The organism is Thermostichus sp. MS-CIW-26 (genome assembly GCF_054059115.1).
In genome coordinates this window covers 57672-113638 of the sequence record NZ_JBSSBV010000002.1, presented here as the reverse complement: position 1 = coordinate 113638, position 55967 = coordinate 57672, and the positions used below count along the sequence as shown (strand labels likewise).

General features: G+C 58.1%; 52 protein-coding genes and 2 tRNA genes (1 of these 54 only partly in view). 23 read left to right on the top strand and 31 right to left on the bottom strand.

Features of this window, described 5'->3' with window-relative positions; translation table 11 throughout:
• The gene (locus ACVWZU_RS01435; protein WP_457442972.1) at positions 1–801 is read left to right on the top strand and encodes a glycerophosphoryl diester phosphodiesterase membrane domain-containing protein; all 801 of its coding nucleotides are present in this window, start codon (positions 1–3) and stop codon (positions 799–801) included.
• Positions 802–859: 58 nt separating this feature from the next.
• Here the strand turns inward: ACVWZU_RS01435 and mnmA are convergent, their stop codons facing one another.
• A complete protein-coding gene (gene mnmA, locus ACVWZU_RS01430; RefSeq protein ID WP_457442970.1) occupies positions 860–1966 on the bottom strand; it encodes a tRNA 2-thiouridine(34) synthase MnmA in 1107 nt (368 codons plus the stop codon).
• Between the two features lie 102 nt (positions 1967–2068).
• Positions 2069–2818 (bottom strand): HEAT repeat domain-containing protein, encoded by a 750-nt coding sequence (locus tag ACVWZU_RS01425; protein WP_049749566.1) that lies wholly within the window; start codon positions 2816–2818, stop codon positions 2069–2071.
• A 502-nt stretch (positions 2819–3320) separates the two neighbouring features.
• Between ACVWZU_RS01425 and ACVWZU_RS01420 the strand changes: the two genes are divergently transcribed.
• Positions 3321–4205 carry a hypothetical protein gene (locus ACVWZU_RS01420; protein ID WP_414421811.1) on the top strand — a complete coding sequence of 295 codons (885 nt, stop codon included), beginning with the start codon at positions 3321–3323 and terminating at the stop codon, positions 4203–4205.
• A 221-nt stretch (positions 4206–4426) separates the two neighbouring features.
• Here the strand turns inward: ACVWZU_RS01420 and ACVWZU_RS01415 are convergent, their stop codons facing one another.
• Positions 4427–5014, bottom strand: a complete 588-nt coding sequence (locus ACVWZU_RS01415; protein WP_414329849.1) for a hypothetical protein — start codon at positions 5012–5014, stop codon at positions 4427–4429.
• 307 nt (positions 5015–5321) lie between these two features.
• On the opposite strand from ACVWZU_RS01415, the gene ACVWZU_RS01410 reads away from it, so the two are divergent.
• Positions 5322–6263, top strand: coding sequence for a hypothetical protein (locus ACVWZU_RS01410; protein ID WP_457442968.1), 942 nt, complete (start codon positions 5322–5324; stop codon positions 6261–6263).
• A 47-nt stretch (positions 6264–6310) separates the two neighbouring features.
• Here the strand turns inward: ACVWZU_RS01410 and ACVWZU_RS01405 are convergent, their stop codons facing one another.
• The 3 genes from ACVWZU_RS01405 to selD form a co-directional block, all read right to left on the bottom strand.
• Positions 6311–7447 (bottom strand): ABC transporter permease, encoded by a 1137-nt coding sequence (locus ACVWZU_RS01405; protein WP_414413612.1) that lies wholly within the window; start codon positions 7445–7447, stop codon positions 6311–6313.
• A gap of 156 nt (positions 7448–7603) precedes the next feature.
• Positions 7604–8101, bottom strand: a complete 498-nt coding sequence (locus ACVWZU_RS01400; protein ID WP_457442966.1) for a hypothetical protein — start codon at positions 8099–8101, stop codon at positions 7604–7606.
• Positions 8102–8244: 143 nt separating this feature from the next.
• Positions 8245–9312 (bottom strand): selenide, water dikinase SelD, encoded by a 1068-nt coding sequence (gene selD / locus ACVWZU_RS01395; protein WP_414406871.1) that lies wholly within the window; start codon positions 9310–9312, stop codon positions 8245–8247.
• A 117-nt stretch (positions 9313–9429) separates the two neighbouring features.
• Between selD and ACVWZU_RS01390 the strand changes: the two genes are divergently transcribed.
• Positions 9430–12927, top strand: coding sequence for a DNA polymerase III subunit alpha (locus ACVWZU_RS01390; protein WP_457440610.1), 3498 nt, complete (start codon positions 9430–9432; stop codon positions 12925–12927).
• Between the two features lie 37 nt (positions 12928–12964).
• Here ACVWZU_RS01390 and ACVWZU_RS01385 read toward each other — a convergent pair whose 3' ends face one another.
• The 9 genes from ACVWZU_RS01385 to ACVWZU_RS01345 all read right to left on the bottom strand — a co-directional run bounded on the left by ACVWZU_RS01385 (position 12965) and on the right by ACVWZU_RS01345 (position 19212).
• Positions 12965–13225, bottom strand: a complete 261-nt coding sequence (locus ACVWZU_RS01385) for a glutaredoxin family protein (protein WP_457442964.1) — start codon at positions 13223–13225, stop codon at positions 12965–12967.
• A 9-nt stretch (positions 13226–13234) separates the two neighbouring features.
• Entirely contained in the window at positions 13235–14062 is an 828-nt protein-coding gene (locus ACVWZU_RS01380; protein ID WP_011432809.1) for a carbon-nitrogen hydrolase family protein, read from the bottom strand.
• Positions 14063–14102: 40 nt separating this feature from the next.
• Positions 14103–14324, bottom strand: coding sequence for a DUF2839 domain-containing protein (locus tag ACVWZU_RS01375; RefSeq protein ID WP_414329235.1), 222 nt, complete (start codon positions 14322–14324; stop codon positions 14103–14105).
• Between the two features lie 150 nt (positions 14325–14474).
• Positions 14475–15230: an anti-sigma factor domain-containing protein gene (locus tag ACVWZU_RS01370; RefSeq protein ID WP_414421818.1), complete on the bottom strand. Its 756-nt coding sequence runs from the start codon at positions 15228–15230 to the stop codon at positions 14475–14477.
• Positions 15227–15550: a sigma-70 family RNA polymerase sigma factor gene (locus tag ACVWZU_RS01365; protein ID WP_457442962.1), complete on the bottom strand. Its 324-nt coding sequence runs from the start codon at positions 15548–15550 to the stop codon at positions 15227–15229. Before ACVWZU_RS01365 ends, ACVWZU_RS01370 begins: the two co-directional genes overlap by 4 nt.
• Before the next feature lie 223 nt (positions 15551–15773).
• On the bottom strand, positions 15774–16487 hold the full coding sequence (locus ACVWZU_RS01360) for a DUF4394 domain-containing protein (protein WP_457442960.1): 714 nt from the start codon (positions 16485–16487) through the stop codon (positions 15774–15776).
• Positions 16488–17110: 623 nt separating this feature from the next.
• A complete protein-coding gene (locus ACVWZU_RS01355) occupies positions 17111–17893 on the bottom strand; it encodes an ABC transporter permease (protein ID WP_457442958.1) in 783 nt (260 codons plus the stop codon).
• 17 nt (positions 17894–17910) lie between these two features.
• A complete protein-coding gene (locus ACVWZU_RS01350) occupies positions 17911–18654 on the bottom strand; it encodes a class I SAM-dependent methyltransferase (protein ID WP_011432803.1) in 744 nt (247 codons plus the stop codon).
• Between the two features lie 30 nt (positions 18655–18684).
• On the bottom strand, positions 18685–19212 hold the full coding sequence (locus ACVWZU_RS01345) for an FHA domain-containing protein (protein WP_457442956.1): 528 nt from the start codon (positions 19210–19212) through the stop codon (positions 18685–18687).
• 391 nt (positions 19213–19603) lie between these two features.
• Here ACVWZU_RS01345 and ACVWZU_RS01340 point away from each other — a divergent pair, with 391 nt between their 5' ends.
• From ACVWZU_RS01340 to ACVWZU_RS01320, 5 genes are all read left to right on the top strand, one after another.
• On the top strand, positions 19604–20248 hold the full coding sequence (locus ACVWZU_RS01340; protein ID WP_414341745.1) for a DUF3038 domain-containing protein: 645 nt from the start codon (positions 19604–19606) through the stop codon (positions 20246–20248).
• 73 nt (positions 20249–20321) lie between these two features.
• Positions 20322–21269, top strand: a complete 948-nt coding sequence (locus tag ACVWZU_RS01335; RefSeq protein WP_457442954.1) for a DUF4335 domain-containing protein — start codon at positions 20322–20324, stop codon at positions 21267–21269.
• A 398-nt stretch (positions 21270–21667) separates the two neighbouring features.
• Positions 21668–22723: a CobW family GTP-binding protein gene (locus ACVWZU_RS01330; protein WP_457442953.1), complete on the top strand. Its 1056-nt coding sequence runs from the start codon at positions 21668–21670 to the stop codon at positions 22721–22723.
• Between the two features lie 91 nt (positions 22724–22814).
• The gene (locus ACVWZU_RS01325) at positions 22815–23141 is read left to right on the top strand and encodes a hypothetical protein (RefSeq protein WP_414329244.1); all 327 of its coding nucleotides are present in this window, start codon (positions 22815–22817) and stop codon (positions 23139–23141) included.
• Between the two features lie 2 nt (positions 23142–23143).
• Positions 23144–23365: a hypothetical protein gene (locus ACVWZU_RS01320; protein WP_011432797.1), complete on the top strand. Its 222-nt coding sequence runs from the start codon at positions 23144–23146 to the stop codon at positions 23363–23365.
• Between the two features lie 45 nt (positions 23366–23410).
• On the opposite strand, the gene guaA is transcribed toward ACVWZU_RS01320, so the two are convergent.
• Complete coding sequence (guaA, locus tag ACVWZU_RS01315) at positions 23411–24961, bottom strand: glutamine-hydrolyzing GMP synthase (protein ID WP_457442951.1); 1551 nt, start codon at positions 24959–24961, stop codon at positions 23411–23413.
• 420 nt (positions 24962–25381) lie between these two features.
• On the opposite strand from guaA, the gene ACVWZU_RS01310 reads away from it, so the two are divergent.
• The 3 genes from ACVWZU_RS01310 (at position 25382) to ACVWZU_RS01300 (ending at position 27649) form a co-directional block, all read left to right on the top strand.
• Positions 25382–26386, top strand: coding sequence for a hypothetical protein (locus ACVWZU_RS01310; protein ID WP_457442949.1), 1005 nt, complete (start codon positions 25382–25384; stop codon positions 26384–26386).
• On the top strand, positions 26383–27165 hold the full coding sequence (gene rsmG / locus ACVWZU_RS01305; protein ID WP_457442947.1) for a 16S rRNA (guanine(527)-N(7))-methyltransferase RsmG: 783 nt from the start codon (positions 26383–26385) through the stop codon (positions 27163–27165). The genes ACVWZU_RS01310 and rsmG overlap by 4 nt, the downstream gene beginning before the upstream one ends.
• A gap of 196 nt (positions 27166–27361) precedes the next feature.
• Positions 27362–27649, top strand: a complete 288-nt coding sequence (locus tag ACVWZU_RS01300) for an RNA recognition motif domain-containing protein (protein ID WP_414329140.1) — start codon at positions 27362–27364, stop codon at positions 27647–27649.
• Between the two features lie 68 nt (positions 27650–27717).
• Here ACVWZU_RS01300 and ACVWZU_RS01295 read toward each other — a convergent pair whose 3' ends face one another.
• Positions 27718–28551 carry a metal ABC transporter permease gene (locus ACVWZU_RS01295; protein ID WP_011432792.1) on the bottom strand — a complete coding sequence of 278 codons (834 nt, stop codon included), beginning with the start codon at positions 28549–28551 and terminating at the stop codon, positions 27718–27720.
• Positions 28552–28575: 24 nt separating this feature from the next.
• Positions 28576–29337, bottom strand: coding sequence for a metal ABC transporter ATP-binding protein (locus tag ACVWZU_RS01290; protein ID WP_457442945.1), 762 nt, complete (start codon positions 29335–29337; stop codon positions 28576–28578).
• Positions 29338–29396: 59 nt separating this feature from the next.
• Between ACVWZU_RS01290 and ACVWZU_RS01285 the strand changes: the two genes are divergently transcribed.
• The 4 genes from ACVWZU_RS01285 (at position 29397) to ACVWZU_RS01270 (ending at position 34417) form a co-directional block, all read left to right on the top strand.
• On the top strand, positions 29397–30362 hold the full coding sequence (locus tag ACVWZU_RS01285; protein WP_457442943.1) for a metal ABC transporter solute-binding protein, Zn/Mn family: 966 nt from the start codon (positions 29397–29399) through the stop codon (positions 30360–30362).
• Between the two features lie 72 nt (positions 30363–30434).
• On the top strand, positions 30435–32240 hold the full coding sequence (aspS, locus tag ACVWZU_RS01280) for an aspartate--tRNA ligase (RefSeq protein ID WP_011432789.1): 1806 nt from the start codon (positions 30435–30437) through the stop codon (positions 32238–32240).
• A 219-nt stretch (positions 32241–32459) separates the two neighbouring features.
• Positions 32460–33236 (top strand): enoyl-ACP reductase FabI, encoded by a 777-nt coding sequence (fabI, locus tag ACVWZU_RS01275; RefSeq protein ID WP_011432788.1) that lies wholly within the window; start codon positions 32460–32462, stop codon positions 33234–33236.
• 32 nt (positions 33237–33268) lie between these two features.
• Positions 33269–34417, top strand: a complete 1149-nt coding sequence (locus ACVWZU_RS01270) for an AI-2E family transporter (RefSeq protein ID WP_414341734.1) — start codon at positions 33269–33271, stop codon at positions 34415–34417.
• Between the two features lie 153 nt (positions 34418–34570).
• Here ACVWZU_RS01270 and ACVWZU_RS01265 read toward each other — a convergent pair whose 3' ends face one another.
• From ACVWZU_RS01265 to ACVWZU_RS01255, 3 genes are all read right to left on the bottom strand, one after another.
• Positions 34571–35467, bottom strand: a complete 897-nt coding sequence (locus tag ACVWZU_RS01265) for a sulfatase-like hydrolase/transferase (RefSeq protein ID WP_011432786.1) — start codon at positions 35465–35467, stop codon at positions 34571–34573.
• Positions 35455–35895, bottom strand: coding sequence for a hypothetical protein (locus tag ACVWZU_RS01260; RefSeq protein WP_238376922.1), 441 nt, complete (start codon positions 35893–35895; stop codon positions 35455–35457). The genes ACVWZU_RS01265 and ACVWZU_RS01260 overlap by 13 nt, the downstream gene beginning before the upstream one ends.
• A 299-nt stretch (positions 35896–36194) precedes the next feature.
• Positions 36195–36266: transfer RNA gene (locus ACVWZU_RS01255), tRNA-Val, on the bottom strand.
• A 156-nt stretch (positions 36267–36422) separates the two neighbouring features.
• Here ACVWZU_RS01255 and ACVWZU_RS01250 point away from each other — a divergent pair.
• Entirely contained in the window at positions 36423–37175 is a 753-nt protein-coding gene (locus tag ACVWZU_RS01250) for a segregation/condensation protein A (RefSeq protein WP_414349871.1), read from the top strand.
• 151 nt (positions 37176–37326) lie between these two features.
• Here the strand turns inward: ACVWZU_RS01250 and ACVWZU_RS01245 are convergent, their stop codons facing one another.
• Both ACVWZU_RS01245 and ACVWZU_RS01240 read right to left on the bottom strand, forming a co-directional pair.
• Positions 37327–37782 carry a DUF6679 family protein gene (locus ACVWZU_RS01245; protein ID WP_011432782.1) on the bottom strand — a complete coding sequence of 152 codons (456 nt, stop codon included), beginning with the start codon at positions 37780–37782 and terminating at the stop codon, positions 37327–37329.
• Between the two features lie 117 nt (positions 37783–37899).
• The gene (locus ACVWZU_RS01240; protein ID WP_414389660.1) at positions 37900–39327 is read right to left on the bottom strand and encodes a folate/biopterin family MFS transporter; all 1428 of its coding nucleotides are present in this window, start codon (positions 39325–39327) and stop codon (positions 37900–37902) included.
• A 441-nt stretch (positions 39328–39768) separates the two neighbouring features.
• Between ACVWZU_RS01240 and ACVWZU_RS01235 the strand changes: the two genes are divergently transcribed.
• A complete protein-coding gene (locus tag ACVWZU_RS01235; RefSeq protein ID WP_457442941.1) occupies positions 39769–40680 on the top strand; it encodes an alpha/beta fold hydrolase in 912 nt (303 codons plus the stop codon).
• Here ACVWZU_RS01235 and ACVWZU_RS01230 read toward each other — a convergent pair.
• The gene (locus tag ACVWZU_RS01230) at positions 40677–41132 is read right to left on the bottom strand and encodes an HHL1-like protein (RefSeq protein WP_457442939.1); all 456 of its coding nucleotides are present in this window, start codon (positions 41130–41132) and stop codon (positions 40677–40679) included. The genes ACVWZU_RS01235 and ACVWZU_RS01230 overlap by 4 nt on opposite strands.
• 143 nt (positions 41133–41275) lie before the next feature.
• Here ACVWZU_RS01230 and ACVWZU_RS01225 point away from each other — a divergent pair.
• A tRNA-Pro gene (locus tag ACVWZU_RS01225) sits at positions 41276–41349 on the top strand.
• A 182-nt stretch (positions 41350–41531) separates the two neighbouring features.
• On the opposite strand, the gene ACVWZU_RS01220 is transcribed toward ACVWZU_RS01225, so the two are convergent.
• The 5 genes from ACVWZU_RS01220 to ACVWZU_RS01200 all read right to left on the bottom strand — a co-directional run bounded on the left by ACVWZU_RS01220 (position 41532) and on the right by ACVWZU_RS01200 (position 49589).
• Complete coding sequence (locus tag ACVWZU_RS01220) at positions 41532–44123, bottom strand: DUF3536 domain-containing protein (RefSeq protein WP_457442937.1); 2592 nt, start codon at positions 44121–44123, stop codon at positions 41532–41534.
• 295 nt (positions 44124–44418) lie between these two features.
• Complete coding sequence (gene mraY / locus ACVWZU_RS01215; RefSeq protein ID WP_457443029.1) at positions 44419–45441, bottom strand: phospho-N-acetylmuramoyl-pentapeptide-transferase; 1023 nt, start codon at positions 45439–45441, stop codon at positions 44419–44421.
• Between the two features lie 148 nt (positions 45442–45589).
• Positions 45590–47965, bottom strand: coding sequence for a phosphoketolase family protein (locus ACVWZU_RS01210; RefSeq protein WP_457442935.1), 2376 nt, complete (start codon positions 47963–47965; stop codon positions 45590–45592).
• Positions 47966–48076: 111 nt separating this feature from the next.
• Positions 48077–49192, bottom strand: a complete 1116-nt coding sequence (locus ACVWZU_RS01205) for a pentapeptide repeat-containing protein (protein ID WP_457442933.1) — start codon at positions 49190–49192, stop codon at positions 48077–48079.
• A 22-nt stretch (positions 49193–49214) separates the two neighbouring features.
• The gene (locus ACVWZU_RS01200; protein WP_414357757.1) at positions 49215–49589 is read right to left on the bottom strand and encodes a DUF1257 domain-containing protein; all 375 of its coding nucleotides are present in this window, start codon (positions 49587–49589) and stop codon (positions 49215–49217) included.
• A 1306-nt stretch (positions 49590–50895) separates the two neighbouring features.
• On the opposite strand from ACVWZU_RS01200, the gene ACVWZU_RS01195 reads away from it, so the two are divergent.
• Positions 50896–51855, top strand: coding sequence for a sigma-70 family RNA polymerase sigma factor (locus ACVWZU_RS01195; RefSeq protein WP_011432772.1), 960 nt, complete (start codon positions 50896–50898; stop codon positions 51853–51855).
• 9 nt (positions 51856–51864) lie between these two features.
• Here the strand turns inward: ACVWZU_RS01195 and gcvT are convergent, their stop codons facing one another.
• Positions 51865–52989: a glycine cleavage system aminomethyltransferase GcvT gene (gene gcvT, locus ACVWZU_RS01190; protein WP_414413391.1), complete on the bottom strand. Its 1125-nt coding sequence runs from the start codon at positions 52987–52989 to the stop codon at positions 51865–51867.
• An 82-nt stretch (positions 52990–53071) separates the two neighbouring features.
• Here gcvT and ACVWZU_RS01185 point away from each other — a divergent pair, with 82 nt between their 5' ends.
• Both ACVWZU_RS01185 and ACVWZU_RS01180 read left to right on the top strand, forming a co-directional pair.
• Positions 53072–53161 (top strand): VOC family protein, encoded by a 90-nt coding sequence (locus tag ACVWZU_RS01185; RefSeq protein ID WP_457442931.1) that lies wholly within the window; start codon positions 53072–53074, stop codon positions 53159–53161.
• An 84-nt stretch (positions 53162–53245) separates the two neighbouring features.
• On the top strand, positions 53246–53953 hold the full coding sequence (locus tag ACVWZU_RS01180) for an RNA-guided endonuclease InsQ/TnpB family protein (protein ID WP_011432770.1): 708 nt from the start codon (positions 53246–53248) through the stop codon (positions 53951–53953).
• 169 nt (positions 53954–54122) lie between these two features.
• On the opposite strand, the gene ACVWZU_RS01175 is transcribed toward ACVWZU_RS01180, so the two are convergent.
• Positions 54123–55262 carry an energy transducer TonB gene (locus ACVWZU_RS01175; RefSeq protein WP_011432769.1) on the bottom strand — a complete coding sequence of 380 codons (1140 nt, stop codon included), beginning with the start codon at positions 55260–55262 and terminating at the stop codon, positions 54123–54125.
• Positions 55263–55561: 299 nt separating this feature from the next.
• Between ACVWZU_RS01175 and ACVWZU_RS01170 the strand changes: the two genes are divergently transcribed.
• Positions 55562–55967 carry the 5' portion of a VOC family protein gene (locus ACVWZU_RS01170; RefSeq protein WP_414382198.1) on the top strand. The gene runs 71 nt beyond the window's last position, so only the first 406 of its 477 coding nucleotides appear in the window; its start codon is at positions 55562–55564; its stop codon lies beyond the right edge, outside the window.

Below are 55967 nucleotides of genomic sequence, written 5' to 3'. Positions count from 1 at the left end.
ATGAAGGGGGTGGACTGGGCTGCCCACGAGGATCCCTCTGCCATGCAAAGCGCCACCCTTAGCCCGATTCTGCTCTTGCGGCGGTCGTTTGAGTTGGTAGGTCCCATCTACTGGCCGCTGCTGATCCTGACCTCATTTTCTTCTAGCCATATCGCGTTCTTCGTTGTAGGTCTGACCTCACCTTCCCTCGGGATGATCCTCTCCTTGCTCCTCCTGGCCTATGTCCTAGTCGGCGCGCCCATCTTGACAGGAGCAGCCTTTTGGCTGGTGGATCAGCACTTGAAGCAGCGAACTCCCTTGCTGGGCAATAGCTTGGATCAGGCTTTCTCTAAGGCAGTGCCTCTGATATTCGGCAGCCTCCTGGTGAATCTGATTTCCTCACTAGGGATGCAGCTGTTTGTGTTTCCCGGCATCTATTGCCGGGTAAGGCTAGCTTTCACCCTCTGCGCAATTGCCCTGGAGGACAAGGGTGCCACAGAAGGGTTGGGCTACAGTTGGAACCTGGTCAGGGGCCGTTGGTGGGGGGTGTTTTGGGCATTCCTGGTCGTGGTTTTGATCTTCGGCATCTCAATCCTGCTTTTGCCTTTTGTTGTGGCGATCTTGGGAGCTACCCTAGCTGCAGTTGTAACTGGGGGTAATACCGACATCATAGGACTTGCGCTTCTGGTTTGGGCGCCTGTGGTAGCTCTCTTAGCAGTTGTGGTCGGGTTTGCCGCTTTCACGGCAGTCACGCCTATCTTCAATGTCTACACGGTGCTCCTGTTCCGATCCCTGCAGCAGCTGCAAGCGCAAGCAGCGTAGTTTGGCTTGCCCTCACCCCCAACCCTTCCCCCCTGGAGAGAGGGAAGTTGCAGTTGACCTAGGGAGAAGGGCGCTCCAGGATCCCTCCCCCCAGCAGGAGATCCCCGTGGTACCAGACGGCGGCTTGGCCAGGAGTGACCCCAAACTGCGGCTCGGCAAACTGCAGCTTTACCCGCTCTGGCGATTCCGGGATCACCATGGCGGGCACTGGGGGGGTACGGTAGCGCACCTGAACCTCAACAGCCAAGGATGCCGTCGGCGCCGGGATAGAGACCCAGTTGACTTGGCTTACCCACGCTTCAGCCTGGGTAGCCTCCTCCCGTTCCCCCACGACAACGCGGTTCATGGCCGCATCGATGCGCACCACGTAAAGCGGACGGGAAGAGGCAATCCCCAACCCCTTGCGCTGGCCCACCGTGTAGTGGTGGATGCCCTCATGGGATCCCAGCACGCGCCCCTGGGTATCGACAATTTCCCCCGGCCTTTGACCCAGGTGCTGATCCAAAAAGTTGCGCATCGAGCCGTAGGTCTCGATCAAGCACAGATCCTGGCTTTCGGGCTTATTTGCCGTAACCAAGCCGTAGCGCGCGGCAATCTGGCGGGTTTGGGCCTTGGTGTAGTTGCCCAAGGGGAAGAGGCTGTGGGCCAGGTGCTCTTGGCTGAGGTCGTAGAGAAAATAAGACTGATCCTTCTGCCGATCCACCGCCCGCAGCAGTTGATATCGCCCCAGCTCGCTGTTGAAACGTACCCGCGCGTAGTGGCCGGTGGCAATCTGAGAGATGCCCAGGGTCTCGCGGGCATAGGTTAGCAAGGGACCAAACTTCACCAGCTTGTTGCATTGCGAGCAGGGCAGCGGTGTGATCCCGTCCGCATAGCCGGCCACCAGGTAATCGACAATGTTGGCTTGGAACAGCTCGCGGCTATCCACAATATGGTGGGGGATCCCCAATTGCTCACAGATGGCGGCGGCGTCCACCAGGCCGTCGGTGCAGCACTGGCCTTTCCCCCGCATCAGCCAGAGAGTCACCCCCTCCACGGCGTAGCCCTGTTCCTGCAAAAGGGCCGCCACCGTAGAGCTATCCACACCCCCAGAAAGAGCCGCCACAATGCGGGGCCGCGACGGGGATGCAACAGGTGAAACCGATGAGTGGGGGCTGATAACCATTGAGACAAGGGATCCTAGGAAAAGAAAGGCTCAGCCGGAAACAGAGGAGGCCTCTCTCTGGGGATTGGGGAACCCGGAACAAGCTGAGCCAGGATCTTTACTTTAGCCTTCCTCAGAATTGGCTGGCCCGGATCCCTTCTCAGGGGTGGTTTCTGAGATGCCCCTTTGCCGCAAGCGCCGCAGCGAATCCAGAGCCGCCGCCGCAACGCTATCGTGGGGATCCCTGGCCAGGTAGTTGAGAGCAGAAACGCTCTTGGGGGAAGGCAAATTGCCCAGCGCTTGGGCCAGCCGCTGCCGCACCAGCCAGTCTTCCGATTGGGCAAACCGCAGGATGTGATCCAGGGCCCGCGGATCCCCCAGTTCTCCCAAAGCTGCGATGGCCGCCTGTTGTAGCAGCTCTTCTGGCCCCTCCAACGCCCGCAGCAGCACGTCGTAAGCCCGCGGATCCTTCAAGTTCCCCAAGGCCACCGCGGCACTGAAGCGCACCAGCCATTCTACATCCTCGTAGAAAGCACGCACTAAAGCTTCAAAAGCCCGCGGATCTTCCAAGTAGCCCAGGGCACCTGCCGCGTCGGCGCGAATGCCATAATCCGGGTCTTGGGTGAGGATTTCCAGCAATTTGGGCAGACAGGCGTCCGTTTGCTTGATCCCCAGGGCAAAGACGGCAAAAGAGCGCACCTGCAGGTTCTCATCGTCGATGACCTGCAAAATCAGCGGCACCGCCTGCTCTGCCGGCACATCCCGCAACTGGGCCAAGGCCACCATCCGGTCTGCAGAACGCGGGCTGCGCAAGCGTTGAGCGATCTCCTGTAAACGGGCGGGGTTGGCGGGATCCAAAGCAGAGACAGTCATGGCGTTAACAAATATTTACAATCTTTCTTCAGTATGGCAAACGAGGCTGCGCTTGGACAGAGGCCGTCTTTGTCTGGCCCGGTCGGGATCTCTGGGGACATGGTGCCACTGTTTCGATCGACAAATCCTAGCACTGTTGTCGAGAAAAGCAGGTTGACTTGGCCCCATCACGAAGATTTTGGATATTTTGGTGGAGAGGATACGAGGCTCTGATACATTTACGCTGAACACTGCTGAACATCACTGTTCAACTATGCAGCGATAGCATTCTGTTTGTTTCCAAACAGAATGGCGGTATCCCGCAAAGCTTTGAGTAGAATACCCAAAGCGCAGTTTCCGTGTCGTCTTACTACCAATTTTCTGCTTTGGCTACCATGTTGGCAGACTCGAAAGTAAACAGAAAGATCAACTGGTAGTAATCCGTACTGAACATATTATACATTATTTTCAGTATAGTTGAGCTTATTATTGACTAGAGTCATGCTCTCTCCCGGTGGTCTCTATGCTGAAATCGCTGCCTGCTCGCCCATTGTCCTGCTTTCTTGTAGCCGGCCTGCTGTTGGCAGGGGGCGTTGCGTTTTTGGCCCCCCGTTGGTTCCCGGCTCTGGCCAACGAACAGGCTGTTCCTGAGGCCGAACTAGCGCTTCGGCCCCTCTTGCCTCCGGGATCCCGGATCCTCAGCTCGCGGCGATTGAGCGACACAGAAGCGGAAATTTGGGTGGAGTCTCGGGGGGGAACCAGCCCTGTGATCATGCGGCTGAATGCTGCAGGGACTTGGGAACAGGATATGAGCGCCACCTTGGCCCGCGGAGCCAGCCAGATGCAAGCTCTCGCCCGGCAACAAACGGTGAACTTGCCTGCCGGCTTTGGCCAGACCGCCCCCGATCAACCCCCGCCGCCGGTGCCCTCCCTTCTGCAGGCTACCCAAGCTGCCTCTAGCCTGATCCCGCCAGTGGATCGAGAGCAGGAAACCCAGCGGGCCTTGAGTGGGGCTGGCCGTGTGGATCCCTTTGTGCCTCAAAACGTGCGTGCTCCTGAACCGCAGATTGTCCTGCCGCCCCTGCCTCCACCTCCGGTTTTGCCCCCTCCTGGCAGCGGCAATGGCGCCCCTGTAGCCGTGGCTACCCCGATCCCAACGCCTACCCCTGACCCAGCTGCGTTTGCCCGCAGTGTACAGGTTTCCGGGATGATACAGATCGGCGGCGAGTCCTTTGCTCTGGTTTCTGGCCCAGGTGTCATTCCCGCTGTGGTGCAGGCCGGGCAAAACTACCAAACCGCCAAGGTGGCCGGAGTATCGGTGCCAGAGCGACGGGTTGTGCTCTCGGAAGGGGGAGAAACGGTCGTGAAGCAAATGGAAGACACCAGCGTGATTGTAGGTGCGCCCTAGCTTCAGCAGCAGCAAGACACCGACGGTAGAACGGGCTTATTCCAAGTAGCAGCCAACTAGCAGTAAAACAGTTGGCTGGCTTGATTCCCAACTCCCCCTTCCAGAGGGGCCGGGGGCAAGGGTCAGAGGTTACTTGAACGGGCTCGGAACAACCCTAGTTGGAAGATAGGAGTTACCAGATCTCCAGATCCCGAGATCTTGGCGGCAAGGCCGAGAAGACTTCAAAAGCGGGGTTCGCTGCTGAGGCGGGAGGGCTGCTGTTTTAGGTAGCGCAAAAACTCCCGCAGCTCGGCGTCGCTTAGTTGGTGGCGAGATTTCTTCTGAAAGCGACGTTCCAAAAACTCTTGTCCTTCCTTGCGGCCCCAGCCAATGCGCTGCATCTCCACATCCGTTTGGGCAATGATGTCCGATAGGTCATCCCCATAGGCCGCCGGCTCACTTAGACCGGGCAGCTCTGGGGAACTTGGCTTTGCAGGGATCCCTATCGACTCGGGGGCTGGAGAAGCAGGGGAAGACTGAGCGTGTCCGTTGGCCAACTCAGGAGTTGGCAGATAAGGCACCCTGGCGGCAGCAGAATCCATGCCCAAACTCAAAGAGGAAGTGGGGCGACCAAATCCTGCGTGGTGAAGGGCGCGCTTCAAGGCAGCATCTTCCGCCTCTTCGACGGTGTTCGAGCCAGCCATGCCACTGCCCAAAACCGTGTTGTTCACCACCACCTGGGCTCTGACAATGTAGATCCCTTCTTCCACCCGCAACAGATCGGTGAGCAAGCTGCCCATGGGGTACCGCTCTCGAAAGTCTTGGATCATGTTGGCGTCAGAACCTGTTGCTGCTGAAGCTCTGAATACAAGCTAGCCCGAAAGTTAACTTGGCATCCAGATCTCAATCCAATCCCACCCTCAATATCGACATTGAATTGATATAAAGCGAGAGATCTCAACAAGAGGGAGCTGTCCGAGCAGATAACATCCCGGCTGGTGAGGGTATGCTATGGCCAAGGAATCCAGTTATATTAAGCAAGCGTCAACCCACGTGGCTGGCTTGGAAAACCTGAATTATCAGCAGCTCAGCCTTGACTCTTAGCTCTATTGTCGGCGCCAAGATAGATGGGGGACTATGGCCAGCGATACCATCGGGGTCAGCTCAGCGAGTTTGGGACGGGCAGCCATTCGAGAGCGCAACTACGGCACTGCTTTGCAGTTGCTCCGGCGAGCTTATCGTGCGGATCCCAGCCCAGAGAATGCCCGTTGGCTGGCCACCGCCTACGAGGAGGCGGGTTACCTTCAATTGGCCGCTCTGTACCGAGAATTGGCCCAAGAGCGCAGGGAGACTCCCAAAGCGATTCAATTTCAGGCCCCCAAACCTCCCGGCACCCTTGAGGAGCTGAAGCAGCCATCTCCTGAACCGCCGGATCGCAAGACCATTCCCTTGCCGCAGCCGATCCCACGCCCAACCCCACCCGCATCTCCTCCGGATCAGCCAATTTGGGTTTACAAGCCCACCCCCATCGATCCCAAAAGTATCAGCCGCCAAGCGCCCCTTCGACCTCAAGCTGCAGAGCCTGCCCCTTCCCCTCAACCATCGGCGGAGAGGGACGACTATCTGCCGGTTCAGCACGCCCCGGATTTGAAAAACCCGCAGCAGGGATCCCCCTTTGTGCGGCGACTGAACCAACTGCATCGCCAGTTTAAGGATCAGCCCACAGCGGAACTGGCGCTACAACTGGCGGAAGCCTACGACGAGCAAAAGAACTTTAAAGAGGCCCAGCGCTACTACCGAGAGGTTTTGGATCTGGATGACTCTTGGCTGTTACGACCGATGGTGCAAGAGCGCCTAGAAGAGCTGCGGCAACTGCAGGAGCCAACAGCCGAACAGAATCCTTGGGCAGATCTCTCAGCCCAAAACTTGCTCAAGCTAGGACAAAAGTTGGAACAGGAAGGGGAAGTGGCTCGTGCCGAGCAAGTTTACCGGCAGATCCTGAAAATGGATGCCACCCTGGATGTCCATGCTAAGGCTCGCAAGGGTCTAAACCGGCTCTATCCCGACGGAAAGCGGTGATTTGCAGGCCACTCCATTCCCCTCACTCGGCGCAATGGGGAAGCAGCTCACCCTTCCCGAGGATCGAGGGCGTCCCGCAAACCATCCCCCAGCAGGTTAAAGGATAGAGAGGTCAGCACCACCATCAAAGTGGGGGCCAGCACCAGCCAGGGCTGTAGGATGATCACCGAAGCGTTGGTGGCCAGCGAGAGCATGTTGCCCCAAGAGGCATCCGGCTGTTGGATCCCCAACCCGATGAGGCTCAGCACCGACTCTGCCGCAATGTAGCCGGGCACCGCCAAGGTTGCCGAGATCACCACATAAGTGGCTGTCTGGGGCAAAATATGCCGCACCAGCAGATACAGGGATCCCGCCCCGGCCACCCGCGCTGCCTGCACAAAGTCCCGCTCTCGCAAGGACAGCACCTGCCCACGAATCACCCTGGCTAGGCCCGCCCAACCCACAAAAGAGAGGATCACCACAATCACCAAAAAGCGCTCGGCATTGCTGAAGGGCACCCCGGTCAGCGGATTCACCTGCAACACCGCTGCTAGCGACACCAGCAGATACAGCGTCGGAATCGACATCAACACCTCTGCCAAGCGCATCAGGAGCGTATCCACCCAGCCCCCAAGGTAGCCGGATATGGCCCCCACCAGCAGACCAATGGGGAAAGAGATGCCAATGCCCGCCAAGCCGATAAACAGGCTGACGCGCCCGCCATAGACCAAGCGACTGAAATAGTCCCGACCTTGATCATCTGTGCCCAGCAGGTGTAGCCGTGCCACAGAGGGCTCTTCGCCGATTGGGGATCCCACCTGTCCTGCTTCTGCAACAGGCCGCAGCGGGACGGTGCCAAACAGATGCCGATTGGAGGGGATCAACCCCAACCAACGGTAGGGAGTACCGGCCACAAACAAGCGGATCCCGGCTGGACGGCTGGTATCCACCAAGAGCGGGCGTTCTCCCGTTTCCAGATCCACTGGCCCCTGGCGGGTTGGATAAACGTGGGGCCCAATCCAAGCGCCCGATTCATCCCAAAAGTGAATGGCGGTGGGCGGCAGAAGGGATCCCCCCGGTTGAGATTCCAGTGGGCTGTAGGGGGCAACGAACTCGGCAAAAATGGCGCAGGCGTAGAAAACAAGAAGAATGTAGGCTCCTGCTTGGGCCCATCGATTGCGGCGAAGCCGTTTCCACCACTGCATAAGGCAGAGATTCCAGTCGAGTCCAGTTGAACCAAATGCCAACGCAAATTGGCTTTCAGTGTAGCTGATCGTGTCTTGTTCCAGTTGCAGAGAGGGCTGCAAGGTGTCACCGATTCATGCTGGCAGGACGAGTCCCTTCCCCAGTCCAAGACAAGCTCAGCCTGCCAAGGAATAGCTGGGGCTGTAGAGGGCCGTCATCTCCATCCGCACCGCAGCAACCGTCTGGGGCAGCACTCCCACCAGCCGCGCCAAAATGTCATCGGGCAATTGGCTGACCAAATCCGCAGAGAAGAACTCCTCTAGGCTGAAGAGCAAAATCCGCGCCCGTTGCGCCGGCAGAGGATTATCGGTGATTTGCTGTAGCCAACGCATCCAGTGCAGCCGCTTGGCATAGGCACTTTGCCGCTCTTGGTGGTCTTGCGGATGCAGCAAAACCACATCCCCAATGGGGACAACGCCGCCGGACTCCACATCCAAGGGCCCCCCAACAGCAGCACCCGGCCCGGCAAACTCAGCATGAAACGTCTTGCAGATGATCAGGGCGTTGTGCCGCTGGGGATCCACCATCAACAATTGCCCACTGCTGAGGGTTCGAATCAGCTGGCCAGGCTCAACTCGCTGAACCAGACTACGGCTGGGGGGAAGCTCGCTCATAGATCTCAGGATATCTCAACCTTCCCTTGCCTCACATGGTATCTTTAACTTTCTCAGAGCTGCTTGACGCAATCTTCATACTGAGCCCTCTATCGAGACTTTGCATGAGACTTTGCATGGTGAGTATTGCCAGAGGGTCTTCTTCAGGCTGCCGCTGGGCTGAGGCTGATCTTGCCGGTAACATGGATTCTGGTGTCTCCGGCTTGGCATCGGCCAATGCGACGGGCGTAGGGGTAGCCGGCACTGTGCAGCTCTTGCAAGAGGTCTGAGGTGTAGCCGGGATCCACCGCCACCAGCAAGCCCCCGCTGGTTTGGGGATCTGCCAGCAGCAGTTGCTGCCACTCGGGCAGGGATTCTGCCTGTACCCCCTCATAGCCCTGCCAATTGCGACGAGCCGCCCCTGGAAAGATCCCCGCCTCTGCCAGCGAGAGCGCTTCTGCCAAAAACGGAATGGAAGCCAGATCCAAACTGGCCCCCACCCCCGAGCCGCGACAGACTTCCAGCAAGTGTCCCACCAGGCCAAACCCTGTTACATCCGTCATGGCGTGAACTTGCGGTCGCCGAGCCAGTTGCGAGCCGATGCGATTCAGCTGGGTCATCACCTGCAAAACTTCCGCGTAGCCTGCCGCACTGAGCTGACCCTTTTTCAGAGCGGTGGTCATCACCCCGATCCCCAGCGGCTTGGTCAGGATCAGATCGTCCCCGGCTTGGGCCGTGGCATTGCGGCGAATGTGGTGTGGATGGGCCAAACCTGCTGCCACCAAGCCGAAGATGGGCTCCGGCGAATCGATGGAGTGCCCCCCTGCCAAAGGGATCCCGGCTTCTTGGCAAACCTGGATCCCTCCGGCCATGATCCCTTGGATGGCCTGCATCGGCAGGGTATTGACCGGCATGCCCAAAACCGCCAAAGCCAGAATGGGAGTGCCCCCCATCGCGTAGACATCGGAAAGGGCATTGGTTGCCGCGATCCGACCAAAATCCACCGGCTCATCCACAATCGGCATGAAGAAGTCGGTGGTCAAAATTAGGGCTTGGTGGTCGTTTAGTTGATAGACAGCCGCATCATCGCTGGTTTCAGCTCCCACCAACAAAGCCGGATTTGGGGATAGCAGGGGCACATCCTTAAGAATTTGTTGCAGCAGGGCCGGGGCAATTTTACAGCCGCAGCCACCGCCGTGGGAGTACTGGGTGAGGCGAATGGGAGCATCCATAAATTCAAGAAAAGGGAAAAAACATCAGCTGACTTTACTGTAGCGGCATCTGCGGGCAGTCGAGAAATGGACACGCTGAGTTAAGGTTAAAGGGATCCCACTATCCATAGCGTTGCCATGTCTTTTGTTCCTTTGCATCTCCACAGCGAATACAGCCTCTTGGATGGCGCCAGCCAATTGCCGCGTCTGATCGAGCAGGTGGTGGCTATGGGTTTGCCGGGGCTGGCCCTGACGGATCACGGTGTCATGTATGGGGCGTTAGAGCTGGTGAAACTGTGTAAAAGCAAAGGGATTACTCCAATCATCGGCAATGAAATGTATGTAATCAACGGCGATATCCGCGACAAAAGCCGCAAGTACCCCAAGTATCACCAAGTGGTTCTGGCCAAAAATACCCAGGGCTACAAAAACTTAGTGAAGCTAACCACCATTTCCCATCTACATGGCATTCAAGGGAAAGGGATTTTCTCTCGCCCCTGCATCAACAAAGAGTATTTGGTGCAATACAAAGAAGGGCTGATCGTCACCAGCGGCTGCTTGGCAGGAGAAGTGCCTCAAGCTATTTTGCAGCGGCGGCCAGAAATTGCCCGTGAAGTTGCCGCTTGGTACCAAGAGCAGTTTGGGGATGATTATTACATTGAGATTCAGGATCACGGTTATCAAGAAGATCGCTTTGTCAATGTGCAGTTGGTGCGCATCGCCCGCGAATTGGGGATCCCGATCATCCTCACCAACGATAGCCATTTTATTTCCTGCTGGGATGTAGAGGCCCACGATGCGCTGCTCTGCATTCAAACAGGCAAATCCCTTACTGAAAAAAATCGCCTTCGCTACACCGGAACCGAATACCTGAAAAGCCCAGAAGAGATGCGCCGTCTCTGCCGTGACCATTTGGAACAGGAGGTGATTGACGAGGCCATCGCCAACACCCTGAAGGTGCTGGAAAAGATCGAGGGCTATGACCTATTTGGGGAAATGCGCATGCCCGACTACCCGGTTCCACCGGGCCATTCTGCCGATAGCTATCTCACAGAATTGGCCTGGCAGGGGCTGGCGAAGCGCTGCGGTGTTGCTCAGCCGGATCAGATCCCCCAAAACTACCAGGAGCGCCTGCGCTTTGAGCTGAACATCATCCAACAAAAGGGCTTCTCCAGCTATTTCCTGGTGGTCTGGGACTACGTTCGCTATGCCCGCGAGCAGGGGATCCCGGTGGGGCCGGGGCGAGGCTCGGCAGCAGGATCCCTGGTGGCCTATGCCCTACAAATTACCAACATTGACCCGGTTAAATACGGCCTACTGTTTGAGCGATTTCTCAATCCAGAACGTCAATCGATGCCGGATATCGATACGGATTTTTGCATCGAGCGGCGGGGAGAGCTGATCGACTATGTGACCCGCAAATACGGCCAAGAGCGAGTCGCCCAGATCATCACCTTTAACCGCATGACCTCTAAAGCCATTCTCAAAGATGTCGGTCGAGTCTTAGACATTCCCTACTCAGAAGCCGACAAAATGGCGAAATTGATCCCGGTATCCCGAGGCAAGCCCGCAAAATTGGAAGAGATGATTGGCGAGGATACTCCCGCTCCAGAGTTCAAAGAAAAATACGAGAAAGACCCAACCACCCACCGCTGGATCGAGCTGGCACGTTTGTTGGAGGGCACCAACAAAACCTTCGGGGTTCACGCTGCCGGTGTGGTGATTGCTAAGGATCCCTTAGATGAGATCGTGCCTCTGCAGTACAACAATGAAGGCCAAATTATCACCCAGTACTCGATGGAAGATATCGAGTCTTTGGGCTTGCTGAAGATGGACTTTTTGGGTCTGCGCAACCTGACGATGATTCAGCGGGCAGTGGAACTGATCCGAGAACACAATGGCGTCAATATAGATCTGGATAACCTACCCCTAGACGACAAGAAAACCTACCAGCTTTTGGAAAAGGGAGAGCTGGAAGGGATCTTCCAACTGGAATCTTCTGGCATGAAGCAGGTGGTGCGGGAGCTCAAACCTTCCAACCTGGAAGATATTTCTTCAGTATTGGCCTTGTACCGGCCAGGCCCATTGGATACGGGCATGATCCCCGACTTTATCGATCGCAAGCACGGTCGCAAACCGGTAACCTATGCCCACGAACTCCTCAAGCCCATTCTTCAGGATACCTACGGAGCCATCCTCTACCAGGAACAGATCATGCGCATTGCCCAAGACATGGCCGGATACACCTTAGGCCAAGCCGATCTGCTGCGGCGAGCGATGGGGAAAAAGAAAGTCTCCGAGATGGAGAAACACCGCGAGCAATTTGTGCAGGGGGCAGCCAAGCGGGGTGTAAGCCAAGAAGTTGCCACAGAATTGTTTGATCAAATGGTTGCTTTTGCCGAGTATTGCTTCAATAAATCGCATTCTACTGCCTATGGGTTGATTACTTTTCAAACAGCTTACCTCAAGGCCAATTACCCAACGGAATATATGGCAGCCTTGCTCTCTTCTGTGGGGGGAGATCAGGACAAGGTACAGCGCTACATTACCTATTGCTTGTCAATTGGGATCCAAATTCAGCCGCCGGATATCAACCGTTCTGGAATGGACTTTACTCCCCAGGGATCCAGCATTTTGTTTGGTCTGGGGGCAGTGAAGAATGTAGGGGAGGGGGCCATTCAAAACATTTTGGCTGCCCGTCAAGCTGATGGCCCCTTCACCTCTCTGGCGGATTTTTGCCAGCGGGTGGATCTGCGCATTGTTAACCGTCGTGCCCTGGAGGCCCTGATTTGTGCGGGCGCTTTTGATTGTATTTCTGGAAATCGTAAACAACTAATTGCCGATTTGGATCCCATCCTCAGTTGGGCAGCGCAGCGAGCCAAGTCCAAAGCCATCGGCCAAGCCAGCTTGTTCGATCTACTGGGGAGCAATAGCAGCGCCGGCAATGGATTTGTGGAGGCTCCGCGTGGGCCGGCTACTGAAGATTTTCCACCTCAGGAAAAGTTGAGGCTAGAACGGGAGCTGCTGGGGTTTTATGTCTCGGATCATCCGCTGCGGCGCATTCAGGAGCAAGCGCGGCTACTGGCCCCCGTCAACCTAGCTGACCTGGGCGGCTGTGCAGCCGATGCCTCTGTGGGCGTTCTCGCCCTGGTGACTGCCATTAAAAATGTCACAACCAAGAAAGGGGATCGCATGGCCATTTTGCAACTGGAAGATCTCACCGGCAGTTGTGAAGCGGTGATCTTTCCCAAAACCTATGAACGTTTGCGCGGTTGCCTGGAGGTGGATCAACGGCTGTGGGTCTGGGCCAAAGTGGATCAGCGGGATGAACAGGTGCAACTGATTGTGGAAGATTTGCAACCGATTGAATCTGTTAGCTGGGTAACGGTGGAGATCCCTCTCGACTCTGCTGGGACACTGGAGGATCGATACCGTTTACAGACGCTAATCGCTCGCCAACGCTCGGAAATTAAAGAAGAAAATCGCATTCCTGTCGTGGCTGCCATCACCGCCCATCCCCATACCCTTTGGGTGAGAATGGGATCCCAATTTTGGGTTAACAATGCCCAAGCCGCCGTTGAAGCCCTGCGTCAAGCCGGCTACACCGCCCGCAGCGAATCGCTGCTCTCTCCATAGGCATGGCAGAGAAAGCTCCGGCAGCAGCAGGAGAAATTCAACGGAGCTGTTTCTCAAGCCAAGCCCGCAACTGGCTCACCGTCAGCCGAGGGGAAGGACGTGGCAAAGGTCGCTCGGGATCCCCTGCCAGGGTGAGCACGGGAACTTCCAGTTGGTATCGCTCCCACCAACTCGGGTTGGAGGTGATGTCGCGGATTTCCAACAGGGTGATCTCAGGGATTTGCCACAACTTATCGGCCAAGCCTTCGCACAGGTGGCAGCCGGGTTTGCTGTAGAGAATCAGGGGGGGCCAAGGCACAGCGGATCCCTAGCGGGTGACGGTGCAGGCCAGCCGACGGTGTTGTAGGGAAGGCATCTGCCGCCTGACCAACTGGAAACGCTCTGGGTTAATTTCAGCAATGGCCACCCCCGGTTTTTCGCCACCCGCATCCGCCAAGATAGTCCCCCAGGGGTCCACGATCATGGCATGGCCGTGACACTGTCGCCGCTCGTAGTGGGTGCCCACCTGGGCGGGGGCTATCACGTAACAGGTGTTCTCAATGGCCCGGCATTGCAGCAAAACCTGCCAGTGATCCCGACCCGTGTAGGCCGTGAAGGCGGCAGGGATGAGCAAAATCTGGGCTCCGCGATCCACCAGGGATCGGTACAGCTCTGGAAAGCGTACGTCGTAGCAGACCGACAAACCGAGGTTCCCCAGTTGCTCTTGCTCGCAGGTGACCACCTCATCTCCGCTGACCACCGTGTTCGACTCGCGGTAGGTATTGCCGTCGGGCAGATTGACATCGAACAGGTGGATTTTGCGATAGCGGGCCAGCTCTTTGCCGTCAGGGCTGTAGAGGGCAGCGGTATTGTAAACTTTGCCCTGCCCGTCCGGCACAGGATACCCTCCTCCCAAAATAAATACTTGGTAGCGCTGGGCCATCTTGGCCAAAAACTCCTCCGCCCGCTCCGCAATCTCGGGGGCAAGGCGGGCTTTCTCGGCTTCCGGCCCCATGAAGGCAAAGTTTTCTGGTAGTGTCACCAGCTCGCACCCCTGGCGCACTGCAAAGTCGATCCACTCTTCCGCCTGCTGCAAGTTGCTGGCCAGATCGGGAATGCTGGTCATTTGAATGGCGGCTGCCAGATAAGAGCGCATAGACGGAAACTCCAAAGGATGCTAAAGGGGATCCGGCCGGCTAGCCGACCAGATGCCACCAGCCGAAGGCAGGCCCTACAAATCGGATCACCACCCAAATGATGGCCAGGAGAATGATGCCTGCCCAAGCGCCACGGGTTGTCCAATTGTAGATGGCGCGAGCTTGCCCTTTGGTGAGGGGAATGTCTTTGAGGTTGGGAAACACCAGCTCTTGGTCGGGATCTTGGCTGATGCGGGTTTTACGGCGCTTCGCTTCGCCCATGGGGTGGCCTCCAAGTTCTTCGCTGGGGTGGCGACTTTTATCTTAAGGTTTTCTGTCTGGGTCACAAGACTGGGTGGATATCAATCTGCATAATAATCGCCTATTTACCCCATCAGGCCACGCCAATCCATGGGCCTGCCGATGCTTTCCCTAGCCGGAAATCCACAAAGGGGATCCCTGGTGCTCTTGGGGACGATTGCCATCCTCTTCGGTAATGGCCACAGCCCGCACCCATTCTGTAGATTCAAACACCGGCGGTAGGCGCAGCTCCTGTTGGCGATTTCCTGTTTCATCCACCGGAAAAGCTGCCACGAGAACGGCCCCCGCCCTATCGGTGGTAAAGGGCGCCTCCGGTTCCAGCACCACCCACAGGGCATAGACCCGGCCTTCCGGCAAAGGCGGCAACCCTTGGGCCACCAATCGCCCTTGCAGGCGCTGGGGATCCACCTCAAGCTTGACCGAGCCGGCCAGGTTCTCCGCAGTCGGCTGCAATTCATAGGTCAACACCTCGCCAGGGATCCCTTGAGTCTGGGCTAGCTGCAGCCTGCGCCACAGGTAGAGGTTCCCCAGCCCCAAAGCGACGATCAAGCCTGCGGCCACCGCCCCCAAGCCCCGTTGCCAGAGACGGGATCCCTTGGCAATCCAGGCGGGGGTGCGCATCGGTTGGGCTGCCTGCTCCGCATGTGCCTGCAACAGAGAAGCCCGCAGGGCGGGGGGAGGTTGCTTTTCCTCCACGCCGTAGGCTGTCTCCAACGCCCGTTGCAACGCTTGCAGTTCTCGGTGCAGCTCCGGGCGCAGCTTGAGCAAGGCTTCCAGCCGCTCGGCCTCTTCCGGGGAGAGATCCCCCAGCACGTAGCCCGCCAGCCACAGTTGCAGTTCTTCGGGAGACACAGATTCGGCTTTCATGAGGAGCCTCCCAACAACTCGCGCAGCCGCAGCAAAGCCCGCCGAGCTCTGGCTTTGACCGTTCCCAAAGGCAGATCCAGTTGCTTGGCAATTTCCGTTTGGCTCATGCCTTCGTAATAGGCCATCTTCAAGACTTGCCGTTGACTTTCGGACAACTCGGCCAAGGCCGTTTGCACCTCGGCCACCCGTTCCGCTTGGGCCAACTGCTCCAAGGTGGGATCCGCAGCAGGACTACCCTGCAATTCCACTCTGCCCTGTTCCAGGGAGCGCTGTCGATTCCGCCAAGAGCGCAGCCGATCCAAACAGCGAGAGCGAGCCAAGATGCTCAGGTAGGTGCGCAGGGATCCCCGTCTGGGATCAAAGGAGGAACGAGCTAAGGGGAGATAGAAGGCCCAATCCTGAGCTGGGATCGGGCCGGGTCAAGGATCAACAGCAGCAACGATCTCAAAACGATTCCAACAATTGGTTCCAAATCAATGAATCCAAAACATTGATTAATGTTGATTAACCTTGATTTAGATAGGCAAATGGGAATCGGCTTTCCTAGAGGGCGGCCAAGCCAAAGAACGGCCCACCCGGCAGGGTGCCCAGGGATGTGGCCCGACCGGTGTTTAGTTCAATTCGATACAAGGTGGAGCCGCCGATGGCAAAGCCGGTATCCACTCCATCAGCAGTACGGATGTCAAACCCACCCATAGGGCCGAAGTTCACCCCCAGAGGGCCAATGGGCACCTGAACCCCATCGTTGGGGGGATTCTGCAACACCAGCAGGTTCCGTTGCCCGTCGATGTTCAGCAGCCGCGTGGATTGGGCACCCGCCACATTGTTGGTGTAGGCGGCGGCGGTGATGGCCGGCTGGGATCCCTGTAGTTCCATTGGGCCAAAGGCCAAAGGTCTATCTTGGATCACTTCGCCCGTATCCACATTGATGCGGAAGTTCTGGCCATTGGCTCCCACCAAGCGCAGCCGATCCGGAACAGGGTTGAAATCCATGCCAGAAAGCGTGCCCGCGGTGAAGGGAACCGACAGAGTGCTGGCCACGGTAGCGACACCGGTCTGCAAGTTGATGGTGTAAAGGATGCTGGTGTCGGTCAGCCCGTAAAGCAGCCGGTTGGCAGGGCGCACATCGATACCAATGAGGTTGCCGTTCACTCCTGTTACCGTCAGGGATCCCTGCACAAAGGCATCGGCGGAGCGGATAAAGGTGAGGCGGTTGCCGCTGCTCAAAGCCACCAAATCCGCTTGGGAAGGCATCATCGAAGACGAAGTGCTGCTGCCACAGCCCAAGAGAGCATGACTTTAGTCAATAATAAGCTCAACTATACTGAAAATAATGTACAATATGTTCAGTACGGATTACTACCAGTTGATCTTTCTGTTTACTTTCGAGTCTGCCAACATGGTAGCCAAAGCAAAGCAGAAAATTGGTAGTAAGACGACACGGAAACTGCGCTTTGGGTATTCTACTCAAAGCTTTGCGGGATACCGCCATTCTGTTTGGAAACAAACAGAATGCTATCGCTGCATAGTTGAACAGTGATGTTCAGCAGTGTTCAGCGTAAATGTATCAGCAAAACTGCCGGCTATCACAGAGGCTGCTACAAAGCTTGTGTGTTTGTGCATTGAACAGGCTCCTCAAAAGATCGACAAACCATCAAAACCACTGACAGACAAGCCCCCCTAAACCACAGAGCCTGTGGCTGCAAAGCGCTGCAGTGAAAACTTTTTTGCCCTCAACCCAGAGAACTCTGCGATTCCCTCTGCCTTGTGAAGGAGAAGGCAGTTGTTCTCCGCGATGTCAGCGCGTGGGGCGCGTCTGTAGAAATTACTCAACTCCCCGGAACTCGGATGCCTGGGATCCAAGCTTTTTGGCCCAGACTTTAACTGGAAGCGCTGGTGTAAAAGCGCAGGGCAAAGCGCCAGAAGAGATGGGATCCCCACAACAGCCCTGCCGCCAGCAGAGCGGATCCCAGCAGCCACGGCCATTGGGCTCGCCCCAGCAAGGTCTCCGCCGGGATCGTTGTCAAGAAAGCCACCGGCACGATGAAGGTAAAAAACACGCGGTAGGCCACCGGATAAGCCACCATCGGGAACCGCCCTGCCTCTACCAAGCCCCGTAACACCTCGGTGACGTTGTAGATTTTGACAAACCAAATGCTGGTGGCTCCCAACATAAACCAGAGGCTATAGAGGATGATCAGCCCCAGCAGCAGAGGCAGCAGCCCCAGAGCATAGGCCCAAGCAGGCAAATGGAGCTGGATCCCGGCGTAGAGAATCAGCAACAGGCCAAAGCCGATATCCACCAGGCCCCAGGGGGAAAACACCCTGGCCGACAGCCAAAACTGGCTGCTTATTGGCTTTAGCAAAACAAAATCCAAGGTGCCTTCCTGCACCTGCTGCACAATGCGATTGAGGTTGACGTTAAAGAGACTGGCCGACACCCCCTGCAGAATGGTGAACACCCCCAACACGATGAGGGCTTCCGGCCAACTCCAACCGCCCAGCCGGTGCCCCTGCTGGTAAAACAACGACAGCCCAAACAGAGCGGATCCCAAGCCACCCAGACTGCTGAGGCTGGCAAAGAAAAAATTGGCACGGTACTCCATTTCTGCCGCGATTGAGGTGCTCCAAAACAGCCACAATATCCGCAAATAGCGCAGCACCTTGGTTTTCTCCAATCTCAGCTTTTATCCCACTTGCGGTAACAGCGGGCGGTAATGAAATAGGGGTGAAACACCTCCAAAAAACAGCTTTGCAGCACCTGAAAGAATTGCTCTACCTTTTGCGGGTCGTCCAGGTGAAAAGGAAACTCGCCGTTAAACCCCTTGAAAAAGTACCAATTGATCAAAAGCTTACCTGACGGCTTGAGCCAGTCGTAAAACTGCCGCAACTGCGCTGCCGGATCCGCCAGATGTTCCACCACATCGAAGCAGATGACCGTGTCAAAAAAGATCTCTTCTGGGAAGTTTTCTGGACAGTGGATGCGCTCGGTTAAGCCCAGCTTTTCCGCCCGCCATTGCACAAACTGCCGATGGATGGGGTTGATATCCCAGAAGATCACCTGATCCACCGCTGCGCAGAGGGCCGCCCCGATAGCATGGGTGCCGATGCCGCCGCCAAAATCCAACACCAACCCGCGGGCATGATCCGCCACCAGGCGTAAGGTATCGCCGATGTAGTCGGTGCTGCTCAGGTGCCAAGCCGCCAAATCCAGCAGATAGGCGGATCTCACCTGATCCCGATAAAACGCATCTGCCCGATCCCAGCCAAAGTCTCGCCGGCCCAACTCCGCCAATTGCTGCTGCCCTGCCCGCAGTTTCTCCCGCAGATCGGCAGCCCCAAGGCCCAGGAAGGATCCCAGATGGGCTTCTAGGTCAAAGGCATTTTGCCAGTAGCCGCTCAGAGCAGGTGGGATGGGGGGCACAGGAGGATTCAGAAGACTGGTTGGGTTGGCTTAGGCAACAGTGAAATCCTCTTCCTCTGGCTGAGCCAGGTTTTCCGGGTTCGGCTCCGTGTCTTTATTAAAATCAAAGGTGGATGGGGATGTAGAGCTAGCAGCATCCAGAGGCTGCAATAACTTGGCTAGGATTTCCGGGCTGAGTCGATCCGTTGTCTCCACAATTGCTGTTACGTTCGGCCCAAACCTTATCTTATCTAGGAGCTGAAGGCGATGGGACAAAACCCGTTTTCCGTTGACGAATAGGCCATTGGTGCTGGGCCTGGATCCCGGACTGCCATCGAATACCATGTAGCTGTACTGCAGGGATCCCTGTGCAGTTGGCCCTGAACCTGGGATGCGGATGAGGGAAGCGTGTTTCCGAGAGACGCAGGGATCGTAAAGGCGAATATGATTGTCTTTAGACCGTCCCACTGAGTAATAGATACTATCCAGAACAACCCCCCTCTGCCCCAATCGATCCCTGAAGATCAAGACCCAGTGAACAGGGACAGGCTGAGTACTGCAGCGAGCAGAAGAGGCCATGATGAATCAAGCTGCACCTAGAGTCGCTGGTGTCAACAAAAGGGAAACTCAATAAAGGTGGGTAGTCACTTAGCTCTTAAAGGCCAAAGCAGCAGCTGCTTTCCCCATTATAAGTAGCCATCCCCCTGAGTCCAAAAGCCCAAGTTCAGCTAGGAGTAGGGGTGTTGCCGAAACAGAAACCGGCCCAGAAAACCCATTCTTATTGGTCTAAGATGCATCCAGAGTTACCCCGTTTTGGGGAAGAACCCTGAGAGCTCAACTCTCGGCAGGCTGGCGAGCAGTCTAGCATACCCAAAGTCTTTTAGACTAGAGCGCAGGGAGGTAGGTTGCAGGTTTGGCTTGGACAGGAGATCATAGAGTTTCGTCGAAACCCAAAGCTCCCATTGACAGCGTGACGGTGGAACACAAGCACATTCAGTTAGACAGTCGGCCCGTTGGCCTGAACACAGCCACCGGTACCATCAAAGCCCAGTTGGACTTGCTACTGCTGGGGTTGGAGTCCCTGAGCGGAGAAAGTTCCGAAGCGGTTCTGGCCGCAGCCAAAGCCCTCAACTTGGAAGAGCAGATTGGCGACCGGGTGACCCTCTGGCGACTGCGCAATGCTAACCCCTTGCGCCGCAGCAGCGGTGGGCGCAAAAAGGTCGATATCGAAGAGGCCCGCGCCCTGGTGATGGTGATTGCCTATCTGGCTGCTCAGCAACAAGCCCGTATCCGCAGCACCTTGGAGCAACTGGAAGCCGCTGTCGATCAAGAGCTCAGCCCCTTCCGTCAGCCGCTGGTGGGAGATTACTTGGATGAATTCCTCTCTCACTACCGCAGCCGCATGGTGGATGGGGACGTGCGCGATGAGAATAGCCTCACCGAGCTGGCCCTGCGCATCTTGATTGAGCTGATGTTCTACAGTAGCCCGAAAGGCGCTCAGCGCCTGTGGAAAGCCTTGCTCAGCCGTCCTGAGATGGATTTGCCCGCCGGCAGCGATCTGGAAGAAGAGGGGGTAGCCCACAGCTCCGGCCCCGATACCTCACCCTCTTCTTGAGGCAGGTTCGTCAATTATCACCTCTGTTATCGCCTCTGTAGCCCTCTACCCGTGTTGTTTGCCCGCAGTTGCCATGCCCAACCTTACCCTGGTTAGCCACACCTATCAACAGCCCACTTCTACGCTGACTGTACGGGGAGAAGCCCCTGCCGATTCCAATTCTTCAGACTCCTCTGCAACGCCGCCGCTGCAAGCCATCCAGCGCAGCTTCGAGTGTCAGTTGGAAATCCGCCAGGGGGAGACAGTCAAAACTTTACACGGCGATAACGTTTGGCTCAACGATTTGATCACCGTAATCGACCGCTACGTGGGATCCCACTTGAGTGGGGAACCCAAGGGAACCTTCAGCGGTACCGTGGCCATCCGTCCGCTTGATTTTATTTTTCATCGTCTCACGGTGCGCCAAGGGGAAGATCGCATCGCGCAGGTGGATTTGTCGATGACGCAGTTGTACGACCTGCTGGAGAACCTCTCCCAGGTGGCGGATGACATTCCCCAACTGGCCAATCTGGGAACTCCGGTGACGCGGGCTTGGTATCGACAGCCCACTGGGATCGCGGCCCTGCTGGTGGGCGGGATCGCAGTTGTGGCCGGTGTTGGGATCTGGGCCAGTCGCCCCCCTAGGGATCCCACAGCTTCCCCTTCCCCGCAAGAGCAGCTCACCATCCCTGCCTTGACGGGTCAATCGCAGCCTTTGGCCACATCCCTCCAAGAATCTGACCCAACAGCGGGAAGAGAGGCAGCAGGGGCGGATCCCCTTTCCCGTCTGCGAGACATTTTGGCAGAGCAGTGGCAGTCTCCCCCCGATTGGCCAGAGAGCTTGGCCTATCGAGTAACTGTAGATGAGACGGGATCCCTGCTGGCTGCCGAGCCGGAGAATGAGCTTGCCCGAGAGCGCCGAGCCGAAACCCCCTTTGCCAACCTGCCGGAGCTACCGCCGGATCCCTTGCCAACAGGTGCACAACAGTTCCGCGTCAGCCTAGAGCCGGGCAACCAGGTGGAAGTAACCCAGGACAGGTAGGCATCCCGACAGGCCAAGCTGGGGTGGGTCAGCACTATAGTCTACCTAGGGATGTTATCGATAGTCACTTCAGGTTAGGGTGAGACCCGTGGGCCACTGAGAACAGCTCTCTGGCCCCCTGCGTTCAACGTTTTAGGTGTTGGGTGCATTGTCCCAGTTTGAATCGAAATAACCCTACTTTCAGGGCCGGGGGATTAGAGGAAGCGATCTGACCCTGGAGGATTAAGCCGGAAAGAGAGAGACCATCCAGTTCAGACAGCCAAGGCTGCCGCCAATGCCGAGGCGCAAAGGCTCTACTGATCGCATCTGAAGGGTTTAATCGGCTTCAGACAGCTAGGGCAATGAGGACAAGAGGATAAAGTGGAAGAGTTCCCTCTATATCGGATCGCTGCCACTCTATGACCGTAACCATCGAAGTGCCCAAGCGAGGCTTACCTGTCACCATCATCACGGGCTTTTTGGGCAGTGGGAAAACCACCCTTCTCAACCACATCCTCAACAACCAAAAAGGGATGCGCACAGCGGTGCTGGTCAACGAATTCGGCGAGATCAGCATTGATGCGCAATTGATTGTCTCCAGCGAAGAAGATTTGGTCGAGCTGAACAACGGCTGCATCTGCTGCACCATCCGGGACGACATCGCCGAGAGCGTGTTGCGGTTGATGGAACGCTCCGACAAAATCGACTACTTGGTGGTGGAGACCACGGGATTGGCGGATCCTTTGCCGGTTGCCCTCACCTTTTTAGGGCCAGAATTGCGAGACCTGACGCGGCTAGACTCGATTGTCACGCTGGTAGACGCCACCAATTTTGCCCCCGATCTGTTTAACAGCGACGTGGCCTATAGCCAAATTGCCTATGGGGATGTGATTCTCCTCAACAAAATCGATTTGGTCGAGGAAGCCGAAATCGAGCGTCTGGAAAAACGCATCCGCGAGATCAAAGAGGATGCCCGTATTTTGCGCACCGTCAACAGCGCAGTCCCCCTGGAGCTGATCTTGGATACAGACCTGTTTCAGGCCAGTTCCTTGCCCCGAGAAGAGGCCCATGACCATCCCAGTCACGACCACCATGACCACGATCACGATCATGACCACTGCGAACACCCTGACCACCACCACTCCCATCACAGCCACATTGAGGCTGACGGCTTTAACTCCCTAGCCTTTGAGAGCGATCAGCCCTTCTCTTTGGATGCTTTCCAAAACTTTCTCAACGAGTTGCCCGATGCAGTCTTTCGCGCCAAGGGGGTGTTGTGGTTCGAGGAAAGCCCAGAACGACACATCTTTCACCTCAGTGGGCGGCGCTATACCCTCAGCAGCGATGAATGGCCGGGTCAGCCCAAGAACCAGTTGGTGCTCATCGGTCAACATCTCGATACAGCCCAGTTGCGGGAAAAGCTCCAGGCCTGTCTTGTCCGTCCGGATACACAGGGTCGAGGGTTGGGTCGCTGAACCATGGATTGACAGCGGTCCAGGCTAAAGAAAGTTGGGCTATATTCCAGCAGCCTTGGCCCTAAAGCCCAGAGGTGAGGGCTTACCTTCCATGTCCGACATCTTTGTGATGATCCGCAATCAGGCCAACAACGCGCTCACCTCCATCGATGGGATCCCTTTTCTCAGTTTCCTGGAGCGAGAGGGGCAGTTGATTGCAGAAGAAACCATTGAGTTGATCTATGCGGACGCTGGATTTGATGACCTGCCAATTGGAGAATACACTGTGGGGGTACGGCATGAACGGGTGGAACCCCCGAAAGCCACCTGCCCGGTCAGTATTACCTCTGAGGACGAGGTTGTTTTGGTAACATTTGTTTACCTTGAGCCCGAGCGGGTTCTGCTGACTATTCACGTCTCTGTGGAGAAGAGGTTGTAGCCATGACTGTCAAGGTCATCCCATCGCGCTCGATCAAAGCCTTTCGCTATCGGGTGTTTTGTTTGGGACAGGATCTCTGGAATGCCCGGGATCCGATTAGCCGTGCCAACCTTGCTCTGCAACTGGCGGATGCCGCTACGACTTTGGCCCGAATGGAAGTCCAAGCCGCTCAGCCCTTCAGCTCAAGCCCTTCCTATTCCCTGCCGGAAGCTGGCCATAGGTAGCCATCGATCCAGCCGGGAATCGAGGCCAGACGCAAGGGATCCCGCCTACTCCCACTCGATGGTGCCAGGGGGCTTGGAGGTGATGTCGTAAACCACGCGGTTGATGCCGGGCACCTCGTTGACGATGCGGTTGGAAATGGTGGCCAAGAGGTCGTAGGGAACTCGCGCCCAATCGGCGGTCATACCGTCTTCACTGGTAACCAGCCGCACCACCACCGGGCAGGCATAGGTGCGCTTATCCCCCATCACCCCCACCGACCGCACCTCTGGCAGCAGCACGGCAAAGGCTTGCCAAAGGTTGGGATAGTAGCCGGAGCGGTTGATCTCCTGCCGCACGATCATGTCCGCTTCTCGCAGGGTTTCCAGCCGTTCTTTGGTAACCTCGCCTACAATGCGGATGGCCAGCCCCGGCCCCGGAAAAGGATGGCGGCCCACAATCTCTTCCGGCAGACCCAAAGAGCGGGCCAGTTGCCGCACCTCGTCTTTGAAGAGCTTGCGCAAAGGCTCTACCAGCTTAAAGCGCAGATTTTCGGGCAGGCCGCCGACATTGTGATGGCTTTTGATCTTGACGGCAATGCGTTCTCCAGTAACCGGATCCACATGGGTATTGGCAGACTCGATCACGTCTGGGTAGAGAGTGCCTTGGGCTAAGTACTCAAAAGGACCCAGCCGCTGGGATTCTTCCTCAAACACGCGAATAAACTCTGCCCCAATTCGTTTGCGTTTTTCTTCGGGATCGGTAACCCCCTGCAACTGCCGGAGAAACCGCTCCTGGCCATCCACGTAGTGGACGGGAATGTGAAATTGCTCTTGGAAAAGGCGCAGCAGCCGCTGGGGCTCTTCCTTGCGCATAAACCCTTGGTCGATGAACACGCAGGTGAGCTGGTCGCCGATGGCCTTGTGCAGCAGAAAAGCCAAAGTAGAGCTGTCTACCCCCCCCGAGAGGGCCAACAGCACCTTCTTATTGCCCACACGGGCACGTACCTCTCGAATGGCTTCCTCTAGAAAAGCTGCCGTTGTCCAGGTGGGCTCGCAACCGCAGATGTGATAGACAAAGTTGCGGATGAGAAAGGCGCCAGCCTCTGAGTGGGCCACCTCCGGATGAAATTGCACCCCGTAGAGACGACGCCTTGGATCGGCAATGGCGGCACAGGGGGTGTTGTCGGTAGAGGCCAAGGTGTGAAAGCCCGGCGGCAGTTCGGTAACCGAATCCCCGTGGCTCATCCACATGATGCTGTTTTCCGGCAGGTTGGTGAGCAGGTCGGTGGGATCCAAAATGTGCAGAGCGGCACGGCCATATTCCCCCTTCTGGGCTGCTTCCACCTTGCCCCCCAACTGCTGCACCATGAGTTGCATGCCGTAGCACACCCCCAGAACCGGGATCCCTAGGTTCCAAATCTCAGAGTCACACACCGGAGCGGCTGGCTCATACACCGAGTTGGGGCCCCCGGAGAGGATAATGCCCTGCGGTTGCAGTTGCCGCAGTTGCTCAGCAGTGGTGCGATAGGAAAGGATTTCCGAATAGACGTGGGTTTCGCGAATGCGGCGGGCAATCAGCTCAGAGTACTGGGATCCAAAATCGAGAATGACGATCATCTGGCGCTGCACTTCGAGAGGGGAAAGGCCGGAACTGGGAGGAGATGCAGAAGGGATCACAAAACCTGGCACAGTGCACAATAAAAAAGCCGGTCCAAGAGACTAGCTTGGCTATGGATACGATGGATACGAAAGAAACATTAAGGGCTCTTCCATGGTAACAGGGGTGGAGAGCTTGCACGCGGCTGCCTGCTCTAAAAAGCCTCTGTCAGGCTTGCCGAGAAAACAGCGCTTCTCGGAGGAGTCTCGCCGAAAAACCGCCTGATGAGCCCCTGAAAAAGCTGGCCACCGGCTGGGCATGACTCCCGCCAACAACGCAATACAGAAGCCAGATGACCTAGCAAAGTTAAGACTTATGATCGTGAAGGAGCGCTCCAGGCCGGTGGGGGTATTGGTAGGGATCCGCAGTGCCATTTTTTTATGTCGATTGTTGCCGAGTCCTTTCAAACCTATCTGCGCCGCCGCCGTCGTCTTCTAGCCCGCCGTCTCAAGCGACAGCAGGGCTGGGTCGTGGTTTTGGCTCTGCTGGCTTTGTACTTGCTCAGTTGGGATGCGCTGGGCGAAGATGGGTCACTATCGCACCTGTGGAGGGGACAACCCCTGTGGCTGGTGTTGATCCCGCTGTTGGGGGGAGGGCTGTACAGCTTGGGCGCCGGGGTGATCTGGATGCTGCGCCAGCGCTGGTCTGCCCAGCTGTTGGCCGAGATGATCAGCTTGCCCCATTTGACTTTGGCTGCCCTGATCTGGCTGGGGTTAGCCGTTTGGGGAGAGCACCTTTCGCCTTTCCTGTTGCGACAAAAAAACCAATTGTTGGCGGGCCTGTTGATCAGTTGGCTGTTGGCCCAGGGATGGAGTTTTTTCCAGACAGGTTGGGTAGTAGAGGCTGGGCAACTGTGGGCCGACTATCTGCAGGAGCTGCGCGGTTCTGTATTACAGCCCTGCTACCAGCGCCTGGAAACCTGTCGTCTTTCGCTCCATCTTTACCACGCCATTTGGCAAGACCTGCAACTGGAAGAACTGGAGGCCCAGCACCTGATTCAACTGTTGTCTGAGTCGTTGCTGCCGCTGACCCTGCCGCTCAAGGTCTATGCTCAGCGGGTTCACCATTGCTGTCAGCAGTTGGCAGCCCTGCTGGCGCAAATGCAGGAGCGGGTAGAGCGGTTGGAGCAGGTGCTTTTGAATGTAGAGCTGGAGTTGGCCTCTCATCAGTTGCTTCAGGCTCAGCCGCAGCCGATTAACTTGCTGGCGGAAGATTGGGCCAGCTGTCAGGAGCTGGATTTGCAGGAGTTGGTTTGCTTAAACCAAGAGCTGCTGGGCACCGACCGTTCTTTGCAGGGCTTGACCCAAGAGCTGAAAGGCTGGGCCGACAGAGCCATCCCCGCTGGATTGAAACTGGGATTGCCATGGCTGGGATCCCTGGGATGAAGAAGGCTGACGCTCCTTCCTCTGAGCCTCCACAGCTCAAGACGCTGTGGGAAAGCTGGCTGGCGGAGCTGGGTTGGCAGCCTTCTGAACAGCAGCAGCAACAACTGCAACAGCTCTATCCGCTGGTGATGGCCGGAAACCGAACCCAGAACCTGACCCGCATCACCGATCCCATCGACTTTTGGGAGAAACACCTGTGGGATTCGCTGCGGGGCCTACGCCTGCTGGGATCCTGGGAGGCAATCCAAGCTCAGCCCTGGCGGGGGATCGACATCGGCACCGGGGCAGGGTTTCCAGGGATCCCGGCCCAAATTGCCCTGCCCCAAACCTGCTTTACCCTGCTGGACAGCACCCAACGCAAGATTGCCTTTGTACAGGACACCTTGCAAAGGCTCTCCCTCACCCAAGCGCGGGCAGTGGCTCAGCGGGCCGAAATTTGGGGGCAAGACCCGCAGGAACGGGGCAGCTATGATGTCGCTCTGGCCAGGGCCCTGGCCTCGGCGGAGACCTGCGCCGAGTATTGCCTGCCTCTGCTCAAGGTGGGGGGGCGTGCCATTCTCTATCGTGGCCATTGGACGGAGGCAGAAGCCCAAACGCTGGAGCGGGCCCTCAAGATCCTGGGCGGAAAACTGATCCATGTAGAAGCCTTCACCACACCCCGCAGCCGTGGGGTGCGTCACTGCCTACTGCTGGAGAAAGTAGCCCCCACGCCGCCTCCTTATCCCCGCTCTCCCGGCACTCCCAAACGCCAACCGTTGGGCCAAAGCAATCGCCCATGAAGGTTAGGATCCTGAGTTTCCATCTTGCTACAAAAGCTTCTCCCAATTCTCGGACAAAAAGCTGGAAGGATGGCTTTGCAAATGCCATTGGGAAGACTAAGATGTGGTTGGCATGAGGTTCGGATTGAGCGAATGGTTTAACCAGGTGAGCCTCCGAACTGAACGCTAAAGGGTAAGGTTCGGAGTGTGCTACGCCATGACCATTTTTGTGGGTAATTTGTCCTTCAAGGCCAGCGAAGAAGATCTGCGGCTTGTGTTTGCCGAATACGGCACCGTTAAGCAAATTAAGCTGCCAGTGGATCGGGAGACTGGCCGTAAACGGGGCTTTGCCTTTGTGGAGCTGGAAAACGAAGCTGATGAGCAAAAAGCCATCGACGAGCTGGATGGCGCTACTTGGATGGGCCGGGATTTGAGGGTCAACAAGGCGTTGCCTCGGCAGGCCGGTGCAGGCGGCAGTCGGGATGGCCGCTCTTCCCGCTTTTGAGTTAACATGCATCTACCCTTTCTCAGATGAGGTTTGAGCCAGGGATCCCAACCCGCGATCCCTGGTTTCTAGCGCGTTCCTGAGAACACTCTGCCCAGAAAGGCCAGGCTAAACCAGGCGGAGGCCACCAGGACGATGGCTGGGCCGGAGGCGACGTTGAGGTAGTAGCTGGCGTACATCCCCAGCAGGCTGGCGCTCACCCCAAATAGGGATCCCAACAGCATCACCTGGTGCAATCGAGGCACCACCAGATAGGCGGTTGCCGCTGGCGTGATCAGCATGGCCAACACTAAGAGCACGCCCACTGCCTTCATGCTGGCCACCAACGTCAGGGAAGTGAGCACCATCAGCCCCCACCCCAGCCGCTCGGTGGGCAGGCCGGCTGCTTTGGCCCCCAAGGGATCGAAGCTGTAAAAGGTCAATTCCTTGAAGAAGAGGGCCACTAACCCCAACACCAAAAGGGTGATGCCCACCACTGTCAGCACATCGACAGCATTCACCCCCAGGAGGTTGCCGAAGAGGAAGTGGTTGAGATCGATGCGAGCCCGCCGTTGGATCAAAGTGATCAACAGGATCCCCAAGGCAAAAAAGGCCGAAAAGACGATCCCCATGGCTGCATCCGGCTTGAGGGGGCTGGCGGAGCGGATCCATTGAATTAAGAGGGCGCTGAGGAGACCGGCCACGAAGGCTCCCACAAACAGGTTAAGGCCCAGCATGTAGGCAATGGCCAGGCCCGGCAGCAGCGAATGGCTGATGGCATCCCCCAGGAGGGCCAAGCTTTGCACCAGCAGATAGCTGCCCACCACGGCACAGAGAATGCCGACGGCCACCGCCACCAGCAGAGCCCGTTGCATGAAGGCAAAACTCAAGGGATCCGCCAGGCTGTGCCAGAGCCATTCCATAACGTTGTTGACCTCAAACTCTCCCTAGGCAGCTGAGTCCAGCAGCAGGGCTCGGCCATAGGCCCGCTGCAACACCGCTGGCTGCAACACCTCCCGCGGGGATCCCTGGGCAATTAAGACACGGTTGAGGAGGAGCACTTCGTCGAAGTAGGCCCGGGCCTGCCCCAAATCGTGGTGCACCACCATCACGATGTGGCCGGCATCTGCCAGCTCCCGCAACACCTGGAACAAAATAGCTTCGCTGGGCTGATCGATCCCGGCAAACGGCTCATCCAGCGCGTAGATCTCCGCTGCTTGGGCCAAGGCCCGCGCCAAAAACACCCGTTGCTGCTGCCCCCCCGATAGCCGACCGATGGGCCGATCCCGATAGGCCCCCATCCCCACCCGCTCCAGGGCTTGAGCAGCCCGCTGCTGCCCCTTTTTCCCGATGCGGCGAAACCAGCCAGCAGCTCTCACCTGCCCCATCAACACCACATCCCACACCGTGGCGGGAAACGACCAGTCGATGGCCGAGCGCTGGGGTACATAGGCCACTTGCTCTCCCCGCAGCGCTTGTCCGCCGTAGCGCACTTCCCCCCGTTCCAGCGGCACCAACCCCAACAGCCCCTTGAGAAAGGTGCTTTTGCCGGCCCCGTTGGGCCCGAGGATGCCCGTGATGCGCCCCGGCGCGATTTCAGCTTGGATCCCTTGCAGCACCTGCAGGCTGCCGTAACGCACCGTCAGATCCCGCACCACCAGGGATCCCCTGGCCGGACCAAGAGGGAGAGGAGGAAGTTGCTTTTTCATTTTGTTTTCATTTTCGGTAAGTCCAGTGTACCCTAAAGGGACATCTAAACCATGAAACGATGATCAAAAGTCTTGTCTTCCTTTGGGGGCGGCGCCGTTGGGTAGCAGCCTTCGGCTTGGCAATAGGACTCTGTCTCGCTGACGGGAACGGCAGTTTTCTGGCCTTGGCCGGTTCGGGATGGGCGCGTCCCCGCGTTGTGGCTACCACTACGTTGATCGCCGATTGGGTAGAGCAGGTGGGCCAAGATCGCATCCAGCTCACCAGCCTGCTGCAGCCGGGAATGGATCCCCATGTCTACGAGCCAACGCCGGCGGATGGGGTGGCCCTAGAGCAGGCAGACTTGGTGTTCTGGAATGGCTACAACCTGGAGCCGGGGTTGATGCGTCTCATCGAAGCCACGGCCCAAGGAGCGCGGCGGGTTGCCTTGGCCGAGATCCTCGATCCCATCGTCACCAATGAGGAGGATGGGATCCCCACTCCCGACCCCCACGTGTGGGGCAATGTGGAAAACGTCATCCGCATGGTGGAGCGCATCGCCCAAGAGCTGGCGGAACAGGTGCCTGGCGAGGCGACCTTCTTCCAAACCAATGCTGCTGCCTATCGAGCAGAGCTGGAGGAGCTTCATGCCTGGATTGGGGAGCAAATTCAGACCATCCCCCCTCCCAACCGGGTTTTGGTGACCACTCACGATGCCTTTGCCTACTACACCCAAGCCTACGGCCTGAAAATGGGGGGATCCCTGCTGGGGATCAGCACCGAAGAACAGCCCAGCGCCCAGACAGTGGCCCGGTTGGTGGCCGAGATCCGCGCTCTACAGGTGCCGGCTGTCTTTGCCGAGACCACCCTCAACCCGGCCCTGATCCAAACGGTGGCCGCTGAAGCGGGAGTCAAGGTAGCGGAACAGGAGCTGTACTCCGATTCTTTGGGGGAAGCAGGCAGCGGTGCTGAAACCTACATCGCCATGATGCGCCACAACACCTGCACGATTGTGGCAGCCCTGGGCGGATCCCCTGAATGCTCTTGAGAAGCTGAGTCGAGGCAGGAGGTCTGAGTTTTGTATGATAGGGGCTCAGACCCTTGTTCTCTCACCTCTTCCATGCCTGCTGCCATCCATCGCCCGGCCCGCACCCTCTACTGTGGCGAAGTCCGCCCGGCCCACATTGGCCAGACCGTCACCCTCTACGGCTGGATCGACCGCCGCCGCGACCACGGGGGGGTGATCTTTCTGGATTTGCGGGATCGCTCTGGCATTGTGCAACTGGTGGCGGATCCGCAGAAAACTCCGCAGTCATATCCACTGGCGGGGGAAGTGCGCAACGAATATGTGGTGCGGGTAACGGGAACTGTCCAGCAACGGCCCCCCGACTCCTTCAACCCTCGCCTGGCCACCGGCGAGGTCGAGATCTACGCCGAACAGTTGGAAGTGCTCAGTCCAGTCGGCAAGCAGCTCCCCTTCAGCGTCTCGGGAGAAGAAGCAGAGGAAGTGCGAGAAGAGATCCGCCTGCGCTATCGCTACCTGGATTTGCGGCGGGAGCGCATGTCCCGTAACCTGCAACTGCGCCACCGGGTCATCCAGGCCATCCGCCGTTTCCTAGAAGACGAGGAGGGCTTTGTCGAGGTGGAGACTCCCATTCTCACCCGCTCCACCCCAGAAGGGGCCAGAGACTACCTGGTGCCCAGCCGCGTCAACCCCGGCGAGTGGTTTGCCCTGCCGCAGTCGCCCCAGCTCTTTAAGCAGCTGCTGATGGTGGCTGGCGTGGATCGCTACTACCAGATCGCCCGCTGCTTTCGGGATGAGGATCTGCGGGCGGATCGGCAGCCGGAGTTCACCCAGTTGGACATGGAGATGAGCTTCATGGATCAAGAAGGGATCCTGGAGCTCAACGAGCGACTGATCTGCCATATCTTCAAAACTGTCAAAGGGATCCACCTGCCCCGTCCCTTCCCGCGCCTGACCTATGCCGAGGCCATGGCCCGCTACGGCTCCGACAAGCCTGACACCCGCTTTGGGATGGAGTTGGTGGATGTTTCGGAGGTGTTTCAGGGATCCCGATTCAAAGTCTTCGCCAAAGTGCTGGCTGAGGGCGGTTTGATCAAAATCCTGCCAGTGCCCGGCGGCGATGAAAAGATCTCCAACACCCGCATCAAACCAGGCGGGGATCTGTTCAAGCTGGTCACCCAGTATGGGGCGGGCGGCTTGGCCTTTATCCGGGTGCGGCCCGACAGCCTCGATACCATCGGCGCCCTGAAAGAGAGCTTGAGCCCCGAGCAGGAGAAGCGGTTGCTGGATCTCACCCAGGCCAAGCCAGGGGATCTGTTGCTGTTTGGGGCAGGGCCGGCGGCAGTGGTGAACGAGTCTTTGGGCCGGCTGCGGCTGCACCTGGGCCAGGAGCTGGGTTTGATCCCAGAGAACGCCTTGAATCTCCTCTGGATCACCGACTTTCCCATGTTTGAGTTCAACGCCGAAGAAAATCGCCTGGAAGCCCTGCACCACCCCTTTACCGCCCCCCACCCCGACGACTTGGCCGACCTGAAAACGGCGCGGGCCCAGGCTTATGACCTGGTGTGGAACGGCGTGGAAGTAGGAGGGGGATCCCTGCGGATTTACCAGCGGGAAATTCAGGAGCAGGTTTTTCAAGCGATTGGCCTCACCCCCGAACAGGCGCGGGACAAGTTTGGCTTTTTGTTGGAAGCCTTTGAGTATGGCACCCCGCCCCACGGCGGCATTGCCTACGGCCTGGATCGGCTGGTGATGTTGCTGGCCGGGGAAGATTCCATCCGGGATGTCATCGCCTTTCCCAAAACCCAGCAGGCGCGATGTTTGCTCACCGGCGCTCCTTCCAGCGTTGAGGCGAAGCAGCTCAAGGAACTGCACGTTGCTTCCACCTATCAGCCCGGTTGAGGGAGGTATCTTCCAACGACCACGGGTGCTCGATGATTTCGGCACGGGTAACAGGGCTGCGGAGATCCAGCAGACAATATTCCTTTTCAACCAAAAGGACTTTCATTGTGGAAGCCGGGCCTTTTTAACGGGAGTTCAGGAGTGCCTGGGATCCCTTCTCCCAGCCCCAGCTCCCACCTGTGGGAGGATAGAAAGGAATACACCCCTACTTTTTTTGCCATGCTACAGCTGACGGGAAAGAAAGCCTTGGTAACCGGCATTGCCAACGAGCGCTCCATTGCCTGGGGCATTGCTCAGCAACTGCACAAAGCGGGGGCCAGCCTAGGGGTTACCTATCTGCCGGACGAGCGGGATCGCTTCAAAACCAAAGTTCAGCAACTCACGGATCCCTTGCAGCCAGATTTTCTTCTCCCCTGCGACGTGCAAAGCGATCAGCAGATCAGCGATCTGTTTCAGGGGGTAACCGAAAAATGGGGTCAGGTCGATATTCTGGTTCACTGCCTGGCCTATGTCAAAAAAGAGGAGCTGAGCGGCAACTTCAGCGATATCTCGCGGGAGGGGTTTGCCCTGGCCATGGATGTGAGCACCTACTCCCTGATTGCCCTCTGCCGGGCTGCCAAGCCCCTACTGAGATCCGGCAGCAGTGTCCTCACCTTGACCTACTTGGGAGGAGTGCGAGTGGTGCCCAACTACAACATGGCTGCCGTCACCAAAGCGGGCCTGGAAACCTGTGTCCGCTACCTGGCTGCCGAGCTGGGCCCTGCCGGGATCCGGGTGAACGCCATTTCTGCCGGCCCAATCCGCACCTTGGCCTCATCGGCCATTTCCGATTTTCATGCCATGCTGCATGCTGTGGAGGAGAAAGCTCCCCTACGGCGCAATGTCACTCAAATAGAGGTGGGCAATGTGGCGGCTTTTCTGGCCAGCGACCTGGCCAGCGGCATTACCGGCCAGGTGATCTACGTGGATAGTGGGTATAGCATCCTGGGTTTTTAAGCGCTTTGGGATCCCTTGGGGATGGCTCCGGCATGAATCGCTTCTCACCCTTGCAGCGGTTGCTGCTCACCTGGATCTTGATCGTCATCAGCGGCTGGCTGGCCATACAGGTGGGTCGGCTGTTTGGGCATTTGCTCACCACCATCCTGACAGCGGCGGTGCTGGCCTTTTTGCTCAACTACCCGGTGCAGGTGCTGCGGCGCTATCGGGTCAGTCGAGGTTTGGCGGTCACCCTGGTCTTTGCTCTCTCGGTGGTGCTGCTGGTCTTGGTGGGGATCGCCGTGGTGCCGGTCTTGGCCAAGCAAGTGGTGCAGCTGGGGGCGCGGATCCCAGAGTGGGTGGACACCTTACAAAATTGGCTCGACCAGATTAGCCTTTGGGCCGCCGAGCGCAACATCAACCTTGGCCAGACGGAGCTGGTCAATACCCTTCTCAACCGCCTGCAGGCCAGCGCCGAGAAAATTGCCGGCCAATCCCTGGATCTCCTTCTGGGTACGTTCAACCAGGTGATCGACTTGGTGCTGGTGCTGGTGTTGGCCCTCTACATGCTGCTCTACGGGGGCCAGTTCTGGCAGGGGTTGCTCAGCCTCTTCCCCAAACCTTGGGGGCCGCGCATTGGCGAAGCCCTAGCCCTCAGCTTTCAGAACTTCCTCATCAGCCAGTTGGTGTTGGGGTTCATCATGGCCCTGATGCTGGTGCCGGTTTTTGGGTTTTTGCGGGTACCTTTCGGGCTCCTGTTTGGCCTGCTGATCGGCCTGCTGGAGGTCATCCCCCTGGTGGGGGGGGTGATTGGCATTGGGGCGGCGGCGGTGTTGCTGGCCTTTCAGGACATTTGGCTCAGCCTTAAAGTGGTGCTGGTTTCCCTGATCGTGCAGCAGGTGAAGGATCGGGTCATCGCCCCCCGCCTGATGGGAGAGCTGATCGGGCTAAATCCAGTGTGGATCTTGATTGCCCTGTTGGTGGGGGCGCAACTGGGGGGCATCCTGGGCGTGATCGTCGCCATTCCCCTCAGCAGTGTGGTGAAAAGCCTTTACGAGATCGCCCGCTCTGCCGACCTGGCCGCCGAAGATGGGTTGGGTTCCGGTGTAAAAGGATCCCCGCAAGGGCTCCGTCCGAGTAGCGCCAACGGCGAACCCCGCCGGGATCCTACCCTGCCCAAGCCGGAGACCCAGCAGATCTAGCTGCTCCAAAAGGGAAGAGGCTCTGCCCATGCGATCCAGGCGATCGCGTTAACCGGCAGGCAAACAGAGGCTCAATCCTGGTAAGCCCAGTTGCTGGGCTATCGATGGCCACCCTTGTCCTCAGGGAGAGGGGCTGGGGGTGAGGGCCTCATCCTAGCGAATCTTGCCCTCGATAAAAGGCACCTCCAGCACTTTTTCGTGGTGGATAGGGCCGTGGCCGAAGTAGCCTCCCTCCCCAAACAGTTCGCCGTGATCGGCTGTAACCGTGATGTAGGTGTTTTTGGGAACCAGGTCGAACAGCTGTTCAAAGATCCCATCCAGGTAGCGCACCGCCTGGATCTGTCGCTGCCGTAGCTCTTCCAACTGGGCCGAATCGAAAAAGGGGATCCCGTCCTCTTCTCCTTCATCCAGCCGCTTCAACACCCCATTCACCCCCGAGATGCGGGGCCACAAGCTGGGATCCTCATCGGGCAGCGCGTAGGGATAGTGAGTTTCGCCCACGTTTAACAGGTAAAAGCTGGGGCGATCCGGCTCGAAGCGCAACTGTTCCACCATGGCCGCCATATCGTTGTGCTGGGGCATGAGGCGGTAGGAATCGAAATCCCGATTCAGCAGCGTGCTGGGGTTGAGCACCGGCATGGAGACCATGGCGTGGGTGGTGTAGCCCAGTTGATGCTTCAGCAGCGTCGGCAAATAGAGATGAGGCAGCAGATGCTTGAACTCAATGGGTTGCCGGGTGCCGAGCCGCTCGTTGTAGCGCAGATAATCTTGCTTGTAGTGCTCGGACGCAAAAACGTGGATGGGGCTGGTGTGGGGCAGCAGGCCCATGAGCAGGTTGTAATGGGCAGGGGCCGTCCAGGAAGCGTAGCTCCAGCGCTTTTCCAGAGGGCCCAACTTCAGCAAGTGCTTGGGGTTGGCCGCCAGCAGGCTGTCGAAGCGGCAACTGTCTAGGACGATGAGCAGATAGTTGTTCTGTCCCCGCGGTTCAGGGCGGGGGTCGGGCTCAGACGCAGGAGCGGCAGACGATTTCCACCAGTTTAGGAATCCCATCCTTCCTCCTCCTCGTCGGCGTAGGGCCGCTGGACAATCCGCCAGTTGGGAGCTGCTGCCGCATCGTCGTCCTCAGGAGCGGGATCGCGAATGCGTTCCGGCGGGATATTGGAATAGGAATAGCGGCCTGCTTGGGGATCCGGCTCGTACTCCGGCAGATCTTGGGGCAAATAGTGGTCGGGGGGAATCAGCTGGGCTTCCAAAAAGCGAACTCGGTCGCTCAACTGAGTTAACTTACGGATGGCCTGTCGCTGGAACACCCGGTCGTGCAATCGCCAGGAGCCTACATACAAAAATCCCAGCCCCATCCCTGCCCCATAAGAGGCCAATAGCACCAACGATAGAGGAAGCGGGGATCCCGATTGCCCACCCACCACAACCCTTGCCGGGGATCCCCAGTTTTGGATGAGGAGAACGAGCAGGCTCAAGATCCACAAGCCCAGGAGTATGAAGCGAAGGTTTCTGATCGCGTTAGCGGGACGAAATTCTTGCATGGCCTCAACCCTACCCTTTGATTAGGCTACCATTCTTCCCTTTCTCCACTGGCCTGGCAGCAAAGACGCTGGAAGCTCAAGCGGAGTTGTTCTCAACAGCCATTAGCCCTCTCCCTAAGGCGCGCTTCAGGGAGACCCCGGGGCGGAAAAAGTCGTTTCTAGCCGCCTGTATCTCTCCTCCAGGAGAAGGACTTGGACTGTTGAAGCTCGCTGCAGGAGCAGGTTTGCGGGTATGGGCGGTACAAGATTCGAACTTGTGACCCCTTCCGTGTGAAGGAAGTGCGCTACCACTGTGCTAACCGCCCGCAGATACCACTCTAGCAGCTATCGACTAGAGCAGGATCTCTATATTACCACGTCAGCGATTGAGCCAGAGGATTCGGATCGGCATGGGAGATGGCTAGAGATAGCCGGGATCCGGCCTGAGGGCTACAGTAAGGGTCAGGGAGCTGTGGGGTGCTATGGCCTACTCACCGACCGAAGAGGCAATTGCTCTGCTCATTGATTTGGCAGAACGAGGCGAGATCGATCCCTGGGATGTGCAGGTCATCGAGGTTATCGATCGCTTTCTGGCCCGTATGGCTCCCACCAGCAGCAGCCATGACCTGTCTGAGTCGGGACAAGCCCTGCTCCACGCTGCCATGTTGGTCTATCTTAAGGCGATGGCTTTGGCAGAACCGGAAGCAGAAGAAAGTGAGCCCAGCCCGGTGGAGGTAGAAGTGGATCCCTGGCCAAGCTGGTCTTTGGCGCACTTGGATCGCGTGTTGCAACCCAGGGCAGCACCCCGTCTTCAACGTACCCGGCCCATCACCCTCAAAGAACTCATCGCCCACCTGCAAGAGCTGGAAACCCTGCTGGAACACCAGCCCGAAGCTGCCCCAAAGCCGCTGGCCCAACGGATTTCTCGCCAGCAAGCGCTGTCGGCCATCACTCAGCTAGCCCACCCGGAAAACCTTTTGGAAACCACCGCCGAGCTAGAATCTCTGCTGGCTCAGCTTTGGCAGCAGGGTCTGACCCAGATCAGCTTTGTCGATCTCCAGCAACACTTTTGCCAAAAAAGCTATCAAAACGGCAGCAGCGGGACCATTCACCCCATTCAAGTCTTCTGGTCATTGCTGCTAATGGCTGCCCGCTCTCAGGTGGAGCTGTGCCAAGAGGAGTTCTACGGCCCACTGACCATCCGACCCTGCACAACTGAGGGCCTGGCAAAGTAGATCCCGCCCTTGGGATCCCCTTCATCTGCCAAGGTGAACTCTAGAGAACTTTTCTGGCCGTGGCCGGGCCATCCACCTCTAGGCTTCTGAGCTGGCGTCTGAACCTGAGGATGTCAAGCGCTCTTCTGCGCCGCTCTGGCAAACGGAGAACTCAATCCGTGCCTTCAGCATCGTGCCGGGCACGATCCGCCCGTTTGAGATCTTCCCCACTGGAGCGCACCGGCAGCTCGGCAGGAGCCTCCCGATCCAGGTAGTAATCCTCCACGAGGCGCTCGCTGCTGGGATGATCTTCTCCTTCGGTAGGCAACAGTGGCGGATGCAGCAATTCAGCCGGAGGGCAGTCTTCTGAGGTGAGCAAATCTGACGTGCTGAGCATCCCCTTGGGAATGGTGGAAAGGCGCTGAGCAACAGCTCCAATGCTTTCCAGGCGAATCATCTCCTCCCAGGAGCAGATCTCCTCCTCATCTTCTGTCTCGTAGCGAACTAGGATGGTGTCCCCTTCGATATCGAGGATCTTGGCCCGTTCCAGCCAGCGTCCCTGATCCCGCAGATAGATCCACACATCCTTGCCTTCGCGGCTGAGTTGATAGATCCTACGATGAAGCACGGTCCCCTCCTGAAGTGAAAGATCCGAGTGAGTTGTGGGGGCTACCCAGCTCATCCCTCCATCTTAGCGGCTGGACACCGAGGCTGTATGCCTTTCCCGAGGCCAGACAGAGTCCCTTTAGGTTGGGTCGGTTTCGGCCAGAGAGACCCCTTCCATCGCCAAGGCTGTCTCCGCTTCTTCTGCCTGCACATCCCGCAGAAAGGATTCCAGAGAGGCATGGGCTTCCGCCTCCAGTTCTGCTCCGCCAAGGGTTATGCTCTCTTCCGGCAGCCAGCCCAAAAACGGCAGGGGCAAGAGGGTAGAAAGGTTGGTCAGGATCAGCAGCAGCCCCAGCCGGCTGAAATCGGTCTCCGTTACCCCCAGCCCATGCATCAGCAGGGATCCCAGCTCTTGGGAGAGAAACCCCGCCAAATTAAAGGCCGACATCAGCAGAGCAAAGAGGGTGGCCTCGATCCCAGGGGGGCAGAGGCGGGCGGCCAAGACCAGCACTGGCATAAAGGCAATTTGTCCTGCCACCGTCAGCACCAGGCTGTCCCCCAAGCTAAACCAATGATCGTCGATGCCCCAATCCCGGTTGAGGTGATAGACCAAGATAAGGCTGGTCAGGCCCAACCCTGCCGAGATCACCGTCATCCAGCCGAACAGGGGCCGCAGTGGGAGCCGCCGCAGGTACACTTGGAAGATCCCTACCCCCAGCAAACTGGCGATGCTGGTAACCAAGCGCACCTGACCCAAAAATTCCGGCCCAAAGCCGAGATCGTTGGTGACAAAGTAAAAAAGAGCCGCATCGGCGCTGGGAGTGGCCTGCCAAACGAACACAAACAGCACCGGCAGCAAAATGCTGGGTTGCCGCAGCGCCCGCCACACCTGCCCCACCTGTTGTTGCAAGGGATCCCAGCCCTGGGACAACGCCACCGGTTGATCGGCAATAACCCAAGCTGCCAGAGCGATGAACAACGGCAAAAAGGCCGTCAGCCCAAACACCACCTGCGGCGGATAATGGGCTAAGAGCGCTCCTCCCAAATAGGCGGTGAGCAGGGATCCCAAGGCCGTTGCTCCCCAAGTTAAAGATTGCAGCGTGCCCGTCCCCGCCCAGTCACTGCCGTGTACCCGCTCCACCACCAGCGAATCTACGATTACATCCCCTACCGCCACCGCCAGGGATCCCAAAACCATCCACAGGGTGGCCAGACCAGCCGTCGGTGCCCACAGGGCCATCCCCAGCCAAGCCCCACACCCCAGAAGCCCTGACAACAAGAGGTAGGGACGACGCCGATAGCCCGCCACCGGTACGGTATCCGACAGCAGGCCGTAGAGGGGCTTGAGGATCCAGGGGCTCATGGCAACGCCCATCAACGCCGCCACCTGAGACGGGCTGAGGCCCAAGCTATCCTTCAGGTAAAAGCTGGTGGCCAGCCGTGCCAGCCCCACCGCCCCCTGCACAAAGTACACCAAGAGGATTCCGAACAATTCCGGCGTCCAGTGGATATCCCGCAGCGGGGTCAGGGTGGATTGGTGCAGCCGTTGCAGCAGAGGATGAATCATGAGCGGTCGCAGTGTAGCGAGATGTTAGTTGGTGCGGTGTTGCCTTGGCAACAGCAAAACCATAAGAATCTTAACAGTCTCTTCACCTTAACCTGTCCAACTGGCTTCCGGCTCCGACCTCCTTGGACGGGTTGCGCTTCCCAGCGCTCTTTCTGCTCAACCCAGCCGAGCTACAAAATCTACAAAATAATGAGGTCGAAATGAGGTCGAAAGCTGATCCCCGGGTGCTATGCCATCCAGCCAAGGGCGGGGATCCCAAGAAGTCCAGCATGCTTTCGTCCCATGTTGACCGGCCCAACCCCACCTCGGCGGCACCTGAACCCGCAACTGCAGCAGCAGGCAGGGCAGTAGAGACGGGAGACAAAGGCATTCCGAAGCTATGATGAACAGGGATGGCTCTGAGTTTCTACCTACATCTTTAACTGGGTCTGTTTTCAGGCTGTGCTGACTGCTTCTCCTGCCGGTTCTGCGGCTGAGGCCATTGCTCCTTTTGCTCCCCAAGTCTGGAGCTGGCGCGGACATGCCATTCGCTACGTGGTGCAGGGATCCGGATCCCCGCTGGTCTTGGTGCATGGATTTGGGGCTTCCATCGGCCATTGGCGGCACAACATCCCCGTGCTGGCTGCGGCAGGATACCGGGTCTATGCCCTGGATTTGCTGGGGTTTGGCGGCTCGGCCAAGCCTGCTCTCCCCTACACCTTGGATCTGTGGGCGGAGTTGCTGGTGGATTTTTGGCAGCAGCACATTCAGCAGCCTGCTGTGTTTATCGGCAATTCCATTGGTGCCTTGCTCAGCTTGATCATGGCCGCCCGGCATCCCCAGTTAACGGCAGGAGCAGTGTTGCTCAACTGCGCCGGGGGGTTGAACCATCGCTCCCATGAGCTCAACCCGATTTTCCGCCTTTTCATGAGTGTTTTCACCGCTCTGGCGGCTTCTCCGGTGACGGGGCCGTTTTTGTTCGATCGGGTGCGGCAGCGGCAGCGTATTCGCGCAACTCTGGAGCAGGTGTACCGCAACCCCGCCGCCATTACGGATGAGCTGGTGGAGATTCTCTATGCCCCTTCCTGTGATGTGGGCGCTCAGCAGGTGTTTGCCTCGATTCTCACCGCTCCCCCTGGCCCAACTCCTGAAGCCCTATTGCCTCAGGTGCGCTGCCCGCTGTTGGTGCTCTGGGGAGAAGGGGATCCCTGGACGCCCATTCAACGGGGTCGCGGCTTTCAAAACCACGTGAAAGGGATCGACTACCAGTTCTTGCCCATTCCCAATACAGGCCATTGCCCCCACGACGAGCGCCCAGAGGTGGTCAACCCTCTGATTTTGAGCTGGCTGCCCAGGGCCTTTGCGGCGGTCTAAGCTTTTTTGGAGGTTCCTTTGCTGGAGAGGCCCAACCAGCTCCGCATCTTGGCCACCCAAACTTGAAGGGGCGAGGGCTGGGGGCGGATCGCCACCTGGATCGGCTCGTCCTGAAAGTCCTTGTCCTTGAGGCGAAACCCAAACTCCAGCTCGTCTTTCACTTTGCCAAGACGGGGGAACAGCCTGACGGCTGCTTTTTTGAGTTCTTCCTCGTTTTGGAAAATGGCCTGGTGAATGGCGCTGGAACGCCCCACTGCTAGGGATCCCACCGGCAGCCAAGGGTTGGGCTGGCCAGGCGCGGGCTGGCGACGGCGGGCAAAGATGTTGAACTCCGGCATCCCCTTGGCTTTCAGCTCGTCGTACCGTTGGGCGGCTTCCTTGCGCTTGGCAGTGTTGGAGCTGGCCGGTTTTTTCTCAGGCTTGGATTTGCGGAAACCCTTAGACGGATTCATACTTGGGCTGACGAGAGGGGGGATTTTTGCAGCTTAGCGCAGATCGGATCCCCTTCTCTGCTGGGGATCCCTTGTCCTCATTGTCCGTAGCCGGCGTGCTATACTTGTTGAGCTTCGGCGGGCGGTTAAAGGGGCCTGTCAGTCGGGATGTAGCGCAGCTTGGTAGCGCACTTCGTTCGGGACGAAGGGGTCGCAGGTTCGAATCCTGTCATCCCGATAGGCTTGAAGTTCACTTAGCTGTCAACTGGTAGTTTTTCGGGTCAGGGTGAGACGCCTGGGCTGCTGAGAAAAGCCCTACAAGCCTGTGCATTATTGCTCCGCAATGCTGACGCGAAGATGCGACGACGCGACCAACGTTTTGGGTGTAGGTGCAGTGTCCTATTTTGAATTGAAATGACCCTAATCTTGGAGTTGTAAGTGACGCAGCCAGGCGTTGACGTTAACCCGAATCCGCTGCCCAACCTGTAAGAGGCGGTGCAGGTTTTCGGCAGAAATGTCTCGGCAGTCTTCTTGGGGCCAAGCTGGGCAACGCGGGCCAATTTGACGCTCCAGCGCTGTCAGATAGAGCTCTTGCAGGCGATCCAAGTTGATGGGCAGGCGCAGGTCTGCAGCCAATTGCAGCCATTCTTCCAGGTTGTAGAGCTGTTCGCCGAAGGTCTCCGGCTCAAAAGCGTGGGCAAGGTGCCACATCCCCCGCTGTAGGAGCCGATCCAGAACCCGGGCTGCCTCTTCCCGCCGCAACTGACACCCCAACTGCTCGGCCTCGCGCACAATTGCCCGCAATTCCAGCAGGTGATCCCGCTTGCCCTCTTCCATTTCCATCGCCCGCAAACTGGTCAACAGGCGTTGGTTGAGGGTGATCTGAGTGGCAGCCAACAACTCTTCCGGGATCGGCAGGCCGTCGGCCCGAAAGGCCATCAAGACCCCGTAATTGTCCAGGTAGGTTTGGCGGTAGAGCTGGGCCAGGCGGTCTAGGGTATCTTGAGTGAGCCAGCGCATCATCTGCTGCCGATCTTCGTCGTCGAGGGCGTTCAAGTCGAAGGTTTCCGGCCCAAACAGATCTTGCAGGATCAGGATCATCTGGATCCGACTGTGGGATCCGGCCAGCAGCCGCGCTTTTATCTGCTCGTAGATGCGCCGCCCAGCGAACGGCTTGACGCCACATTGAAAGTCCCAGCCGCCGAGATGGAGCATGGCGTAGATTAGATCGTGCTCTTCGCGGGTGGTGGGAAAAGTGAGCTTCACCCGCCCGATAGCCAGTGTCGACCCGCCTATCGTCAGGCGCTCTTGATCCACTTGATCCAGCACATATCCTTGGGAACGGGGGATCCCGTTAAACAGGGAAAACATGGCGTGCCGGGCCACCAGCCGCTGCGGGCTGATCAAGCTGGGGCGCACCAAGGCGCAATAGACCCCCTTGCCGTCTCTGTAGAGGTCGAGGTTGCTGGGGGCCTTGCTCAGGCGCTGTAAAAACTCCTCTTCTAGGTTGACATCCGCCACTGCTGCTGCCAACTGGATAGCCCGTGCCGCGTAGCGCAGGATCTGCACCCCTTCAGGACGGGATAGCTCCTCGAAAAACCAGCCACAACTGGTGAACATCAACTGGCTGTAGCGCTGCATCTCCAACAGACGCAAGACCTGCACCCGATCTTCAGCGGTGAGGCGGTGGCTTTGGTGCTCCTGCAAAAAGGCATCACAGCGCTCCCGATCCAAAATCACCTCGATGTAACGATCCCGCGCCAGCCAGGGATCCCGCAGGTAGGCTCTGGCTTCTGTCTCGTAGATCTCGGCTAGCTGATCCCGCAGCCAGTTGAGGGCCTCCCGCAGCGGTTGCCGCCAGCGTTGGTGCCACCCTCCCACCGCTCCACAGCCACAGTCTCGCGACCACCGTCCTACCCCGTGGGCACAGCTCCAGGCGGTGACCGGTTTCAGTTGCACCTCCCAAGTGGGGGGATGTTGGCTGAGAAAATGGCTGTAATTGCCCACCTGCCAGCCCCGGCGGGGAAATTCCTCGCAAAAGGCATAGGCCAGTGTGCGTTCTACACCCCGCTTGTGGTGGCCAAAAGTCTCGCCATCGGTGGCACAGTTGACCAGATAGGCTTCCCCCTCTTTGTCCGAGCGCAGAGCGGAACGGATCCGCTCCGCCAGCGAATAAGTACTGTAAACGATATCCCCAAAGCCCAAGTCACGGGAAATGGGGCCATCGAAAAAGAAAATATCCAAGTACCCCTCCCGGTCGGGGGTAAAGCAGCGGTAGGGCCGGCGGGGATCGATCTGGCCTTGGCTGACATCGATCCACTCGGTTTGTCCCAAGGGGCGAATGCGCTGCGCTTGGCTGGGGGCCAAAATGACGAAGCGGATCCCACACTCAACCAAGGCTGTGACCGTTGCTGCATCGATAGCGGTTTCGGCCAGCCACATGCCCTGGGGATGGCGCCCGAAGCGGTGTTGGAAATCGGCAATTCCCCAGCGGATCTGGGTGTACTTGTCTCGCTCGTTGGCCAGGGGCAGGATGACGTGGTTGTACACTTGGGCAATGGCATTGCCATGACCCTCAAGCCGCTCGGCGCTGAGACGGTCGCCGGCCAAAATGCGTTGGTAAACTTCAATGTCATGCTCCTCTAACCAAGAGAGGAGAGTGGGGCCGAAGTTAAAACTCAGGAATTCATAGTTGTTGACAATGCGCACCACCCGTCCTTGGTCGTCCAGAACGCGGGCAAAGGCGTTGGGGCGGTAACATTCCGCCCAAATGCGCTCGTTCCAGTCGTGAAAGGGGCTGGCGCTCGGCTGTCGCTGAATGCGGTTGAGGCAGGGATCCTCTCGGGGCGGCTGATAGAAATGGCCGTGCAACACCACGTACGGCCGCGCAGAGGAAAGCTCAGCAGCACCTGCCGGAGAAGGAGCCGCTTGCATCGGCGGGTCGGAGACCAAATCGCTGTGCCCTGACTGTGCCGCTGGCCTATCGGAATTTTTGGAGCCACTCGGCATCATGAGATTACACTCCTTTTAGAGGCCTCCAACTGGGTTACAGGGGAAGGCAATGTTAACTTAAGTTCATATCTATACGTTACAGCGATCCCCGATCTGCAACGGTGAATGTAAAAGATTCAGTTGGAAATTTGACAGGGAACAAACATCGGTCAGTAATCTTTGCGTTTTCCTCACAACAGAAGGGATCCCGGGACTTAGCGGGTGGGGGCCGATCTGCCGGTGGCCATTTCCCACGCCGAACAACCCGTTTGAGGTCAGGCCCCCATTGGAATCCCGGTGGATCCCCAGCTCGAACTCACATTCCGGTCCAGTGCCACCAGGCCCAGCCCAGCCCCACCAGCAGCGCCGTTATCCCATAGAGGGATCCCACCACCTGCACCTCCGACCAGCCCCCCAGCTCCAGATGGTGGTGCAAGGGCGACATGCGCAACAGCCGTCTGCCTGTGCCGGTTTTGCGTTTGGTGTATTGGAAGTAGCCCACCTGCAGCATCACCGACAGCGCCTCTGCCACCAGCACTCCCCCCATCAGGGCCAAGGCCCAGAGCTGATCCCCCAGCAGCGCCAACCCGGCCAGAGCGCCCCCCAACCCCAGGGATCCGGTATCGCCCATGAACAGCCGCGCCCGGTGGTGGTTGTGAACCAGGAACCCCAAGCAGGCACCGCTCAGGGTGAAAGCCAACACCGATAGCTCTGGATCCCTGTGAAGGAGCCCCAGCCCAATCAGCAGGATGGCCACCACCCCTGCCGCCAAGCCGTCCATACCATCGGTGAGGTTTACGGCATTATTGGTGCCCACCAACACAAACAGGGCCAAGGGCCAGAACAGCCAGCCCAGAGAGAGGGTGCCTATCCCCGGCAAGGTCAGACTGGTCGGGATCCCCTGCCAGGCCAGGTAGACACAAAACCCAAGGGCAACTCCCACCTGGAGCAACAGCTTGTGTTGGGGAGACAACCCCTTGTTGGATTGCTGTCGGATCACCAGCCAATCGTCCAGCCAGCCGACAAAGCTGTAGGCCAGCGTGAGCAGCGCGACGGCCAGCCAATGGGGATCCCAGCCGCTCCAGATCCCGGCCACCAGTAGCCCCACGGGCAAAAAGCTGATCCCGCCCATGGTGGGTGTGCCTGCTTTTTTCTGGTGGGATTGGGGCCCCTCCTGGCGGATCACTTGCCCCGCCTTCCAGCGCCGCAACCCGGGGATGAGCAGGGATCCCAGCAGGGCCGAACCCAACGCGCTCAATCCAAAAGGAACGACCACCTGGGGGCGGATCCCAATCACAAGGGCCGAGAGGGCTAAACCCAGCCCCAGCGAGAGCGCCATCCCGCCCCACTCTGTTTCTTCCAGCTCCAGATCGGGAAGTGTATCCGCATCCACTCTTTCTGAACCCCTCACACCCTCAACCTCCAAACCCTCAAAAACTCTATCCTGCCAGAGCTCAGAGGCGAAAGTTAGTTGAGTGGGGATCCCTTCAGTAGGGCCACTTCCAGTTGCGCACCTCCGGCAGATCTTCCCCGTGTTTGCAGATGTACTGCTTGTGCTCCACCAGCTTGTCCCGGATAAGCTGCTGGACGTGATCCCGCCGGTACTTGAAGCGATCCACCCGCTCCAAGACGTCGTTGGCCAAGTTAAAGCGATCCACCTCGTTGAGGACACACATGTCGAAGGGGGTGGTGGTGGTGCCCTCCTCCTTGTAGCCGCGCACGTGCAAGTTGTGGTGGTTGGGACGGCGGTAGGTGAGGCGGTGGATGAGCCAAGGATAGCCGTGGAAGGCAAACACGATGGGCTTGTCGGGGGTGAAGATACTGACAAACTCCTTGTCGCTAATGCCGTGGGGGTGTTCGCTGGGCGGCTGCAGCTTCATTAGGTTCACCACGTTCACCACCCGGATCTTGATCTCCGGCAGGTGCTGCCGCAAAAAGTCCACCGCCGCCAGGGTTTCCATCGTCGGCACATCGCCACAGCAGGCCATGACCACATCCGGCTCTGAACCCTGATCGTTGCTGGCCCATTCCCAGATGCCCAAGCCCTGGGTGCAGTGCTTGATGGCCGCATCCATGTCCAGGTACTGCAGGGCCGGCTGTTTGCCCGCCACGATCACATTCACGTAGTGGCGACTGCGCAGACAGTGGTCGGCCACCGAGAGCAAAGTATTGGTATCCGGGGGCAGGTAGACGCGGATGATTTCGGCCTTTTTGTTGACCACGTGATCCAAAAAGCCGGGATCCTGATGGCTGAAGCCGTTGTGATCCTGCCGCCACACGTGGGAAGTCAGCAGGTAGTTGAGGGAAGGGATGGGCCGCCGCCAAGGAATGTGCCGAGTGGTTTTCAACCATTTGGCGTGTTGGTTGAACATCGAGTCCACCAGGTGGATAAAGGCTTCGTAACAGGAGAAGAACCCGTGTCGCCCGGTCAGCAGATAGCCTTCTAGCCAGCCCTGACAGACGTGCTCGCTGAGGATCTCCATCACCCGTCCATCTGGGGAGAGGTGCTCGTCGCAATCGTAGATGGGAGCTACCCAGGTGCGGTCGCTGGCCTCAAACACAGCATCCAAGCGGTTGGAAGCCGTCTCGTCGGGGCCAAAGAGGCGGAAGTTGTGGGGGTTGAGCTTCATCACATCCCGCAGAAATTGCCCCAGAACTCGGGTGGCTTCGGCTTCGGTGGTGCCGGGGCGGGGGACAGGCACGGCGTAGCGACGGAAATCCGGCATTTTCAGCTCCCGCGTCAGCAGGCCGCCGTTGGCGTGGGGCAAAGCCCCCATGCGTTTTTCCCCTTTGGGGGCCAGCTCTTGCAGCTCCGGCAGCAGACGGCCATTTTCATCGAAGAGTTCTTCCGGCTTGTAGCTGCGCATCCAGTCCTCCAGAGCCTTGAGGTGCTCCGGTTTTTTGGCCAGATCCGCCAGGGGCACTTGGTGGGAGCGCCAGAAATCTTCCACCTTTTTGCCGTCCACCTCTTTGGGGCCGGTCCAGCCTTTGGGAGTGCGCAGGATGATCATCGGCCACTGGGGACGAGTGGGATCCCCTTTGCTGCGGGCATGCTGCTGGATTTCTTGGATCTCGTGGATCACCGTGTCCAAAGTGGCGGCCATCAACTGGTGCATCTCTGCCGGCTCGCAGCCTTCTACGAAGTAGGGTTTGTAGCCGTAGCCCACAAACAGATTTTGCAGCTCGTCACGGCTGAGGCGGGCCAAAACGGTGGGATTGGCGATCTTGTAGCCGTTCAGGTGCAGAATCGGCAGCACTGCTCCATCGTGGATGGGGTTGAGGAACTTGTTGGAATGCCAGGAAGCGGCCAAGGGGCCGGTTTCCGCTTCTCCATCCCCCACCACACAGGCCACCAGCAGATCGGGGTTATCAAAGGCAGCCCCAAAGGCGTGGGCCAGGGCATAGCCCAGTTCTCCCCCCTCGTGGATGGAGCCGGGGGTTTCCGGGGCTACATGGCTGGGCACGCCGCCGGGGAAGGAGAATTGCTTGAACAGCTTGCGCATGCCTTCGGCGTCTTGGCCGATGTTGGGATACACCTCGCTGTAGGTGCCTTCCAAGTAGGTGTTGGCCACTAGAGCAGGGCCACCGTGGCCGGGGCCGGTGATGTAGAGGATGTTGAGGTTTTCCCGTTTGATGATGCGGTTGAGATGCACGTAGATGAAGTTCAACCCGGGTGTGGTGCCCCAGTGCCCCAGCAGGCGTGGCTTCACATGTTCCAGTTTTAGGGGTTCTCGCAGCAGCGGGTTGTCCATCAAATAGATTTGCCCGACCGACAGATAGTTGGCGGCCCGCCAGTAGGCATCCATTTTGCGAAGCTCGTCGGCGGTGAGCGGTTTTGTCGAGAGCTGTTCTGCCAGAACCATAGCTGTACCCCATAGGTATCTCTACTCCTATGGTGATCCGGGTTTGCCCAATTGCCGGGGGATCTTGGGATTCCTTTGGATTTGGCTCATTGGGTGAGCGGTAGGCACCTGTTACCACCACCAGGGCTTGATCGGGGTGCCGTCGGGAAAGATCAAGCCGGCAATCCGGGATCCGCTGTGCTTTAACCCTTCGATCTGAGCTCCTTCCAGGTTGGCTTGGGTTAGGTTGGCCCCGCTGACATCGGCCCGCCGCAGGTTAGCCCCCTGAAACTGGGCCTGACGCAGCTCGGCGCCGCTGAGATTGGCCCCTTCCAGGTCGGCATTTTGCAAGTTGGCCCCCCGCAAGTCCGCTCGCTGTAGGTTGGCTCCCCCCAAGTCCGCTCCCTCTAGGTTGGATCCACGCAGATCGGCCCGGTTCAGATCCGCTCCCCTCAGCCGGATCTGACAGAGCACCAGTTCCCGCAGATCGGCTTTGCTCAGGTCTTGGCCGGAGAAATCCTGTCCCTGTCCCCCCCAGTTCTGCAACTGCCAGATGTGGCGCACCCGTTCTTCTAGGTGGGTCTCTTCCGAAAGCTGGGATCCCCGCAGGCTGGTGCCGCTAACTTTTACCCCCCTCAGGTCGGATCCCCGCAGGTCGGCTCCCTGTAAGTCGGCTCCGCTCAGCTTGGCCCCTTGCAAATCCGCTTGGCGCAAATCCGTTTGCCGCAGCCGGGCGCCGTTGAAGTTGCAAAAGCGCAAGTTGGCCCGCCTCAGGTTGGCCTCCCACAGGTTGATCCCCCCCAGCCGTGCTTCTTGAAGGTCGGCTCCCTCCAGGTCTGCATAGGCAAAATCCCGCTCCCCCCGCCGATAGGCCACGATCACCCCTTGCGCTCCCCCCACCGGGCGAAAAGGGCTGTAGGTGCGACAGGCCCGTTCTGCCTCCGGCTGGCCAAGCTGAGACAACAGCCGCCAAGCTGCCAAGCGGACTGCCCAAGAGCTATTGCCGGCGAGGGCTTCAATGAGTTCGGCCAGGCCCGCCGACCCGTACTGCAGCAACTGGGATAGCGTGGCTAAGCGCACGGCTTCATCGCTATGGGCGAGTCGTCTCCGCGCCCCCTCGATACCTCCCAACACCAAGGCATGGGCCGGGGCGCTCCCGGTTGCCGTTTGCCCCCCCAACACCAGATCCCAAGGTTGGGGCCGGGATCCCTGGTCAGTCCTGACAGCCGGCTGAGGCTTACCTACCATGGGCGGATGCCGATGGGCCTAGCTATACCCAACGCCCCACCACCACGCGGATGGTGCCATCCTCCAGCACTTCTTCGGCCTCGATGGCATAGCCCTGCTCACGGGCTGAGCGCAGCAAACTTTTGTGGGCATAGCGCTGCAAGATCGGCTCCAGAAAGGTCTTGGGATCGATGCCCGCCCCCCACAGATCGGCCACCAGCTCGTAGTGATCCCCGTTGCGGCGAAACCCGATGTCGAAGCCATTTTTCTGACGGATCACCAAGTCGGCACGGGTGCGGTTCCAGAGATAGCCCCGCAGGCTGGTATCCCGCTGCACGGCGTAGCCCAATTCCTTCAGGGTCTCTTCCAGGAGATCGGCGTCTTTGATTTGCACTTGCAGGGTGGTGAAGTGAGACATGGCAGATCCAATCCTTTGACGGATGGAGATTGGGATCCTCACTATAAAGCCCCCTTGCAGTTATGGAAGAAATTTGACATAACCCCCTGCCTAAAGGCGGGAGATTCTGGTTCCTGGTTCTGCGGCAGCACTTACCGCCTTGGGTTGCCCCTCCAAAGCAGCGGTGCTCATCTCCCCAGGCGTTCCCCCAAGCGCTCCGCGCCGCTGATGCGAATGCGGGGCGGTTCCCTCTCGCGCCAGCGGGACAGAGTCCTTATGCCCCTAGGCACCGTTGCAAACAACAACCACAAAACCTATCGAGGCTGTATCCGGTCGTGAGACTGTTGGGCTTTTAAAGCGGCTGACTACCCTGCTGTCGCAGGCAGCGTAGCACAAAGCCGCCCTAGTCGCGTCAGCGGGCCGTAGGCCTTAGGGCGGGGCTTTAAACCCAGTTTTTTGGTCAACCATCCCGCAGCGGGTCGCGCGAGCGGAACGGAGTTCCCATTTTTTCCCTTAAGAGTGCAGCACACCTGGGCCTGGATGGCGGCTGGACTGCTCAGAGCAGGGTTGACCTGACCTGCCTTGTTATGTGGGTGCGCGCTGCGGCGTTGGCGATGGCGGTGCAGAGCACCGATGCCGGGGATCCGCGCCTAGCGTGTTCGGTGATACAGAAATCTTAGATCTGCATCTAGTGTCCAAAGTCGAGTATTGGCGATAACTTCCACTAGGTTTAGAGGCAGAAGCAAAAACCCGTCCCACAGGGATCCGTCCTCATCTGTTTCCGGCTGAGGTTGTCGGCGATGACGTGCCAAATTCACCTCAAGGCATTCCAAAAACCTGCTGATGAACCTTTCTATTCCCTGCCGAGCAAGCCCTTCCGATAGTTCTGCAAACAGAAATATCCATTTCTAGTTCTAACAAAATGAGTGAAAAAATTTGCTTTCTTAGCTTATGAGCAATCTGATTTGGCATCAAAAACTTGTTGATTGTTTAGAACAATCTTTCGTAACTTTCCTAAGCCTTAAATCCAGGCTTATGAAATGGTTAATTTCTCGGCCACCCTTTTAGTAGAGTTTTTAATCAACAAAATGGGCAGCTAGACGCTCCTAATAGAGTCTAGTGAGCCAGACTCAATAAATTTAGTGAGTCAAGCACTCGATTCTGGCTCAAGTTTTTAGAGTTAAAGCCTTTACGAAAGGGCTTTTGTGCTGGTATGAATAAGGTGCTGTTTGCAGAAAGGTCAGCTTCACACAGGAAGACGGCTTGATGCAACAACAGGAGAAGTGGCGATTCTGACAGGACATGAATTTATGGTGTGGGGTTTGATATGTCAGAAAGTCTTGACTTGCAAGATGCGGTGGGGCGTTTCTTAAAGACGATTGGCCGCTACTCGTTGCTCACCGCTGAAGAAGAGCTCCGCCTGGCTCACCAGGTGCAGCGGATGGTGACGCTCTTGGAGCAACGGCAGCCCCATGAGTCTGTGGAAGGTTGGAGCCAGCGGCTGGGGATCCCTTTAGCAGAGCTGCAGCAGATCCTGCGGCAGGGGGAAGCAGCCAAGAAACGAATGGTGGAGTGTAACCTCCGCTTGGTGGTGTCGATTGCCAAGCGCTATCGCAATCGAGGCTTGCCGTTTCTGGATCTGATTCAGGAAGGCACCATCGGCCTCACCCGCGCCGTGGAAAAGTTCGATCCCACCCGTGGCTACAAGTTCTCCACCTATGCCACTTGGTGGATCCGGCAAAGCGTGAACCGGGGCATCCAAAACAAGGGGCGGATGATCCGTCTGCCGGCCCACATGTACGAAAAGGTCTCCCAGGTGAAGCGGCGCTACCGCGAGTTATCTGCCGAAAGGGGATCCCGTCCCCAAGCGGAAGAAGTTTTTGATTCTCTGGATATTGGCGATAACTACCGGGAGCTGATCACCCGCCACATGGCAGAGATGCGTTCCTTGAATGTGGGGGTAGGGGATGAAGACGGCACCGAGCTGCAGCACTTCATCCCAGATGAAGACAACGACCCTGTTGAACACCTAACCCAGCTTGCCCGTCGAGAGGAAGTCCGCGCGCTGGTGGGCCAACTGAGTGAACGAGAACGACAGGTGATCGTGGCTCGCTATGGGCTGGATGGATCGAGGGGCCTAACGCTGCGGGAAATTGGGGAGCACATCGGCCTTTCGCGAGAGCGAGTCCGACAAATTGAGCGGCGGGCCTTGCGGAAATTGCGGCGGCTGCAACAGGAATACTCCACGCCCAAAGCTGCCAAACCCTGGGTTAACGGGAACCTGTAACCGTTTGCGTCAGCGGTGCGCAGCACTGTAGAAAGGTTTTTTCACCACTTCGGCAGGCTGGCGCTGCCCCCGAATTTCAATTTCCAGCCGGGATCCCACCTTGGCCCAAGCCGGAGCGACATAGCCCAAGCCGATGCCGTAGCCCAAACTGGGAGAATGGGTGCCGCTGGTTACCCGTCCGATCGGCTCAGGGGAGTTGGGAGCGTAGATGGCATAGCCGCTGCGGGGGATGGCCGGATGCAGCATGCGAAACCCCACCAGGTGGCGAGGGATCCCTTGCTGCCGTTGGCTTTCGATGGCGGGCTTGCCGATGTAGTCCCCTGGGTTGTTCACCAACCAGCCCAAGCCGGCTTCTAAGGGAGTGGTGCTCTCGTCCATGTCCTGCCCGTAAAGATGGAAGGCAGCCTCCAGGCGCAGGGTATCGCGGCAGCCCAGCCCACAGGGTTGTACGCCGGCCTGAATCAGTTGCTCCCAAAGGCGGATGCCGTCTTCGGGGCTGAGCATGACTTCAAAGCCATCTTCTCCGGTGTAGCCAGTGCGGGCCACGAAGATAGACTCTCCCAAGGCTCCCGCCGCTCCGGCAAACTGACCGTGCTGAAACCGGCGCAAAGCCTTCAGGGATCCCTCCAAAAAGGGCTGGAGAACCTGTTCGGCTGCCGGCCCCTGCACCGCCAACAAGACCCGAGTGTCGGAGTGATCCTGAAGGTTGACTCCGGGGATCCCTTGGAAGTGGTGGTTGAGCCAATCCCAATCCTTCTGCCGGGTAGCTGCATTGACGATCACGCTCCAGTGCTCCAGCTCACCCTCCGGTGGATGCCGGTAGAAGATGACATCATCCAAAATGCCCCCCAGTGGATTGAGCAGGACGGTGTAGCGACCGGATCCCACAGGAACGGCGCTCAGATCGCTGGGAACCAGACGGCTGAGGTGGGATCCCAGCTCCGGCCCCCAGAGGGTGAACTTGCCCATGTGGGAAATGTCGAATGTCCCCACCCTCTCCCGCACTGCCCGATGTTCTGCTATCACTCCCCGATACTGCAGCGGCATTTCCCAGCCGGCAAAAGAGACAAATCGCGCCCCCAAAGCTTGATGAAGGGAGAACAAGGGGGTGCGTTGCAGAGGCGTTTGGCTCATCAAGGGATCCTCAGCGGTCTAAAGACTAAAAGGTCAAAGACTAAAATAAGTGCAGCATCGCCCATTTCTCGGAGCTTGTGCCATGCGCCTTCTCCACACCATGATCCGCGTCGGCAACCTGGAGCGCTCCCTGCAGTTTTACCGAAAAAACGCCGTAAAGCCCTGCCCTTGAGGGCAGGGATGTAAGGCGCAGACCGTTTTATCCCTTCAGGAACGCTGTTCGCGGTAGCGGTGCGTAGCACTTTAAAATAGCAATATGTTGGTCAGAGAAGCCAAGCTGCTCAACGGCACAGCAGAGCAGTACCAAGCTCTGGATGAAGCCATTCGCACTGCGCAGTTTGTGCAAAACAAGTGTCTACGGTACTGGATGGATAACCGGGGCGCGACCAAAGCGGTTCTGTATTCCCTCTGCAAGGACTTGGCCAAAGAGTTCCCCTTCGCCCGCCAGCTCAATTCTGCCGCCCGTCAAGCTAGTGCCGAAAGAGCTTGGTCTGCCCTCTCCAACTTCTACCGCCGTTGCAAGAACAAAGAGCCAAGGAAAGGCTATCCGCAGTTCAAGAAGAACTGTCGGTCGGTCGAGTACAAGCTGTCCGGCTGGAAGCTGTCTCCTGACGGCATGTCCATCACGTTCACCGACGGCTTCAACGCAGGAACATTTGCCTTGTACTGCAATGGTGAGGCAAGACACCATATCCTAAACTCCAAAATCAATCGGGTGCGGGTGATACGCAGGGCAGATGGGTACTATGCCCAGTTCTGCTTGGATGTGGAGCGCAAGGAGCAGGGAGAATACACAGGCAATGTTATTGGCATTGACTTGGGCTGGAAGGCTTTCTACACCGACCAGAACGGCAACTCTGTAGAGTGTCCAAAGTTTCTCAGACGCAGCGAAAGGAGGTTAAAGCAGCACCAGCGCAGATTAAGTCAGTATCGGGAGGAATACACAACTTCACTTGCCTTGTGATATAACTTGTGATATAATAATACTGCGGACACCAGGAACGGTTGTTTAAGGCACTGGTAACGGTCGATTGGGGGTGTCGTAAACCATCCCAGAGGTCCGTGGTTAGTTTACTAACTGCAGGGCTACTAAAAGCCTACTCTGTACCGCGAAGCAGTCAGGGTCGGGTAGTTTACTTGGCGGATCCCCCTACAGTCAACTGGCCCAGCACGTTGATATCAAAGGTGAAATTAATTGTCACCGAGTTGCCCTCATAAGCCTCAGGCAGGGGCAGGAAGGGGGCTGCCCTCTGGATAGCCGTCAGCGCCGCATCGTCTGTTTGTTGGCTGCCGGACGTGCGCCCCAGGCGAATGCTCTGCAGATCGCCAGCTCGACCCACTGTAAAGATCACCACTGTGCGGCGCGAGGTACCGGTCTGCCCAGGGATCCAATTTTGCTCCACTTTCCGCTGCAAAGCGGCCAGCCAGGGGCCCCAATCCACATCGGCCCGCGCTGCCACACTGGGGGGATTGGGAGCGGATTGGGTGGGGTTGGCCAATCCACTGGCTCCACTGCCCTGGATCCCGGCCCCATTGCTGGGAGCAGAAGCACTGACCGGAGGTCCCAACTGGGAAGAATCAGAGGGCCGCTGGGCGGGAAGAACCTCTGTCACCGGTTGCGGAGCGGGCGGAACGGGAGCCAATTGGCTGGGATCCGAAACCCGCTCGCTTGGCTGTATGGGCAAGGGCTCCGCAGTTGGCGGGGGAGTGGGCCTTGGGGAGGGAGCAGCCGCCACAGGCGGTGGAGTTTGGGTCGGAGTAGGTCTGGGGACAGGCGTGGGAGGGGGCGGTGCCGCAGTCGGGGTCGCGGTGGGCTGAGGGGGAGCGGGGGTTGGGGTAGGCGTGGGCTTGGGTGGAGGGGTTGGAGTTGGGGTTGCCAGGGCAACTGCAGCCGGGGCAGGTGGTGGTGGAACAGGGGCAGGCGGTGGCGGTGGTTGGGGTCTTGGCGGCGGCGGCGGAGGGGCCTCCTGGGGAGGGGCGGCCTGAGATTGAGGTGGACTGCCTTGAGACGGAGGGGCTTCTACCCGCTCACCCCCATCGCGGGAATCAACTTCTGAAACCAGATCTGCTTCCTCTGGGGGCTGCAGATCTTCTGGATCCAGAAGGATAAACTCAATGGCTTCTTGTTCTGGCTCGCGAGTGAGCCAAAGCCGCCCCAAGTGGAGCAATCCCAGCAGCACCAGCACGTGCAGCAGCAGCGACAGCGCCACCATCCAAAAAAAGTTGCGAGATTCATCCTCGCGGCGGCGCTGCTCAATCCAGATGCTGGTCATAGCCAAGATTGCCCTTTCCTTTCTTCAACGCTCTCAACACACCGAGTTGTCTGTTGCAGACTGGGCCACGGGGGTAACACCCCAGCTAGTGTTATAGCATCCGAGCAGTTGGCACTCCTGCGCAAAGGCGTATAGTCTATCTCGGGCTCGGGAAGGGATCCCACCTTGCAGCAGCTCTAAGATCGCCTACCTTGAAAAGAGCGGGGATCCCATTAGCCGGGGAAAAGCCCCACAGCTCGGGGTGCTGGCTCTGATGTTGGCTGGTGGGGCACTTTTGGTGGCTTTTTAGGAGCGACGTTATGGAACCCATCCGCTTTCATCTGGCCTTTCCAGTTGCCGATATTGCCTTGGCCAAGGCCTACTACGGCGATGGCTTGGGCTGTGAGATCGGTCGAGAAACCTCTGCTGCCGTTATTTTTAACCTGTACGGCCATCAACTGGTGGCCCACCTCACCCACGAAGAGCTGACGCCCCAGCGGGGCATCTACCCTCGTCATTTTGGCCTGATCTTCCCTACCCAAGGGGATTGGCAGGCGCTGGCCGACCGTGCCTTGGCGCGGGCCTTGCCCTTTTATCAAGAGCCGCGCTGGCGCTTTGTTGGCACCCCCTTGGAGCATGGCACCTTCTTTTTGCAGGATCCCTTCCATAACCTGCTGGAGTTTAAGTACTACCGCAACGCTTCCGCCATTTTCGGGGAGCGGGAAT

Excerpts from the sequence above, each read along its gene's own strand:
- ACVWZU_RS01320 (WP_011432797.1), top strand. The coding sequence starts at position 23,144 with ATGACTGTCAAGGTCATCCCATCGCGCTCGATCAAAGCCTTTCGCTAT.
- selD (WP_414406871.1), bottom strand. The coding sequence starts at position 9,312 with ATGGATGCTCCCATTCGCCTCACCCAGTACTCCCACGGCGGTGGCTGC.
- ACVWZU_RS01405 (WP_414413612.1), bottom strand. The coding sequence starts at position 7,447 with ATGCAGTGGTGGAAACGGCTTCGCCGCAATCGATGGGCCCAAGCAGGA.
- mraY (WP_457443029.1), bottom strand. The coding sequence starts at position 45,441 with ATGGCGCTCTCGCTGGGGCTGGGTTTAGCCCTCTCGGCCCTTGTGATT.
- ACVWZU_RS01435 (WP_457442972.1), top strand. The coding sequence starts at position 1 with ATGAAGGGGGTGGACTGGGCTGCCCACGAGGATCCCTCTGCCATGCAA.
- ACVWZU_RS01390 (WP_457440610.1), top strand. The coding sequence starts at position 9,430 with ATGTCTTTTGTTCCTTTGCATCTCCACAGCGAATACAGCCTCTTGGAT.
- ACVWZU_RS01400 (WP_457442966.1), bottom strand. The coding sequence starts at position 8,101 with ATGAGCGAGCTTCCCCCCAGCCGTAGTCTGGTTCAGCGAGTTGAGCCT.
- fabI (WP_011432788.1), top strand. The coding sequence starts at position 32,460 with ATGCTACAGCTGACGGGAAAGAAAGCCTTGGTAACCGGCATTGCCAAC.
- guaA (WP_457442951.1), bottom strand. The coding sequence starts at position 24,961 with ATGATCGTCATTCTCGATTTTGGATCCCAGTACTCTGAGCTGATTGCC.
- ACVWZU_RS01330 (WP_457442953.1), top strand. The coding sequence starts at position 21,668 with ATGACCGTAACCATCGAAGTGCCCAAGCGAGGCTTACCTGTCACCATC.
- mnmA (WP_457442970.1), bottom strand. The coding sequence starts at position 1,966 with ATGGTTATCAGCCCCCACTCATCGGTTTCACCTGTTGCATCCCCGTCG.
- ACVWZU_RS01370 (WP_414421818.1), bottom strand. The coding sequence starts at position 15,230 with ATGAAAGCCGAATCTGTGTCTCCCGAAGAACTGCAACTGTGGCTGGCG.
- ACVWZU_RS01200 (WP_414357757.1), bottom strand. The coding sequence starts at position 49,589 with ATGTCTCACTTCACCACCCTGCAAGTGCAAATCAAAGACGCCGATCTC.
- ACVWZU_RS01415 (WP_414329849.1), bottom strand. The coding sequence starts at position 5,014 with ATGATCCAAGACTTTCGAGAGCGGTACCCCATGGGCAGCTTGCTCACC.
- ACVWZU_RS01295 (WP_011432792.1), bottom strand. The coding sequence starts at position 28,551 with ATGGAATGGCTCTGGCACAGCCTGGCGGATCCCTTGAGTTTTGCCTTC.
- rsmG (WP_457442947.1), top strand. The coding sequence starts at position 26,383 with ATGAAGAAGGCTGACGCTCCTTCCTCTGAGCCTCCACAGCTCAAGACG.
- ACVWZU_RS01420 (WP_414421811.1), top strand. The coding sequence starts at position 3,321 with ATGCTGAAATCGCTGCCTGCTCGCCCATTGTCCTGCTTTCTTGTAGCC.
- ACVWZU_RS01250 (WP_414349871.1), top strand. The coding sequence starts at position 36,423 with ATGGCCTACTCACCGACCGAAGAGGCAATTGCTCTGCTCATTGATTTG.
- gcvT (WP_414413391.1), bottom strand. The coding sequence starts at position 52,989 with ATGAGCCAAACGCCTCTGCAACGCACCCCCTTGTTCTCCCTTCATCAA.
- ACVWZU_RS01375 (WP_414329235.1), bottom strand. The coding sequence starts at position 14,324 with ATGGGCGAAGCGAAGCGCCGTAAAACCCGCATCAGCCAAGATCCCGAC.
- ACVWZU_RS01345 (WP_457442956.1), bottom strand. The coding sequence starts at position 19,212 with ATGGCCTCTTCTGCTCGCTGCAGTACTCAGCCTGTCCCTGTTCACTGG.
- ACVWZU_RS01185 (WP_457442931.1), top strand. The coding sequence starts at position 53,072 with ATGCGCCTTCTCCACACCATGATCCGCGTCGGCAACCTGGAGCGCTCC.
- ACVWZU_RS01310 (WP_457442949.1), top strand. The coding sequence starts at position 25,382 with ATGTCGATTGTTGCCGAGTCCTTTCAAACCTATCTGCGCCGCCGCCGT.
- ACVWZU_RS01285 (WP_457442943.1), top strand. The coding sequence starts at position 29,397 with ATGATCAAAAGTCTTGTCTTCCTTTGGGGGCGGCGCCGTTGGGTAGCA.
- ACVWZU_RS01325 (WP_414329244.1), top strand. The coding sequence starts at position 22,815 with ATGTCCGACATCTTTGTGATGATCCGCAATCAGGCCAACAACGCGCTC.
- ACVWZU_RS01220 (WP_457442937.1), bottom strand. The coding sequence starts at position 44,123 with ATGATGCCGAGTGGCTCCAAAAATTCCGATAGGCCAGCGGCACAGTCA.
- ACVWZU_RS01240 (WP_414389660.1), bottom strand. The coding sequence starts at position 39,327 with ATGATTCATCCTCTGCTGCAACGGCTGCACCAATCCACCCTGACCCCG.
- ACVWZU_RS01335 (WP_457442954.1), top strand. The coding sequence starts at position 20,322 with ATGCCCAACCTTACCCTGGTTAGCCACACCTATCAACAGCCCACTTCT.
- ACVWZU_RS01205 (WP_457442933.1), bottom strand. The coding sequence starts at position 49,192 with ATGGTAGGTAAGCCTCAGCCGGCTGTCAGGACTGACCAGGGATCCCGG.
- ACVWZU_RS01265 (WP_011432786.1), bottom strand. The coding sequence starts at position 35,467 with ATGGGATTCCTAAACTGGTGGAAATCGTCTGCCGCTCCTGCGTCTGAG.
- ACVWZU_RS01210 (WP_457442935.1), bottom strand. The coding sequence starts at position 47,965 with ATGGTTCTGGCAGAACAGCTCTCGACAAAACCGCTCACCGCCGACGAG.
- ACVWZU_RS01180 (WP_011432770.1), top strand. The coding sequence starts at position 53,246 with ATGTTGGTCAGAGAAGCCAAGCTGCTCAACGGCACAGCAGAGCAGTAC.
- ACVWZU_RS01290 (WP_457442945.1), bottom strand. The coding sequence starts at position 29,337 with ATGAAAAAGCAACTTCCTCCTCTCCCTCTTGGTCCGGCCAGGGGATCC.
- ACVWZU_RS01410 (WP_457442968.1), top strand. The coding sequence starts at position 5,322 with ATGGCCAGCGATACCATCGGGGTCAGCTCAGCGAGTTTGGGACGGGCA.
- ACVWZU_RS01195 (WP_011432772.1), top strand. The coding sequence starts at position 50,896 with ATGTCAGAAAGTCTTGACTTGCAAGATGCGGTGGGGCGTTTCTTAAAG.
- ACVWZU_RS01425 (WP_049749566.1), bottom strand. The coding sequence starts at position 2,818 with ATGACTGTCTCTGCTTTGGATCCCGCCAACCCCGCCCGTTTACAGGAG.
- ACVWZU_RS01380 (WP_011432809.1), bottom strand. The coding sequence starts at position 14,062 with ATGCGCTCTTATCTGGCAGCCGCCATTCAAATGACCAGCATTCCCGAT.
- ACVWZU_RS01175 (WP_011432769.1), bottom strand. The coding sequence starts at position 55,262 with ATGACCAGCATCTGGATTGAGCAGCGCCGCCGCGAGGATGAATCTCGC.
- ACVWZU_RS01360 (WP_457442960.1), bottom strand. The coding sequence starts at position 16,487 with ATGATGCCTTCCCAAGCGGATTTGGTGGCTTTGAGCAGCGGCAACCGC.
- ACVWZU_RS01230 (WP_457442939.1), bottom strand. The coding sequence starts at position 41,132 with ATGAATCCGTCTAAGGGTTTCCGCAAATCCAAGCCTGAGAAAAAACCG.
- aspS (WP_011432789.1), top strand. The coding sequence starts at position 30,435 with ATGCCTGCTGCCATCCATCGCCCGGCCCGCACCCTCTACTGTGGCGAA.
- ACVWZU_RS01270 (WP_414341734.1), top strand. The coding sequence starts at position 33,269 with ATGAATCGCTTCTCACCCTTGCAGCGGTTGCTGCTCACCTGGATCTTG.
- ACVWZU_RS01300 (WP_414329140.1), top strand. The coding sequence starts at position 27,362 with ATGACCATTTTTGTGGGTAATTTGTCCTTCAAGGCCAGCGAAGAAGAT.